Here is a 57,671-nt window from a genome sequence, read left to right on the forward strand (position 1 = left end):
CATTGGATCGGCTTGTGCCGGTCACCGCAGATCTTGGAACTATGAATGAGGACTGAGCGCGTCGCTAACGGAGGCGGACAGTAATCCCTGGGCAACCCTCAAGGGCGGCAAATGGGTGGATCATGCAATGATCTATCATGTAGGCCCTCCTGGTTGCGTGGCGGGGAAGCCACTTGTGACTTGGGAATGAGTCAACTTCTAGGAGCTGACTGAAAAAACAGGTACCCGCTTTTGCATCGATTGGGAAGTGAAAATCCGTCATTTCAGTGCACGATCAACGCAACTGTTGCGGATGAGACACAGATCTGACCACCCCTTCTCCGGCACGCTGCCAGAGCGCCGGATCACCCTTTGGCAATGGCCAAATCGGAATGAGCGCTTTCTTCCAGCTCGAATGTCATCACGTGCATTTCCGCCTCCCGCGGAGACACGGGAACGGAAACCACGCTGCCCTGGATCTGCTTGCATCCAAGCTCTCTCAGGACATCGACCTGCCGTGACGTATCCACACCGACTGCGACAGTTTCCAGTCCGAATTGATCCGCAAGCCGAAGAACGGACTGTACAAGCTGATGCCGCTCGCAGTTGGCTTCCAGACCAGCAACGAGGTCCGGGCAGACTTTCATCACATTGGCCGCAACATGCAACAACTGGCCAGCACCACCATGCCCGCCGCCAAATCGATCAATGGCGACCTTGCAGCCAATCCCTTTCAGCGCTTCTATCGCGTCAATAAGCCCATCTTTTTCGTCGAAACGGATGATTTTCTCATCGAGTTCCACGATAAGCGCTTCAAGCGGGATGCCCTTGTCGCAGCTCAGTTTTTGAAGCTCATCAATAAAGCCCGGAGATTTGAAACTCGCCTGAGACAGGTTGAGCGCCATGGTGAAGGGCGAATTTGAAACCTCTCGCAGGTTACGGATCTCCGCAAGCCCGCGCTTCAAGGCGAACATTTCGATCCTTGCTATGCGTTTCTGGTCTTCCTGGATCGATAGCAGTTTGACGGGGTCAACAAGACCTTCACTCGGGTGAAGCCAACGCGCATAAACTTCGTAGCCCACTATTTTGCTCTCGCGAAAACAGTATTGAGGCTCCATCAGCAGTGTCAGATTGCCGTTTTCCAGATCCTGGTCGAGTTGCGCCATAACCATTCGGCGGTGGCGGTGTGTCGCGCCGACAGCATCCGAGTACCAGGCGACCCGGCCACGGCCGGTCTTCTTGGCTTCATAAAGAGCGATATCGGCCCAGTTTATGAGTGCCGACGCACTGACCTTCGCGGTGTCGGCCAGAACCAGCCCGACGCTGCCAGCCACACGCAAATTATGCCTGTCCACGGTGATCGGCCGTTCAAGGCCGCTCATGATCTTCTTGCCAAGACTGTCCAGCTCATCCGCACCGCTTGGTTCCGGTATCACCGCAATGAACTCGTCGCCGCCGATCCTCGCCACCAGCCCCTTGTCGCCGACAGCTGCTTGCAGAACCTTGGCGGCGTGCCGCAAGACGGCGTCACCTGCACTGTGACCGTGGTTGTCATTGATATCCTTGAAGTGGTCGAGATCAAATTGGATGATCCCGAGCTTCCGGCCAGACCCGTTTTTCTCCTGCACGAGCTCCTGCAAATAAGTCGACAGTTTCGAGCGGTTGGCAACGCCGGTCAAATCGTCATGCTCTGCCTGGAATTTCAGCCTGTTCCGCGCATCTTCCAGTTCTTTGACGTGCTCAACCTGAGTTGTCACATCGCGGCAGATCAGGATGATTTTCGTCTGGTCCGGCGTTGCACCATCGACCACGGCAAAGGTCAGCTGGTTCCAGAATATCTCGCCATTCTTGCGCTGATTCATGATCAGCTCCTCGACACCGGACTGAAATCGGGTCAGGTCGTACTTGAAGTTGTCGATCTCTTCAGCAGGCAGCTGTTTTTCGTCGGGCAGAATGAATTCTTGCGGTCGTCGTCCCCGAATTTCTTCTGAGCTGTAGCCTGTTATGCGGGAATAGGCAGGGTTTGACCACTCGATACGCCCATAAATATCCTGCATGACCAGGCCTTCATGAACATGCTCGACGACAAGCTGCAGGATGGCGGTATCGTTTCCGAAACCAGACAGGCTCTCCGCCTCGGGAAGCGCAGGCTTCCGCGTTCCCAATCGATAGGCGACGAGGAACACGACAACCGCTCCCAAGCAGAAAATCAGATACTGCGCTGGCGGCGACGCCAAGATCTCTGCCATGGTTTTCTTCGATTCAAAATATGCTCCGCATTAGTGTAAGGCATCAATCCTGAACCAATCTCTAAAAGAGCGCAGATTTACTTAAATACTGTCAATTTTAACTAGGAAAACTCTATAGATCGCAAGTAAAGTCAGACGGCCCTGACACTCTGGAGAAATTGGCCGACTTGCGATTGAAGGCTATCTGAGTAGTTGCCGAGTTCGGATGCAGCCGACAACATCTCTTCGGTAGCACTCTGGCTGATGTTCATCACGCTACTCAAGGTGTTGACGTTGGCTGTGACAAGTTCTGAACTGCTTCGCGCCGCCATTGCATTGTCACCTATGTCCTGGCTTGCCGCTGACTGTTCCTCCACGGCATCCCGGATCTTTCCGGAAATTTCACTCACGCGCCCGATTGTTGCTGCAATCGACCTGATCGCTCCCTCGGAAAGTTCGGCCACTTCCTGCACGGAAGTCACTTGCGCAGAAATATCTTCCGTCGCCTTTGTGGTCTGTTCAGCCAGAGCTTTGACTTCATTTGCAACAACTGCAAAACCACGCCCTGCTTCGCCTGCACGTGCAGCCTCAATCGTGGCGTTCAAAGCCAGAAGATTTGTCTGACTTGCGATCTGGCTGATAAGTTCAACAATCTCTCCAATCGCACGTCCAGTCTCAGAAAGCCGCCCGACAACTTCATCGGTCTTTCGTGCCTCCTCAACAGCAGCGCTTGCAATTTCAGTCGCCTGATCGACATCTTCACGGACCCGAAGCAGCGAGCTGGAAAGACGTTCAGCCGATACCGTAACGCAGTCGACAGAACCGCCCGCCTCCGAAGTCGCCTGATACACTTCATTGACGGCAACCAGTGAGGAATTCACAGCTTCGCTCAGCTGGGCAGAATTGTTTTCAACGCTGCCCGCAGCTTTCGTCAGGCCGGCGACAACACCGATTACCGACTTTTCAAAATCATCGGCAACATCTTGCATCAGCGCTTTTCTTTCCTGGCTCATCGCATCCTGATGTGCCTGGTCCTGCCGTGCCTGCTCTTGTGCCTTCTCGACCAGATTGGCTCGAAATCCGGTCACCGATCTCGCAATCTTACCAATCTCGTCCGTTCGATTTTCCCCATCAATCCGGATATCGAGTTCGCCTTCAGACAGTTTGTCGAGCCCGTTTTGAAGGCGGCGAAGGGGCCGCGCGATGCCCAGCGCAAGCACCACGGCAATGCCGAGAAATGCCAGGCCAACCGGTGAAACGACCAGCCCGATCGTGATCATCTGGTCGAAAATAAGAGTGTCGATCTTTGAGACGACATTACCGGACAAGAACTGCTCTGCTCCGGTCTTTGTTCCAATTTCCTGCAACAGCGCTTGCCGAAACACATAGAACGCAAATGCAGTGCCAGCCATCATGATCGCAGCGGCCGTGAAGACCATTGCGACAAACCGGCCCTTTATTGAGAGTGTCACGCTACTTCCCCGATTGAAATTCAGCAGGCGACGGTGGACCGCGGGATCGCGCCCAATCACCTCATGAGCGAGATACTACCGACTTGCACGTAAAAATTCAGTAACGACCCAAGATGAGAACTAATACTTACACACCAAAGAAGCCCAACATCTCTGATCAAGTAACCAGACGCGTGAGAATGTAACCCATACCAGCGGAGAAAGCAGACAAAACAGTCCCCCATGAAACATCGACAACGACCACAATAACAGGCCAGTTTTTCAAAGTGGCATAATTGGTTACATCATAGGTCGCATAAGTAAAGAAGCCGAACAATGCCCCGTAAATGATTGCGGTCATAAGACTCTCACTCTTGAGAGCTGGCGCGACAGCGAAAATAACAATCCCTACTATATAGATAATGTAGAAAGCGCCTGCCGCCGCCATGTTCGGCTTGTCCATCAGGAGATGGCCAATTCGATCGAAATAGAACCGTGTCGCCACCTGCGACAACCACACATAATCCACCCCAAGGAAAACAAGAGCGGTTGCAAAATAGGCGATAACGTTCTGGAGCATCGAGACCTCTGAAGTTTTGAGCTCCTTGTACGCGAACTGCCAGACACCAGATCAGCCCATGATTCTTTGGCTCCAACACAACCCGTTGACCGGGGATCAGCCGGTTTGCGGCTCTTCAATGAGAAAGCCGCCTGATTGCCGACGCCACAGTTTGGCATAGAGGCCGTCATCGTCAGCCAACAGCATCTCATGCGTTCCTTCCTGTAAAACCCTGCCCTTGTCCATGACAATCAGCCGATCCATTGCCACAATCGTCGACAAGCGATGCGCAATTGCAATGACCGTTTTGCCTGCCATCAACCCCTGGAGGTTTTCCTGTATGGCAGCCTCCACTTCAGAATCGAGTGCGGACGTTGCCTCGTCCAGAACAAGGATCGGCGCATCCTTCAGCAACACTCGGGCAATTGCGATACGCTGCCTTTGGCCACCAGACAGTTTGACACCCCGTTCTCCCGCGAAGGCATCAAATCCCTTGCGGCCACGCTGGTCTTCCAAAGACTGAATGAATTCGAAAGCGTGGGCCCGTTTGGTGGCTTCCGCGAGCTCTGCCTCGCTGGCATCGGGCCTGCCGTAGAGAATGTTTTCGCGGATCGATCTGTGAAGCAGTGAGGGGTCTTGCGTGACCATGCCAATAACATGTCGCACAGAATCCTGAGTGACGTCCCGAACATCCTGGCCGTCAATCAGAATACGACCCGCCTCTACGTCGAAGAAGCGGAGAAGGAGGCTTGTCAGAGTTGTCTTGCCGGCTCCAGACGGTCCAACCAATCCAACCCGTTCTCCTGGGGCAATGTTCAGATTGAGATGATCGATCACGCCACCCTTCTTGCCATAGTGGAAACGGATGCCCTCAAATTGAACCTTGCCTTCAGAAACGGTCAAATGCGGTGCATCCGGCCGATCGGACAGGGCAATCGGCTTGACAACGGTCTCCATGCTGTCCTGCAGGGAACCGAAATGCCGGAACAGACCGTTCAGTTGATTGAAGAAACGGTTCAACAAGATATTGAGACGCAGGATCAGGCTGAGCGCGAAGGCGACATGCCCGGTGCTAATTCCTCCGTCCTGCCAAATTTTCAGCGCCATCGCGGTAATCGCAACAATCATGACACCGTTGATCACGCTCATGACAATCCGAATGGAGGTCAACAGCCTCGTAAACGATGTCAGTTTTGCAATGAAGGCCTCAACCGCCGCCCGCGCTCCTCGGTTCTCTGTGAGCGTTGAACCGAAAAGTTTGACTGACTGAATATTGGTGTATGTGTCGACCAGCCTTCCTGTCACACCAGAATAGCTGTTGGCTACTGCTCTGGAGGCATCGCGTATGCGCGGGACGAAATACCGAGCGGTCACGGCGAAACACACGAGCCAAATCAAGACAATGCCGCCCAGCCTGATATCAAGATCCGCGACAAGTATCAGTGTGGTGAGCGCGTAAACGACAATGAACCAGGCAACCTGCAGAAGGTTGATCATAAAGTCGCCGGCGGACATGCCCGACTGCATGACCTTTTGCGAAAGCCGGCCCGCCAGATCGTCCTGGAAATAGCTGAGGCTCTGTTTCATCACGCGCTTATGGCTCTGCCATCGAACCAGATTGAAAAAGCCCGGTACGATGGTCTGCTCTTCCAGTAGCGCCATTAGTGAATTGTTCAACGTACGCACGACAAGAACCACGAAGACCATGCCGAGCAGCGTCCAAAAATGATCGCTGAAAAAGGTTTCCCTGTTTCCGGTTTCCATAAGATCGACGATCTCACCCAGAAAATTGAAGATCGATACTTCGATAAACGCAGCTGACCCGCCGAGAACGAGCATGGCCACAAATGGCCAGCGCACCTGGGAGACGAAGTAGACAAGCGCAGCGACGCCGCCCTTCGGGATATCCTTGTCAGGTGCGGGCCGAAATGGATCGATCCAGGATTCAAAGATGCGAAAGAGCGGGGACAACGAGGCACTCCATGGGCCGGGCGCGAATCTGTTTGATATCCTACGCGCCTGTCTGTCACATGGCCCGGACAAAATCGAAACCGATAAGCTCGCAGTCGCATGACAAAACAGACTACAGCTGTTAATCACCCTTCCCCGCTGCCCCAGAGACCTGGAACAAATGCCCGACATTGCCCTTTATCAGCCTGATATTCCGCAAAATACGGGAACCATTTTGCGATTGGCAGCCTGCCTGAACACGAAAGTCCACCTGATAGAGCCGGCGGGCTTTCCTATTTCTGACAGTGCACTCAGGCGTGCCGGGATGGATTATCTTGAGCGTGCAGCCATGACGCGGCACATTTCGTTTGCCGAGTTTGAAGCCTGGCGCACCGAGCGACGTGCGCGCCTCGTGCTTCTGACAACGAAATCCGCAACGCCCTACACCGCGTTCGACTTCAAAGACGACGACATTTTGCTGATGGGCCGCGAAAGCAGCGGGGTTCCCGATGATGTGCATGCAAATGCCGACGCCCGCATCATCATTCCGATGGCCGAAGGCATGCGCTCCCTGAATGTCGCCGTATCAGCAGGTATGGCTCTTGGTGAAGCCTTGCGACAGACAGGCACATTTCCTAAAAACCTCTCCGACGCTACTTCCTGAAGTCAGCACCAGTCAGCCGTCAACCAGACAGGGCCAAATTCATGAACGCACCTTCACCGGAAAACCGTGGCGGACCCATCCCGGACGGCATCGATCAGAAGAAGGCGGACGCGCCATTCTGGTTTCGGCAACTCAGAGACAGGATCTGCAAGGCATTTGAAGACCTGGAAGACGAAATCGGCGAAAAGAGCGGCCCACTTTCGGGCCAACCCGCGGGCCGCTTCAAGCAGACACCCTGGGAGCGCACCGACAGCACCGGAGCAAAGGGTGGTGGCGGTGTCATGTCGCTCATGCACGGCCGAGTTTTCGAAAAGGTTGGTGTGCACATCTCGACTGTCCACGGAGAGTTCTCACCGGAATTTCGTGGCCAGATCCCTGGCGCAAGCGAAGATCCCAGGTTCTGGGCGTCCGGCATCAGCCTGATCGCGCACATGCACAATCCTCATGTGCCCGCCGTCCACATGAACACCAGAATGGTTGTGACAACACGTCAGTGGTTCGGCGGTGGCGCGGATCTCACCCCGGTCCTCGACCTGCGGCGCACGCAGCAAGACCCGGATACCGTGTCGTTCCATGAAGCCATGCAAGGAGCTTGCGATGCGCATGACGTCGCAGACTATCAGCGCTACAAGGCCTGGTGCGATGACTATTTCTATTTGAAACACCGCAACGAAGCGCGTGGCATAGGCGGCATCTTCTATGACTACCTGCATAGCGGAGACTGGGACGCGGATTTTGCCTTCACCAAGGATGTTGGGTTGGCCTTTCTGTCGGTCTATCCAGAACTGGTGCGCCGAAACTTTGAAAAACCCTGGAGCGAAGAAGAGCGGGAAGAACAGCTGATCCGGCGCGGCCGATATGTAGAATACAATCTGCTCTACGACCGTGGAACGATTTTTGGGCTCAAGACCGGTGGCAATGTCGCTTCTATTCTTTCTTCCATGCCACCCGTGGTGAAATGGCCCTGATCTCTAGAGCACATACATAAAATGATGCATCGCTTGCTGGATGTACCCTAGGCGGCCGAACCCCGGCGTACTTTCTGTTCAGAGCGGTTGAGCGCTCCAAAGCCATTGTCGAGCAGCATGCGCGCAAATGCGGACACCATCTTCTGATCCAGCTTCGGCCCCATATCCTGCAGCATTGAAATTGCAGTCCGCGCTGGAAGGCCTTCTTTGTAGGCTCGTTCTTCCGTCAATGCCGTGAAGATGTCGCAGATCGTAATGAGCCGAACCTTGAGCGAGATCCTCTCGCCCTTCAGACCATCGGGATACCCGGTTCCATCCAGATACTCATGATGCTGGATCGCCATCTTCTTGATATCGATCGGCAGTTCAAGCCGCGGCTTCAGAATTTCCCGGCCGTATGAAGGATGCTTGTCAATGATGGCCCGCTCCTTTTCCGTCAGTTTGTCGGCCTTGTCCAGGATAGAGAGCGGAATGCGCGTTTTTCCGATGTCATGCACCAGACCACCGGCAACCACCTCTTCGCATTCCCCTTTCGACCAGCCCAGATGGTTGGCAAACATTCCGGCCAGACCGGCAACTTTCAAGGAATGACTATAGGTTGGGCTATGGTGCGAATTGACTGCCTCCATCCAGAAGGACAGACCTTCCTGCAACATCGCATTGAAGATTTCGCTTGCGCTGGTCTTCAACACACTGACCGGGATCTTTGTACCTTCAGCGCTTGCAAGACACATGTTTTCCAGAAAGACATTGCCCTTCTTGTAAGCCTCGACGGTTTTCTGCGGCATCCGTGCAGGCAGATCCTCCGCAATATCCTTTTGCGTGAGTGAAGTAAGCCGGCGCAGGATGAGCGCCAAAGGCGTCTCCCGGTCCAGCATCTCAGACTTTCCAAGGGCTCCGGCCTGGATCACTTCCCGGCGGTTTTTCCTGGCAACGAAACAGATAACCGGGATCGCGGCAATGCTGCCCCATGCCGCCTTCAGCGCAATCAATCCAGCATCGGTTGCGTCAAGTAACTCCACGATTGCGATCTTGCCCTCACCGACCGTCCCTGGTGACACCTTGTCCATGTCGATCAGACGGGCATGAAAAAACAACGGCAACCGCCTGACCGGTGACTCCATCGGGAGCGGACCATCCGAGATCAGAACAATTTCCATTACGGCCTCATCTAGAACCGGCAGACAATCGTCATGCGGTTACGCCATCACAAGATTGATGAAGTTTCTAAGGTCATATTGCCGGTATTTGCTTTAAAAAGCGCTAAATAGCTCAGATCCGGCGCTTGCTACGGCCTGGACGGCAAAATCCTGATCAGTTCGTCCTTGCCGAGCAAAAATCCACTATCCCGCCATCTGATTTCAAGCTGATTAAGCAAGTCGCCAAGAGATGGCCCTGGTGCGTGACCGCACGCGATCAGGTCGGCACCTTTGAGAGGAAACTTCGGCACTTCTGTTGTGCGCAGACCGGTCAGTCTGGTCTCAAAGCCGGATCCATCAGCCTGACTTTGCGCCAGCAAGGAGGCCCACCTGACAAGCAGTCCATCGACTGCTCCCTGCCGGCCAAAGTCATACAACAGCACCTGGCAGGATGGGAAGACATCGGCCTGTCGGAGGCATTTCATCGCCTCCCAGGCTGTTTTCATGCGTTTGCGCTCCGCATTAGAGAGACGAAATCGATCACAGATACGTTCCAGATCCTCGTGCACGAAACCTGCCAACACCACCAGACCAACTTCCGGATCAAGCACCTCCGAAGCCTGATCCTCAAGGCTACGCAATGCATCGAAGTCGTTGATCCGTGCAAGACCGCCCGTCGCAATCTCCCAAAGTCCACAATCGTTCATAAGGCGAAGTGCACGTGCGGCCAATGGCGCTCGAAGAAGGCGGCGCATTTCATGACCGATGCGCTCAGCTGAAAGATGCCTCAGCCCCTCGCGTTGACGCAGGCATGCCCCTAATCCGGCCTCATCCATTTCGCCGGCACCATAGGCCGCGTAAATGCGAAAGAACCGCAAGATCCTCAGAAAGTCTTCCCGAATGCGCTGATCCGGATCGCCGATGAACCTGATGCGTCGGCTTAAACAGTCATCGAGCCCACCAAGCGGGTCGTGTAGCAACCCGTGCCGGTCAACGTAAAGCGCATTGAGTGTGAAATCGCGCCGCTTGGCATCCTTGACCCAGTCCCTTCCGAAGACGACCCTGGCCTGCCGACCGAACGTTTCCACGTCCTCGCGAAGTGTGGTCACCTCATAGGGAACGCCATCACTGACAACCGTAATCGTGCCGTGATCGATCCCGGTCGCGATTGGCTTGAGACCTGCGGCCTCAGCACGCCCTATGACGTCCTGGGGCCGAGCGGTCGTGGCAATATCGATATCGGGAACCGGATGATCCAGCAACGTGTTGCGAATAGCGCCGCCAACCACCCGGGCCTGATCTCCATCCTGCTCAACAGCTGCAAAAACATTCTGGATGCCTTGCGACCGAAGCCAGTCTGCCTGCCGGAAAATGTTGTCAACATTCACCGCCATTTTTTCATTCATATCGGCCTGGAACAAATTGACCGTCGCGCATTTCAGACGGCCTCCAACTGGCTCCTTCCGGTGCCTGATTGTAGGAAGCCATGCCCACAAGGCCGCCGACAACGAGAACCAGACCTGTCAATGTCAGCCAGGCGATAGGGCCTTTGGACCAATTGCCCGGCCGATCTTTCTTGTTGCTCAGCCAAAGCCAAAGTGCATAGGCGAAGAAGGGCAAAAGGAACAACAGAAGGTGGGTAAGAAAAACACGTAGCATTAGCCATAAACCGTTTCGTAAAGGGACCGGATGATACCGGCGGTAACACCCCAGATGTATCGTTCGCCGTAAGGCATCTCATAAAAATAACGTCGTTTACCCTGCCACACGCGGCTTTGCTTGATGTGGTTGCCAGGATCCATCAGAAAGCCGAAAGGCACTTCGAAGACGTCTTCGACTTCATCAGGGTTTGCACGAAACGCGGTATCGGCACCGATCATTCCGATCACGGGAACAACCCGGTAACCGGACCCGGTCAGATAGGGGGACAGCCGCCCGATCGGTGCGACACTATCAGGCTTCAAGCCGATCTCTTCATCTGCTTCACGCAGTGCCGCTTCAACAGGCCCGGCATCGGTCGGGTCGATTTTTCCACCCGGAAAGGCAACCTGCCCTGCATGCGATTTCAGATGTCCGGTACGCTGTGTCAGGACAACGCTCGGCCCGTCGTCGCGCGGCAGGATGCCGATCAGCACTGCGGCATCGCGCGGAGGCCCCTCCCAGCGTGCGTACGGCCCAAGATCAGGGTTCAGAACATGGTCACCCGTGTCCTTGTCCGCATTGTCACTCTCTGCCAGCGAAAGACGCTGCTGCAACAATTCGGTGATATCCGCACAGGGCAAAATATGGTTCAACGAAGACGCGGTCATGCAGTCAGACAGCCCATCTGCGGTTCAGTGCTCTTCAGATCCGCGCAAGAGGTCGGGCTCCAACGCAAAAAAAGCACCTCCGCTCCAGATCCCCAGCTCAGTTTCACTATCACTGCCCCGTTCTTCCATCATATCTGCCAGCTGATACATCAGCGCCCGCGTAAACAGCGCTTCCAGCCGGCCTCTGACATGTACATAGGGTTTTAAGCCGCCGCTGTCCGGTTCTTTTTCAAATCTCAAGGGATGGTCGGGGCCAGCCTCGACGAGATCACCGAGATTTGTCCGAAGCGTCAACACCTGGTTTTCACCAGTTCCTTCAGCCGCCAGCTCGACGGCCAGGAAGGGGGCGTCCTCGACGGTGATACCGATCTTCTCAACCGGTGTGACCAGATAGTGCTTGTTGTCCTCATCCCTTCGAAGCACTGAGGCGAACAGTTTGACAAGCGCCTGCCGACCAATCGGCGAACCGAGGTAATACCACGTTCCGTCGCGGGCAATACGGATATCAAGATCACCGCAAAACGGCGGGTTCCACTTGTCGACCGGCGGCAAGGATCGGCCAGTCTTGTCAGCGCGGCTCATCAGGGCTTTCAGTCCCTCGGGCATTCCCTGGCCAACAGTTTTTGCTCCATCCGCCATTTGCAGAAAGTCCTTAAGTTGCCTTTGCATCAACACCGGGATTTTTGACAATTCCCGTTGACGCTCATCCGTTCCAATCCGGTTGAACCGGGGAAGTAGTCACAAGCTTTTCCCCAGGCCAAGGAAAGAATCTTGGACCTTTCCTCTGTATGGCGCACAATTGCGCCTTATCTACTCATTTATATGGTGTCAGACTGCTTGAGTCGCAGCAACTCCTGACGAATGAGCATTCATACCCGGCATGTGATTTGACCGGAGTTTAAAGAAGTTACGGGAAAGGTGATTCATGAGCGTTGTTTCCCCCTCCAGCCCAACAGAAGCAGACCTCGCCGCGGTCGCGGAAAGTGCCGAGCGTGCGGTCAATCGCATCAGCGATGCAAAGGCTGATATCGCCCGCGTCATTTTCGGCCAGGAAACGGTTGTTGAGCAATCGCTCGTCACCATTCTGGCCGGTGGACACGGTTTGCTGGTTGGTGTGCCGGGTTTGGCAAAAACCAAGCTGGTGGAAACGCTTGGAACTGTCCTGGGCCTTGATGCCCGGCGCATCCAGTTCACTCCGGACCTGATGCCCTCGGACATTCTCGGCGCGGAGGTCATGGAGCAAAGCAGCGATGGTGGCCGGTCCTTCCGCTTCATTCCTGGCCCGGTTTTCTCTCAGCTCCTGATGGCTGACGAAATCAACCGTGCCAGCCCCAGAACCCAATCCGCGCTGCTGCAGGCAATGCAGGAATATCATGTCACGGTTGCGGGTCACCCGCACGTTCTGCCGCGTCCTTTCCACGTGTTGGCCACTCAGAACCCGCTTGAACAGGAAGGCACCTATCCGCTGCCCGAAGCACAGCTCGACCGGTTCCTCATGCAGATTGACGTGCACTATCCCGACCTGGAAGCAGAACGGCGTATCCTTTTGGAAACAACAGGCGCCGACCAGGCCGAAGCCCAGGTCGCCATGACAGCGGAAGAGCTGATGGACTATCAGCAACTTGTGCGCCGAATGCCCGTTGGAGAGTCGGTTGTTGAAGCCATTCTCAAGCTGGTGCGTTCCGCCCGGCCGGACGAGGGATCAGCCAATTCCGGTGTCACGGATTTGATCGCCTGGGGCCCCGGCCCGCGCGCCAGCCAGGCACTCATGCTGACAGTTCGCGCACGCGCGCTCGTAGATGGTCGCCTCGCCCCGTCCGTTGACGACGTGCTGGCTCTTGCCGAACCTGTTCTGCAACACCGAATGGCTCTCACATTCGCAGCACGGGCAGACGGACACACCGTGCGCGATGTCATTAGACGGGTGAAGGACTCTATCGCCTGATCAGATCATTTCTCTCGCGGGAGCCAGACTGAATGGAATCCGGAAACAATACGACAGGCATAGACCAGACGACCTGGCCGAACGTGATTGGCGAAGCCAGGTCTGTTGCCGACGCGTTACCGGATCTTCTTGTCGAAGCCAGCCATGTCGCAAGCTCGATCATCGCCGGTTGGCACGGCCGCCGCCGTGCGGGACCGGGTGAAAGCTTCTGGCAGTTTCGCCCCTTCAATATGGGCGAACCGGCAAAACGAATTGATTGGCGGCGATCTGCCCGGGACGACCATCTTTATGTGCGCGAACGGGAATGGGAGGCAGCCCACACCGTCTGGCTCTGGTCGGACCTTTCATCTTCCATGGTGTTTCGCTCACGCCTTTCTGACGTCAACAAGCGCGACCGGGCTATCGTGTTGATGCTAGCCCTTGCCGACATGCTGGCCGAAACAGGCGAACGCATCGGCCTTCCCGGTCTGACGCGGCCCTTCTCGGACCGGCGGGCGGCAGAACGTCTCGCAGATGCGCTCGCTCACCTTTCAAAACCCGTGGCACTTCCGGACACTATGTCTATCAAAAGATTTGCCGATGTGGTTCTGGTCTCAGACTTCCTCGATCCCATAGACGAGATTGCGGAATGGATTGCCAGAGTGGCCAGCACCGGCGCGCGCGGACATTTGGTTCAGGTGCTCGACCCAATTGAAGAGACCTTTCCATTCGATGGCAGGATCGAGTTTACCGACCCGGAGAAAGGCATCCGGCTGACCGCAGGCCGCGCGGAAAACTGGCGCGAGGACTATCACAAGCGGTTGGAGGCCCATCGGGCGGAAATTCGGGATATGGCGCGGCGAGCCGGATGGACCTATGTTCTACATCATACCGACCGGCCGGCATCCGAGCCTTTGCTGGTTTTGCATAGCGCCCTGTCCGGTGCGCTTGATGTGATGCAGAAAGGAGGCGTCTGAGCCGTGTTTGCAGGCCTGCCCCTGACGTTTACCGCGCCGTGGATACTGGCAGCCCTTACCCTGCTGCCGGTCATCTGGTGGCTTTTGCGGCTCACCCCCCCGCGCCCGCGCGAGATCCAGTTTCCGCCCACTCGGCTGCTCTTGAACATTGATCAGCACGAGGAAACGCCTCAACGCAGCCCGTGGTGGCTGACACTTTTGCGTTTGTTGCTGGCCGCGCTTTTGATCATTGCCCTTGCCGGGCCGATCTGGCGTTCGTCAGAACCGGTCGCGACCGGGGATGGTGTCTTGTGGCTGCTGGTCGACAATGGCTGGACTTCAGCAAACGGCTGGGATGCACAAGTTAGTGCCGCCGAACAGATCCTCAACACCGCGTCCCAGGACGGACAGCCCGTGCTTTTCGCGGCAACAGCCGATGGTCCCGGTCAGAGCTTTGTACCGGAAGCAGCTGCGAGTGCGCTTGAAAGGCTGCGGGCTCTGGAACCTCGGCCCTATCCTCCAAGGCGCAGCGAACTGAGCATCGGCTTGCGAAAGTCTGCACAAGAAACTCCGCCTGGCGCGGTAGTCTGGCTTTCCGACAACACCCAAACCAACGGCGCGTTTTTGTCAGATCTTGCGCAGATTATCGGCGCAGTCCCTGTGACGGTGATGTCGGGGCTGGATACGCCAATGGGTCTTAAAGATCTTACCAACGATGCCGAGGCCCTGGCGCTCAAGGTTGTCAGGCACCCGGACCAGAAAGTGGGAACCGCCACTGTTCGAGCGCTTGATCTCAAGGGACTGGTGCTCGGCGAAGTTCAGGCGACCTTCGAACCCGATGCAACGGAAACAGAAGCACGATTTGAACTCCCGACGGAACTGCGAAACGATATTGCGCGCGTGGAGATTGCAGGCGAAGCCGCAGCTGGTGCGGTGCAACTTGTGGATGACAGCTGGCGGCGCCGGACAGTAGGACTGATTTCAGGACAATCCGGCGATCTTGATCAGCCATTGCTCTCACCCGTCTATTATCTTGAACGGGCGCTTGCACCCTTCTCAGACATTCGCCGCCCACGTGACGCGGATATTGCCGAAGCCGTTCCAGGACTGATCGATCAGGGCATATCCGTGCTCGTGCTTGCCGATGTCGGCCGGCTGCCGGACACAACCGCTGACACGTTACGCGACTGGGTTGAAAACGGCGGCACGCTGGTGCGCTTTGCCGGCCCGCGCACTGCTGGCGGCAGTGACGACCTGATCCCGGTCCGCCTTCGCGCTGGTGACCGGTCACTGGGCGGTTCACTCTCCTGGAAACAGCCGCAGCACCTGGCAGCCTTCCCCGACGGATCACCTTTCTCGGGCCTCAAGGTGCCCGAAGAAGTCACCGTGACCCGCCAGGTTCTCGCCGAGCCGACTTCGGAACTTCCGGAAAGAACCTGGGCCATGCTGGAAGACGGCACGCCGCTCGTGACTGCAGCTCCTGTAGGAGCCGGCAGTGTTGTCCTTTTCCATGTCACAGCCGATTCGACGTGGTCGAATTTGCCCCTGTCGGGCGTGTTCTTGAACATGTTGCGCCGGATCCTGGCCGTATCCAATGTGGCCGCGGCCTCGGAGACGGCAGAAGACGGGCAACCAAGCCAGAGTGTTCTGCCTCCACTGCGCCTTCTGGACGGATACGGCCGTTTCGGTCCGCCGCCGGTCGAAGTCACACCGGTAAACAGCACGGTTTTCCGAGAAGCATTGGCAAGCCGCCGCACCCCTCCTGGCCTCTACGGCACAGAGGACGGTTTCAGGGCTCTCAATCTGCTGCAACGCGAGGATAGCCTGGAAACGCTTGATCTGACAGCTCTCGGCGAACGGGCAGAAGCCGTGCCTTATCCTGCCTCCGACCCATTCGATCTGAGGTCCCTTTTCTTCACACTGGTCTTTCTTCTCATGATCGTGGATGCGATTGCAGTTTTCCTTTTGGCCGGTGGGTTGGCTCGCGTTGGCCTACGGAACCGGACCGCCGGTCTGGCGATCGTCACCGCACTTGCCGCGATCTCGTTTGCCGGGATTGCGCCGCAAAACGCTCATGCCCAGTCGACCTCATCGGAATTGCAGGCGCTGGAATCAACGCTTGATACCCGCCTTGCCTATGTTCTGACCGGCAATCCCGAAATTGATGATGCCAGCGCTTCGGGCCTGTCCGGTTTGACCCAGTTTTTGGCGGAGAGAACGGCTCTGGAGCCCGGACCACCGGCTGCGGTCGATATTGCTCGCGACGAGCTAGCCTTCTATTCCCTGCTTTACTGGCCCATCGATCCAGCCATGGACAAGCCCGGCGACCAAACCATCGCACGCATTGATACTTTCATGCGCAATGGCGGCACGATCTTGTTCGACACTCGCGATCACATCAACGCTTCGACAACCGGCTTCGGGTCGACACCGGCCACACTGAAATTGCGGGAAATTCTGGAAGATCTCGACGTCCCACCGCTTGAGCCCGTGCCGCAGGACCATGTTCTGACCAAGGCTTTTTATCTGCTGGAGACCTTTCCCGGTCGCTACGCGACCAGCCCCCTGTGGGTTGAGAGTTTAGAAGAAACCGCGACTCGTGGTGACCGGCCGGTCCGGGCAGGTGACGGCGTTTCGCCAATTCTGATCACCGGCAATGATTTCGCAGCTGCCTGGGCTATCTCGGACAGCGGTGAATTCGTCTATCCGACGGTTCCCAACAATCCGATACAGCGCGATTATGCGTTCCGCTCTGGCGTGAACATCGTCATGTACAGCCTGACTGGCAACTACAAAGCCGATCAGGTTCACATCCCTGCTCTTTTAGAGCGGCTAGGACAATGAGGTCTCGCGAGCACTGATGGTCTGGTCACTCTCCTTCGATCCGCTTTTGCCTCTGTGGGCCCTGATTGCCGGTGCCGTCATTACACTTCTGCTCACAAGCCTTTCCGGCTTCTTGAGCCTGCGAGGCTGGGTCCTTCGGGGGATCGCAATGGCCTTGCTGTTATTGGCGCTTGGCAACCCGGCGATCGAGCGAGAAGACCGCGAACCGCTTTCCAGCGTTGTTGCGCTCGTTGTTGACAAAAGCCAGAGCCAGCGTCTGGCCGGACGCGAGACAACAACCGACGAGACGGCGGCAGAAATTCAAAACCGGATTGAAGCCTTGAACGGCTTCGACTTGCGCGTTCTGGAAGCCCGGAACTCAGGCTCCGGCAACGGCACGGAACTGTTTCAGACCCTCGCCAACGGCTTGGCCGACGTTCCCCCTGAAAGGGTCGGCGGCGCAATCATCATTAGCGACGGGCAAATCCACGATCTGCCGGAAAGCGCCGCCTCGCTCGGTTTTGACGCACCTGTGCACGGTCTGATTACCGGAACCGCCGACGAACGCGACCGCCGTATCGTTCTGGACAAGGCACCCCGTTTTGGTCTTGTGGGATCGGAACAGACGGTCAGTCTGACGGTCGTCGATCAGGGGCAAGGCACCGGGCCGGGTGATGCAGTTCGCCTCACCGTCAAACGCGACGGCGATGTCATCACCGAAAGAACAGCACGCACCGGCGAAAAGATCGACATCCCTGTCGGGATCGCCCATGGAGGCGACAACATCTTCGAATTCGAAGCCGAACCTCTCGCTGGCGAGTTGACCACCTTGAACAACAGAGCTGTGGTGACGATTGACGGCATTCGGGAAAATCTGCGCGTCTTGCTGGTGTCCGGGTCGCCGCATGCGGGAGAACGCACATGGCGGAACCTGTTGAAGTCGGACGCTTCTGTCGATCTGGTCCACTTCACCATCCTGCGGCCACCTGAAAAACAGGATGGCACGCCCATCAACCAGTTGTCGCTGATTGCCTTTCCCACCCGCGAGCTGTTCTCAGTGAAGATCGACGAGTTCGATCTGATCATCTTCGACCGTTATGTCCGGCGCGGCGTACTGCCGATGCTCTATTTCGACAACATTGCCCGCTACGTTCAAGATGGTGGCGCAGTGCTTCTGGCAGGTGGACCCGACTATGCGGAAGGCGGAAGCCTCTACCGGACACCGCTTGCACCAATCCTGCCCGCCCGTCCGACAGGAACCGTTTTGGAACAGCCCTATCACGCCACGCTGGCCGAGCTGGGCGAACGTCACCCCGTTACGCGTGGTTTGCCAGGCTCGGAGCAGGATCCGCCGGCTTGGAGCCGCTGGTTCCGTGCGGTCGATACCGAACTCGACAAGGGTCAGACCCTGATGTCGGGCCCAAGCGACACCCCGCTGTTGGTGTTGAACCGGGAGGGTGAAGGCCGTGTCGCCATGCTGCTCTCTGATCACGTGTGGCTGTGGGCGCGCGGTTTTGAAGGCGGCGGACCGCATGTGCCGCTGTTGCGCCGCTTGGCCCATTGGCTGATGCAGGAACCGGACCTTGAGGAAGAAGCGCTCAGCGTTTCCATGCGTGGATCGGAACTGATTGTCGAGCGGCAGACTTTGGGTGAGAGCGTCAGCAATGCCACGATCGTTGCGCCGACGGGCGAACAGACCGACATCACATTGACCGAGCAACAACCCGGCCTTTGGACCGGCAGTCTACCGGTAACGGAGACTGGCCTCTTCACCGTGACTGAAGGCGATATGAGCACCCTCATCCACGTCGGACCGCAGAACCCGCGCGAATACACCGATGTACTTTCGACCGCCGATTTGCTTGATCCGATCAGTGAAGCCACCGGCGGTGCAACGCAACGATTGCGGGATATTGGCGGCGATCTGGATGTTCCGCGTGTGGTCTCTATGCAGCAGTCAGCCAGCTATGCCGGAAATGGCTGGATTGGCCTGAAGACCACAGAAGCCAGTGTTCTAAACGGCGTGGACCGCTACCCGCTCTTGATCGGGCTACTGGGCCTGGCGGTGCTTCTGGGGGCCATTTCACTGACCTGGTATCGCGAGGGCCGCTAGGGTTCTTGACCGCGCGCACCGCCGTGGGGCATGTCGCCATCGTTCAGTAACGCTACCAGCAGCCGTGCGGGATCAACGGGCCCAGGCAGCGTCACGCGGCCGAACGGGACCTGCTGAAAACCGAATGGACTGTAATAGGGAGCGTCACCGACGAGAAGAACCACCCTGTCATCGGCCGCGGCTGCAGCGTCCATTGCCGTGCGCATGAGAGACTTGCCCAGCCCCCTGTTCTTGAAATCTGGCGAGACAGTCAACGGCCCAAGCAGAAGCGCGTCAGCATCCCCGATAAGGATGGGGGACAGCCTGATGGACCCAGCCACTTGCGACCCGGCAACCCCCACGAAGCTGAGGTCCGGCCGATGCGACACGCCTTCGCGGATGCGGAACGCGGTCCGCGCAAACCGGCCCGGGCCGAAGGCTTCGGCCTGCAGTGCTTCGATAGCATCGTTATCTGTGATGTCTTCGGGCCGAATGACCCACGGTGTCTGTTTCATGAATTGGTTCCCGGCAGGCAAACTTGCAAGAAAGCGCAGCTGCCAGAAACCGGTCTATCAATCTGTCTTGGAAAATCCGGGATCTGGTCAGACGCGACGAAGCGGACGAGAGAATTCTCGTCGGATGGTTCGTCGTCGAAGTGTCAGACCTGTGGTCATTGATCCCAGTCTCGCCATGCGCCCGTCGACCTTTGCGGAGACGGCTGCAAATTCATGGAGGAAAGCGGTTAGCATGCAAGCCATTCCCGGTCCAGTGCTTTTTGCCATTCATCCATGCGGAAGATTGTTCACGCTTGCCGAACACAGCATTCAGTCGATTGATTTTGCGGTCGGACGCACGACTTAATCCATCAGCGAAAACAAAGGAGTTGAACATGGGTTTGCTGGTAGACGGCGTCTGGACGGATCAGTGGTACGACACGAAATCGACCGGTGGCCGATTCGTGCGCAAGGATGCTTCATTTCGAAACTGGATCACACCGGACGGTGCCGCTGGTCCTACAGGCACAGGCGGTTTCAAAGCTGAAGCAGGCCGCTATCATCTTTTTGTTTCCTATGCCTGCCCATGGGCACATCGCGCCATGGTGTTCCGCAAACTGAAAGGCCTTGACGAGCTCATATCGCTTTCCGCCGTTCAGCCCCTGATGCTGGAAAACGGTTGGGAATTTGCCGAAACCGAGCCGGTGGCTGGGGCGAAATATGCTTGGAACATCTATGCCAAAGCCGATCCTTCATATACAGGCCGTGCAACGGTGCCAATTCTTTGGGACAAACATCAAAATACGATCGTCAGCAACGAGTCTTCTGAAATCATTCGAATGTTCAACTCCGCGTTCGATGATTTGACCGGGTCGAAACTTGATTTTTACCCCGCTGCGCTTCGCGCCGAGATCGACGAAGTCAACGAGCGGATCTACCACACGCTAAACAACGGAGTGTATAAGTCCGGCTTTGCCACGACACAGGAAGCCTATGAAGAGGCCGTGACGGTGTTGTTCGATACGTTGGATTTCCTGGAAGACCGACTTTCGACACGTCGGTATCTTGCCGGTGAACAACTAACGGAAGCCGATTGGCGCCTTTTCACCACTCTGGTGCGCTTCGACGCTGTCTATGTTGGCCATTTCAAATGCAACATCAGACGCATTGCCGACTATCCGAACCTGTCCAACTATCTGCTGGAACTTTACCAGGTGTCTGGAGTTGCCGAAACCGTCGATATGCCGACGATCAAGCAACATTATTATGGCTCGCATGAAAGTGTTAATCCGACGAGGATTGTACCCGTCGGCCCGGACCTTGATTTTCTGGCCCCGCACAATCGCGACAGGTTGAAGGCCGCGGCATGATACTGCCCGAAAGACGCCAGATGGTTTCACCAGCGGCTGACGGCGGTTCCTTCGCCGGCCAGCCATTCTTCAATACGACGAACGGTTGCCGAGGTGACACCAGCCGGAAGATTTCGAGGCGCAAAAAAGGCCGCTTCAACGATTTCAGCGTTGGGGCTCAGGAAGTTTTCGGCTTCAGTCCATTCCGAAACAAGAAACAGCCCGACATGATCCCTGCCCGTTGCTTCCTCGTTCAGGTAGACATTCATCAACACGGGTTCACCTGAAGTCGAGATCCCTGCCTCTTCAAGAACTTCCCGGCATGCCGCCTCGACCATTGTTTCGCCCCGGTCGACGCCACCTCCCGGCAAATACCATCCTTCCAGATAACTGTGCCGGACCAACAGGATCCGCTCCTTTGCATCGAGAACCAGAACTCGCACACCAAGCGTGTAGGGATTTCGGACAAGCCCGAGCGCCTGGATCATGCGCTTGGTCCAGCCTGAAGGCAGGTAGGAAAGGACCTTCAGCATTCAATGCCGACCCGTCCAGCCGGGCTGAACCCGGCGTTCAGCTTCGCGAACCATGCAGTTACCCCCTGTTAACCCATGCATTGCGTGCAAGGCAGCCCAGTCAGAATAACGCTCCTCATCGCAACTGCGAGTGCCTATATATCAGGCAAGATGATGATTTCGAAGGCAGCGCAATTCCGGCCGCCTGACCCCTGAAGGAAACTCCGATGTTGAACGCTCTATTCGGCAAACGCCGCCGTCGTCACTCCAACTATCAGTGGAAACCCGCTGTAGATCTCAGCAACCCGCGCGTTGTTGCCGCTCTGACCACATTCACGAGCAACTGATCCGGCGTAGAAAAACTTCTTTTTGAAAAGGCGCTGCGTTATTTGCTTGACGCGGCGCCTTTTGCTTTGAAGATGCGCGCCCATGTCGCAATTCACGCTCGCCCACATTTCGGATCCGCATCTTGGACCGCTTCCGGATCCCAAGCTGCTCCAGCTCTTTTCCAAGCGCATTCTTGGGTATCTGAACTGGCACCGGAACCGATCGAAAATCATGGGCGCCAATTATCTGGAACAGCTTGTTACGGACATGAAAGCGCAGGCACCTGACCACATTGCGGTCACCGGGGACCTGGTCAATATCGCGCTGCCGCTGGAGATAACCGGTGCACGGGCCTGGCTGGAAGAGATCGGCGAACCGTCGAAGGTATCTGTCGTTCCCGGCAATCACGACGCCTATGTTCCCGGAGCATTTCGCAAGGCCCGAACGGCCTGGTGGCCCTATATGTGCGGCGATCAGGCAACCGAAGAGCCTGATCCGTCGGCGAAGTCCGGGGCAACCTTTCCCTATGTTCGCAAACGCGGTGAAATAGCGCTCATCGGCGTCACTACAGGACGTGCCAGTGCACCCTGGTTTGCAACGGGCAGAGTGGGCAGCGCACAGAGCAAGCGATTGAGAGCCGTTCTTGAAGAACTCGGCAACGAGGGCTTGTTTCGGGTCGTCATGTTGCACCATCCGCCCTTCAAACATGCCACGCGCTGGCACAAAAGACTTTCAGATGCGTCACGCGTGCGCGCAGTCGTCAAGAGAGCGGGAGCCGAACTCATCCTGCACGGTCACACCCACATAGACAGTTTCGAAGAGATCGAAGGCCCTCACGGGCCCGTTCCTGTCGTGGGTGTACCCTCGGCGACCAGCGCTCCGGGAGGCAGGAGCCGGCCGGCACGCTACAATTTGTTCACGATCGAAAAACGAAATGAAGGCTGGTCCTGCCGGATGGAGGAACATGGTTTCGATGTTCCCCACGAGCCGGTAAGCCTGCTCGAACAAAGGGACATAAACATCCCGAACGCCCGATAGACGACGTTTTTCAGGCGTTAAAGAGGATTTGCAAACCAGGCGAAGGCGACCAGCCCGATCACGCCTGCCGCAAGTCCAATTCCAAATGCCCCAATGACGGACAGCCAGGGTGTGCGGCTCTCCTTGACGCGCACCACTTTTGAATCGAGCGCCACCTGGCGTAGACGATTGTTGAGCCAGTCGCCTTCCAGTGCCTTTTCCCGTTCAAGCACGCGCTCGGCGATATACTCTGTCAGGCAATCCGCCATGTCATCGATATTGGCCGTTTCCAGAATGACCACCCTGCCGAGACGGGTATCCTTCAAAAACCTATAGGTCCGGCGATCGCCGCCAACCACGACATGACTTGTTGCATCTATCCAAAGACGCGGTGTCGAGCCTGAAATGATCTGAAGCGAAAACTGGTCGTCGTCTGCCGGGATTTCCTTGAAGACGTCCTTGAGTTCATCGGCCAGCATATCGAGCCGGGCCCGCTCTGTTTCCTGCAGCTCAACCACCACATCGGACCGCTCGACTTCACCGAGCTGAACTTTCCGGATAGCATCGCGCAACGAGCGCATGCGCGTATGTGGAACTACGTTATCCTGCATTTCAGACATGAGGCGCCTGACTCCGTGCTTCTGCCGATTGGTGAATCAAGTCTTAACCGACTCATTTCGGAGCGAAACAGCCTTGACGCCGTTACCACCAGCTATCCACCGGCATTGATCTGAACATGGTTAACAAAGCTTAAGGGATTTTTAACCCTGATGCCAGCAAGCGCGTGCTGGCGCGTGGCATGTTCATGGGTTATGCAACAACAATCCGCATCAGGTTCAAGGAGACGTTGCGATGAATGTGGACGGCAAGAAGTATCGGACCATCTGGCTTGCGGCAGACGGTGCTTCGGTCGAAATCATCGACCAGACAAAGTTTCCATACGCATTTGAAATCGTGAAACTGCACACGATGGAGGATGCTGCACATGCAATCCGTGTGATGCAGGTGCGTGGTGCTCCCCTGATCGGCGCAACAGCTGCCTATGGCGTTGCTTTGGCCATGCGCGCGGACCCATCAGATGATGCCCTGCACGCGGCTTGTTCTGCCCTGCTGGAAACCCGCCCGACTGCAGTCAATCTCCACTGGGCGCTCGATCGGGCTCGCAAATCTCTCATTCAGGTGGCTCCAGAAGTGCGCACGGAGGCAGCCTTTACGCTGGCGAACGATATCTGCGACGAGGACATTGCCATCAACATGGCAATCGGCATGCATGGCATGGAATTGATTGCCGCCATTGCCCGGACCAAACGTGAAGGCGAGCCGGTCAACATTCTAACGCATTGCAATGCGGGCTGGCTGGCAACTGTCGACTGGGGAACGGCAACAGCCCCTGTCTATATGTCTCATGACAGCGGCATACCGGTCCATGTGTGGGTCGACGAGACCCGGCCCAGAAACCAGGGGGCGTTTCTGACCGCCTGGGAACTCGGCCACCATGGCGTGCCGCACACCGTGATTGTCGACAATGCGGGTGGCCATCTGATGCAGCATGGCGAGGTCGACATTGTCATCACTGGTACGGATCGCACGACAGCAACCGGTGATGTGTGTAACAAGATCGGCACCTATCTCAAGGCGCTCGCGGCCAGAGACAACAATGTGCCCTTCTTTGTCGCGCTTCCCTCACCCACCATCGATTTTTCGCTTTCTGATGGCGTACGGGAAATTCCGATAGAAGAGCGCGCCGGCAACGAAGTCAGCCAGATGACTGGCCGCACCGATCGCGGTTCGATCGAGACGATCAACATCGTCGCCGATGGTTCTGCAGTCGGCAATCCGGCTTTCGATGTCACACCGGCACGACTTGTCACCGGGTTGATCACGGAACGGGGTGTGCTCGATGCCAACCGCCAGTCGATCGCCAATGCCTTCCCGGAACGTGTCAAGGTCAGCGCGTGATCCGCTTCAAATTCGAAGAGCGCCGAGACGGCTGGAACAGCTAGCCGATAACCGGAATATGCGGTGCTCTTTCTTTACCGTGAAGACCCAGCAGCCTCGGATCATCGGCAATCTCAACAGCGCGCTTGTAGGGCCGGTAGCCGCAGGACATATAAAACTTCAGGGCCTGCGGACTGTCTCCGGTGCAGGTGTGGAGCCAAAGACGTTTGGTTTGCGGCCGTGCCCAGGCCATGTCGACCGCTTGCGCCATAAGCCAGCGCCCTGCCCCGCCGCCAATTGCCTCAGGTACCAGCCCGAAATAGGCGACTTCCGGCTCTTCTGGGTTGGCAAAATCGAGTTCCAGAGTGCCGATTGGCTTTCCATTTCGAAGCGGCAGGTAGTTTTCCCGCGTCGGCTCGCTGAGCATGTCGCTTAAAGTGTCATCGTCATAGATCAGACGTCCAAACCAGATCCAATCCTCGCCAACCTGCCGGAACAGAGCGCGATAGTCGTCAAGATCCGGCGCAGTCCATCGCTGCAGCCTGATATCATCTCGAGGCGCGGCAATAGGAGTTTCCGGTGCACGAAGCATTTCCAGATAGGTGACGATAAAAGCGATCTTTCCATCCGGCACATACGTATAGCCGTCCATATCGGCCACTTTGACAGTCATCATCCCTCCAGAAACTCGTGTCTTCAATCCGCCAATAGCAGTTGGGAGCGTCCCCACCAAGGGGTCAATTCGCGTATTGCGATGGATTAACCGGCTGTTAACCAAGACTTGAGACCTTGGCAGGGTATCCAGGAAAGATGCGAATATGCCCAAAGTCGGAAACTACGTCCAACGCGACTATCACAACAAGTTCCGTTCACAACGGAAATCGACTTGGTCAGACTACAACAAGGCCTGGACCAAACGACGTCAGGCATCTACTCAAAAAATGCAGGAACTTCGCAACCTCGCCACCAATTTCACCAATATCGGTGTTCAGGCGAGCCAGGCAAACACTGTTTTCCTGATGCAAAACCAAGGTCAGGGCACGGCCTATGCAAGCCCAACCGCGGTCATGTCCCGCATCAACGTGATTGTCTGACGAAAAAATCTGACGCTTCTTCCTATTGCCGATAGGCATTTGCACCATCGCCTGTGACACCAGTCCATATGGATTATTCGGGTGTCACACCATGGAACTTCGGCACTTTTCACGAACGCTGCCTTGACCCACAATCAATTGCTGCAATCCTGAGAATTCGATCGCTATCCAGCGGGCCTGATTCTAGTCAAGATTGTGTTTCACTAAGCTGCGCCATCGCCCCCATTTCAGAATGGGACCTAACGAGTTTCGCCATGATGCCAAACATTCTGATCGTGGATGACGATGCGCATATACGCGGCATCGTTCGGATAGCTGCGGAAAATGCCGGGATGAAAACCACTGAGGCCGCAAGCGGGCAGCTCGCGCTCGACATGATGCAGCAACGAATGCCCGATCTTGTCATCCTGGATGTCGGTATGCCGGTCATGAACGGCTTTGAGTGCTGCCGGCACATTCGAAGTCTGTCGCGCGTGCCTATCCTGTTTTTGACAGCCCGCGATGAAGAAGTCGATCGCGTGGTTGGTTTTGAACTGGGGGCTGACGACTATGTTTCAAAACCCTTTTCTCCACGCGAACTTGTCTTGCGTATCAAAGCCATCCTCAGCCGTGGCAAAGGAACGGATGAGGACTTCCTGAAACATGGAGACATTCGGCTCGACACTCGGGCACATTTGTGCCGGCTTGGATCCATGGAAATTCCGCTGACTGCAACGGAATTCGCCTTGCTGGCAATGCTCATGCGACAACCGGAAAAGATGCTCGACCGAAACACGTTGATTGAAGGAATATATGGTCGCAACAGCGTTCTGTCAGGACGGACAATTGACAGCCACGTACGCAATGTAAGAGCTAAGGCGGCTGCGCTTGGTTGTCCTGATCTCATTCGAACCGTCCGCGGTGCCGGTCTGCGTCTGGGGATTTGCAGACTTGAACAAGGCACGCAGTGACCTGGTCGGCTCAGAGATGGCAACCGCCTATGTCGCTTGTGGTGCTCGTGGTCTGTTGTGTGATGTTTGCAGTGCCCGTGACTGCAATTCTGATCCTGAAATTGGGAGTGAACCGGTTCATTCATGAAACCGAACAATCCCTTATCCAACAAGGGGCAATTTACTCCAGCGCCTACGCTGCCGCTTTCGAGGAAGCGACACGCGAGACTGGCGGCGAGAAGATGCCCGGCTATTATTTGCCCCCCCAAAAACGTGTTTTCTGGAACGCGCGTGCAAGAACATTTCAACCGTTACTGGACCTGCGACGGGATACGGTTCTTCCGGTTCGACCTGGTGCAAAGCCAGTTGTGCTCACTCCCGGACCGAGACACCTGGCGATTACTACAGACCTTGAGCTTCTATCGAACCGAGCGCGCCGCACAACGCTTTCAAATGTCCTGTTTCTCGATCACAAAGGCTTGGACTTGCATGCTGACACGCCGGGAAGTTTCGCAGAACTCACCGAGGTCAATGAAGCTCTCAATGGCGGAATAGGCGCGGTTTTGAGATGGCGCAGCGGAGCCGAAACGTCTTCATCCTTCATTCGTCTCAATCGAGGCACCGGATTCAGGGTGTTTGTTGCCTATCCGGTGATCAGCGAAAACCGCGTGATCGGTGTTGTCTACCTGTCCCGAACACCCGATGAGTTGGGCGCTTATCTTTCTGAAGAGTGGCTCTCAATTATCGTCGTTGCTGCTGTGACCGCTATCGGCGCCGCCGTTCTTGGCGCTTTGCTGGTTCGCCAAGTCTCCAGACCCATCATGGATCTGCGAAACCGGGCACGCGCGCTGGCAAGAGGAGACCTGGAAAATCTAGAGCACTTGCACCGCTACGGAACACGTGAATTGGCGCAGCTTGGTGACGCCGTTGTTTCAATGGCAAAGACCCTTTCGGAACGATCAACGGAAATAAGCACCTACACAACACATGTCACACATGAGTTGAAAGCTCCGGTGACAGCAATAATTTCTGCTTCCGAGCTACTCGAAGAAAGCTCTCTTCCCGACGCCTCACGCAGGCAACTGCTTGAAACCCTGAAGGTCCAGGGGCAACGAATGGAAAAGCTCTTAAATCAGCTTCGGGACATCACGAGACTGCGTCAACAAATGCGCGGAACGCCTGCAAAGTTGGTCGACATGCTGCCGGATTCACCCGGTTTGCGGATCATCACAACACCGGTTGATGCCATTCTGCCGCTGTCCCTCATACACGGGCAGACGGTTTTTGCACATCTGGCCCAAAATGCAGTCGGCCACGGGGCGGATCAGTTTAGGATTGTCTGGCGGGACAATGTGCTTGAGATTCAGGACAATGGCGAAGGTTTTGAAGACAAGGATATGAAGCGGCTGACGGAGCCCTTTTACACGACCCGGCGCGATAACGGCGGGACCGGTCTTGGCCTGTCAGTCGTGAATGCCATTCTTGAGCGATATGACACTCAAATTGAGGCAGTGCCGTCTCCGGGTGGCGCGCTCTTCCGGATAGCATTTCCCATTGACGGTCTGCTTGAAAATCGAACCTAAATCCGACCTCCTACCTGCACCAAATCTGCACCTGACATGCGCAACAGCAATGCCGTAGACGTCAGACATCGCGAGTATTGTCCAAAGCGTCCAAGTCACGCTCACAGAGCGACAATCCACGCAAGGCGAACTTCATGAATGCTCAGTTTTCTGCAGCTGCGATTGCAATCGCAAGTCTTTTCATTGGTGCCACGATCAGTCAGACATCGGCCAATCCCAGTGAGAAGTATCTGAATTCCTATAAGGAATATTCAAGCGCTTCTTGTCCGCTTGAAACCGATGACATCACGCACTTCGTCTATTTCGCGCGCGATCGCAGTTCGATCAGAGACCACCCCCTCTTGAAGAACGATCGGCTTTCCGGAGCACAAATCATGTATTCCTGGAGACAGCTGGAGCCTTCACAAGGTCGGTATGATTTCTCCGCCATAGAAAACGACCTCGTCTATTTGGCTGCCCATGGGAAAAAGCTCTTCGTGCAATTGCAGGACGCTTCGTTTTCACCGCATTTCAAGCCTGTCCCAAACTATCTCCTGTCCTCCCGGTTCGACAGCGGTGTTTCTCCCCAATATACGGATGAGGGCGAACTGGAAGGCTGGGTCGCAAAACGCTGGAACAAGGCCGTGCAGGATCGATTTGCAGCACTTCTACACGCACTCGGTGAAGAGTTCGACGGCGAGATCGAAGGGTTAAATCTTCAGGAGACCGCGATCGGCATCAGTTCTGAGACAGATGCTTCGTTTTCCGCGTCTGGCTACGCAAGCAGCTTGAAGACCAATATGCGCGCTTTGAAATCGGCCTTTCGAACTTCAACCGTGATGCTCTACGCCAACTTCATGCCCGGCGAGTGGCGTCCATGGGAAGATCAGGGATACCTGAGCGGACTGTACGAATTCGGCGAAGAAACGAAAGTCGGCCTTGGTGCACCGGACCTGATCTACACCCGGAAGGGTCAGTTGAACCATGCCTTGGCGATGATGCACGAACGATCCTATTCAACCCCTCTTGGAATAGCGGTCCAGGATGGAAACTACATTGGTGAAACCAATACGCTGAAGGTCCTCCATGAGCGAAAAAACATAGTGCCTATCCTCCATGCCTTCGCCAAGGACTTCCTGAAAGTCGATTACATGTTCTGGAGAAATCAGAAACCCTATTTCGAACAGGATCTCCTTCCCTGTCTCTGACAGGGTCAATCAATACGAGGCAATTGCGTGATCGGGCTTTCGCTCCAAGAGCCCGATCAGATCGAACCGATGGTCTTCAACTTGATGCGCGGATGCACTTCCGATTGGCTCATGATCGTCGTATGTGCCCGGAAACGCTCGACGATGGAGCGGACGAAGGGACGGGTTTGCGGCGATGTCAAAAGCACGGGCACCTCGCCTTGCTGAGCAGCTTCTTCAAAAGCATCCCGCACTTTTCCGACAAACTCCTGCAACTTGCTGGGCTGCATGGCGAGTTGACGATCATCGCCTTCACCGACAATCGATTCCAGAAACGCTTGCTCCCATTGCGGCGACAAGGCGACAAGCGGCAGATATCCGCCAGGTGCAAGATTGGCTGCACAAATCTGTCTACCCAGCCGCATGCGAACGTGCTCTGCGATTGTGTCCGTGTTGCGCGTCATGCCGGTGGCTTCCGACACGCCCTCCAGGATCGTGCCGAGATCGCGCACCGAAATTCGCTCATTGAGCAGCGCTTGCAGCACGCGCTGCAGGCCGGACACAGTAATCTGCGAGGGCACAAGATCCTCAACGAGCTTGGCCTGTTCACCTTGCAGTTCCTTCAGCAGTTTTTGAACATCACCATAAGTGAGCAACTCGCTGATATTGGCCTTGATCGTTTCGGTAAGGTGGGTGGACAAAACTGTCGCGGGATCGACCACTGTATAGCCGCGCAACGAGGCATCTTCACGATATTGCGCCTCAACCCAGGTTGCCGGCAATCCGAAAGTCGGCTCGGTCGTGTGTGTTCCCGGCAGCTTGACCTGGCCGCCAGCCGGATCCATGACCATGAAGTGGTTGGGATAGAGAACGCCGCGCCCGGCCTCAACTTCCTTGACTTTGATGACGTAGTCGTTCGCGCCAAGCTGAATATTGTCGAGAATTCTCACAGGCGGCATGATCACGCCCATGTCGCCGGCCACCTGGCGGCGCAGGGCCTTGATCTGTTCGGTAAGAACATCACCATCGTTCTGCGTTTTTCCGTTGATCAACGGCAGCAGTGCATAACCCAGCTCGATGCGGAGTTCGTCCATCTTGAGCGCATCGGTAATCGGTGGCTCCGGCGGTGGTTTCGGAGCCGCATCAATCGCTTTCTTCTCGGCAACCTTGACGGCCGCCTGTTTCTTGTTCGCGCTAATCCGGAACGCCAGATACCCGGCGACCGCTGCGAGACCGAAAAACGGCACGATGGGCATGCCAGGAAGAAGTGCCAGGATCACCATGACAGCGGCCGACATACCGAGTGCTTTCGGATAACCCGTGAACTGGCTGGTGAGCGCCTTGTCTGCCGCGCCGTGCACACCTGCTTTCGACACCAGAAGACCGGCAGCAGTCGACACGATCAGCGCCGGGATTTGCGACACAAGACCGTCACCGATGGTCAGAAGTGTGTAGTTGTTGGCGGCTTCGGAGAACGACAGTTCCATCTGCGCGACACCGATGAAAATGCCGCCAAGTATGTTGATAAACGTAATGAGCAGGCCGGCGATCGCATCACCGCGCACAAACTTCGATGCACCATCCATGGCTCCAAAGAAAGAGCTTTCATCCTCAAGCGCCTTACGCCTGGATTTGGCTTCGCCTTCATCGATGAGACCGGCCGAAAGGTCAGCGTCGATGGCCATCTGCTTGCCGGGCATTGCATCCAGGGTGAACCGCGCAGCCACTTCCGCAATACGTCCCGAGCCTTTTGTAATAACGACGAAATTCACAATCACCAGGATCGCAAAGACGATGATTCCGATGACGAAATTACCGCCCATGACAAGGTTGCCAAAGGACTGAATGACATTGCCGGCCGCTGACGTTCCTTCATGACCGTTGGCCAGGATCAACCGTGTCGAGGCGATATTGAGACCAAGTCGCAACATCGTCGCGATCAGAAGCACAGTCGGGAAGGATGAGAATTCCAGAGGCTTTTGAATGAACAGCCCGGTCATGAGGATCAGGACTGAGAAGATGATCGACACCGCCAGAAACATGTCCAGCATGACCGGTGGCATCGGCAGGATCAGAAGTGTCAGAATAACCAGAATGCCGGTGGCAAGCCCGACATCACCCTTGCGAAGGGTGTCGATCATCTCGTGCATGCTCGGAAAGCCCGCGAAGTGGCCACCCGTCTGGGGTGTTGCCGCCTTCTGCTCCGGTGCGGGCCCGCCCGGTCCGCCTTGTCCGCCTGCTGCCGTGTCCGACATTCTTATTCCGGTTCCTTAAAAGTGCTTCTGATCCAAAGCTTTGAAACACCGATGTTCAATCAACAAATGCCTGTTCGAATTCTCAGGCTCGCGCTTCGCCGGGGCTTGGTACGCTGACGCCCTCGTCGGTATACTGGTTCAGCTTGTTGCGAAGCGTACGGATGGAAATACCCAGGATTTTCGCAGCATGGGTTCTGTTGCCTAGACAATGATCCAACGTGTCCAGAATGAGATCCCGTTCAACGTCTGCTACAGTGCGGCCGACGAACGATCTGGTAACCGCTTCTGCTGTTTGCGCGGCACGTTCCGCAGGGTTTCTGGATATGGCGAGCGGAGTACCATCCGGCATGCGGATCGCCTCAACGCCTATATCCGGGCCGGATGCCAGCAGGACAGCCCGGTGCATTGTGTTTTCAAGTTCGCGCACATTGCCCGGCCAGGGATTGGCCATCAGGGCCTGTCGCGCTTCACCCGAGACATTGCGTTGCGGAACACCGTTGGCTTCCGAATAGTGCTTGATGAAGAACAGCGCCAGTTCCATGATGTCTGCTGGGCGTTCACGCAGCGCAGGCAGCTTCAGGTTCACCACATTCAACCGGAACAAAAGGTCCTCGCGGAACTGGCCCTGGCGGACGCTTTCGGCAAGATCCCGGTTGGATGTCGCCAAAATTCGAATATTGACCGGAACAGGACGCGTGCCGCCAACCCGGTCAATGACCCGCTCCTGTATGGCCCGCAACAGTTTGGCCTGCAGGCGCACGTCCATTTCCGAAATCTCATCTAGAAGCAGGGTACCGCCATCGGCTTCCTCGAATTTGCCGATCCTGCGGGCTACGGCTCCCGTGAAGGCTCCCTTTTCGTGCCCGAACAGCTCCGATTCCAGAAGATGTTCCGGGATCGCCGCGCAATTGATCGAAATGAACGGTTTTGACGTGCGGTTGGAGCACTTGTGAACGTGTCGTGCAATGACTTCCTTGCCGGTTCCGCTTTCTCCGGTAATCAGCACAGATGCTTCCGAAGGCGCTACCTGCTCGGCCAGTTTCACAACATTGGCCATCGCTTCGTCACGGTAAATGAGGTCACCGCGCTCCTGCGCGACGGCTGCCAGGACCGCTGCGATCATTTCCGGATCCGGTGGCAGCGGAATGTATTCTTTGGCGCCGGCGCGAATGGCCGAAACCGCAGCCTGTGCATCCGTTTCGACGCCGCAGGCGACAACCGGAATATGAACCCGTTCGTTCTGCAGCTTTGTAATCAGACCGGCAATGTCGAGGTGGACCTCGACCATCATGAGATCGGCGCCCCGCCCGGATCTGAGGACTTTCAAGGCGCCCTCCACATCGTCAGCGTGGGTGACTTGCGCACCGCCCTGCATCGCAATTTTCGATGCTGTCGTCAGCTGTCCGCCAAGTGTTCCGACAATTAAGAGACGCATCTGCTTTTTTTCCTATCGATCCGTCTTGATGATTTCGGTCATGGTCACACCGAGCTTGTCCTCCACAAGGACAACCTCGCCGCGTGCCACAAGCCGGTCATTCACATAGATATCAATCGCCTCGCCAACCTTGCGGTCCAGTTCCAGAACGGTTCCGGATGCCAGCTTCAAGAGATCGGAGACGTGCATGCGCGAGTGCCCGAGCACCGCAGAAATTCGAACGGGCACGTCGAAAACGGCCTCGAGGTCGGCCGCGGATTGGGGAGCATGCACTTCGTCTTGTTCAAGACTGCGTTGCGGTGCTTCCAACTCGTCGAGCGGAATGCTGTGTTCCTGCTCTTCGCCTATCTGCTCGTCACTCATACGTCAGTCCCTTTCCCCGCCGACGTGTCGGACACTTGTGCCTTCTTCGCGGTGCCGCGGGCCCTCAAATAAGACCGGATCGAAGTGTCGATCTCAGCTTCAAGAGCTTTCCGGTCGCGCCGAATGCCACCATCCGCCCATTCAATATGGCAATCGCCCCGGCCGATTTCGGGTTCCCCCAAAATGACAAGGCGGCCTTCAAAACCCTTTTCATGGACAATCGGATCCACTTTCGGCTTCAGCGCCTCAACATCCTTTTCCGCAATGCGGATCACAAGATGAGGCGCCTTGCGAAGCGGACCCAGGCATTCTGACACCAATGCCACAGCTTCGGCCAGCGGCTGACGTGCGATCAGATGGGCACACAGTCGTCTAGCCACAAGAAATGCGAGGCCGACAGCGTCTTTTTCACGTGCGGCCTGTTGTTCGTCCAGTGAGTACACGACTTCGCGGACGGCAACGACAAGGCGATTCACTTCTTCGGTCAGCAGGGTTTCCTGTTTGGTCTGCAAATCCTGAAGCGCTTTTATCCGGCCTTCCTCGAATGCCTGTGCCCTGGCCTTCTCCAGAATTTCCTCATGTTGAGTAACAGGAATCTTCGGGATTTCCGGCTCAGGCGGAGCAACGATCTCCGGCTCCTCCTCCTGGGCGGCGAAGTCCATGTCAAAGAGAAATTTCGACGGGTTCGTCATGCTTCCCATTCTGTCGTAAGTTCGTACCGGCTGCTGCATCAGTAGATAATCTCGTCGTCACCCTTGGACTTGGAGATCATGATCTCACCCTTCGCCGCCAGGTCCTTTGCCTTGTTCACCATGCTCGTCTGGGCTTCGTCGACATCACGCAGCCTTACTGGTCCGAGCGCATCCATATCGTCCTGAAGCAACTTGGCCGCGCGTGAAGACATATTGCTGAAGAAGAAGTCGCGCGCCGTATCGGTCGAGCCCTTCAAGGCGATCGCCAGCTGATCTTTTTCCACATGACGCAGCAGTGTCTGACAGCTTGCCGCATCCAGTTTCAGAAGATCGTCGAATGTGAACATCAGCGTCTTGATGCGGTCGGCTGCTTCTCGGTTGTCTTCTTCAAGAGCTGCAAGGAACCTGGCTTCCGTCTGTCTGTCGAAATTATTGAAGATGTCCGCCATCATCTCATGGCTGTCGCGCCGGGAGGTGTTGGTCAGGTTCGACATGAACTCAACCCTGAGCGTCTGTTCGACCTTCTCAAGAACTTCCTTTTGCACTGCGTCCATGCGCAGCATACGGCTGACCACTTCAAGGGCCAGTTCCTCAGGCAGGATGCCAAGCACCCGTGCGGCATGATCTGAGTTGATCTTGGAAAGAACCACCGCCACAGTTTGCGGGTATTCGTTCTTCAGATAGTTGGCCAGAACATTTTCTTGAACGTTGGAGAGTTTCTCCCACATGTTACGCCCGGCAGGGCCGCGGATCTCCTCCATGATGACGCTGACCTTGTCGCCGGGCAAAAAGCTCGTCAACAGTCGCTCAGTCGCGTCGACGTTGCCTGTCAGCGCTCCCTTTGAGCTGACCCTGCGGACAAAGTCCTTGAAAAGATCTTCCAGCATATTCGGCGTGACCGGCCCGAGATTGGCCATTGCAGCCGAGACCTGACGTACCTCGATCTCATCCAGTTTTGACCAGATTGGCGAACCGTGGGATTCACCGAGTGCCAGCAGCAGAACTGCCGCGCGCTCCGCGCCCTTAAGTTCACGGTCTTCTTCGTCTAAGCTGACTTGAAGCTGTTGTTGGAGTTGGTCGCTCACGCTCAGGCCGCCTGCTCATCCAACCAGCCGCGGACGATATTGACCGCTTCGGTTGGGTGATCCTTGATCATGTCGCCCACCTTGGCGATCGAACTTGCCTGCATCGCGCCTTCCTGCTTGGCCTGTTCAAGCCACTCAATGACAAACTCGTCTTCAGGGTCATCCTCCTGCGGAACATCGGTCTCCACCACCAACGTGCCATCCGGACCAATCATCAGCTCTTGAGGCTGTTTTTCCTCTGGCGTCACGATGCGGCGCAGCAGAGGGCGAACCACGAAGAGAAGAAGAAGAACCGCGATCAGGAAAAGAACACCAAGTTCTGCGAAACGAATGATGTCATCGCGTGTGAAGTCGAAAAGACCATCGCTTTCGGCCAGAAGGTCTTCCTGCGGGGGGAGCGCGAATTGCAGATTGACGACTTCAACCAGGTCGCCGCGCTCTTCGTCGAAGCCAATGGCGGAACGCACAAGCACAGCAATCCGGTCCAGCGTCTCCTGCGAACGCGGCGTATAGACATTGTTTCCATTGCCGTCAGGCTGGTAAGTGCCGTCAACAAGCACCGCAACGGAAAGACGATTGATTTGACCGGCTTCGATAACCTCGGTCCGTGTGGAGCGCGAAATTTCGTAGTTTACGACCTCTTCGGTAACACTGGTGGTATCGCGGTCGCCGGCCTGACCGACATCACCTTCGCCCTGCGGCAGCTGATTTCCGACCGTAACCTGCCCGTTCCGGGAAATTGCCGAACTCGCCTCTTCCTTGGTTTGCGTGGACCGGACGACTTGCCCTTCCGGATCGAAGGTTTCGGTCGTTTCGGTTAAACGGTTGTAGTCGACTTCGGCATTCACCCGAACACGTGCGCGCCCCGGACCGACGATCGAATTCAGGATCTCTTCCACCTGATTGCGCAAACGCCCTTCGACCGCCTGGTTACGCTCTTGCAGTGAAGCGGTCAGCATGCCGTCTTCGTCATTGCCGACGCCGGATGCCAGCAACCGGCCGGCTTCATCGACTATGGAGACGCGATCCGGATCAAGCCCGTCAACGGCTGTCGCGACCAGATGCTGCACAGCGCGGATCTCGCCGGGACCGAGCGCGCCGCGCACGCTCAATACGATGGATGCCGAAGGCGGACGGCGGTCTTTCTGAAACAGCTGCCGCTCCGGAATTACCAGGTGAACACGGGCTGCGCGAATACGGTCGAGCGAGCCGATGGTTCGCGACAACTCGCCTTCCATCGCACGCAAGTGGTTGATGTTCTGGACAAAACTGGTGGCACCCAGAGTATCGGTACGGTCAAAAATCTCATAACCGATCGAGCCACCCGTTGGCAGACCTTCCGCGGCAAGCTGCATCCGCAAACGCGCAACTTGCTCCTTTGGCACGAGAATGGTCGCACCCTGACGGCTGAGTTTGAATTGAACGCCCTGACTTTCAAGTTGAGTGACGATAGCCGCTGAATCTTCAAGGGCCAGCTCATTGTAGAGCGTCGTCATTTGGGGAGAGGTAACACGGAAAATAATGAATGCGAAAACGCCGATCAGGATCGCCGCCACTGCACCCATGGCAGCAATACGTGCTGGTCCCAACGCTTTTATGAATTCAATCAGTCCGTTCACGAGTGCCCGCCCGCATCTGAAGCATTGTCTAAAACTGTTATTGTTGGAGTCGGCTCGACACACCACACTCCTGATGGGCAAAATTTGCCGCCCAGATGGTTAACAAGCAGTTAACGATTATGTCGCCAAAGCGACGAATTGGCGGCTTTCTGCGGAAATGGCATGTGCAAAATGCGACAGAAGTGGGGAAAAACTGCCTACTTTATTAATTTTTGGATAAGTTCCGTCAAAACGGCAATATCAAATCATCAACAAAAAAGGCCGGCACAGCCGACCTTCTTCAAGCACGCCACTTGCGTGCCCGGATATTATAATGCGCCTTGAGGATCAGGCTCGGTATTGCTGGATCCGCGTTGCCCGCAGCCCGGCAAGACCGTGCTTCTCAATGGAACTTTGCCAGGAGAGGAACTCCTCTACCGTCAAAGTGTATCTCTGGCAGGCTTCTTCAAGGGATAGCAGACCCCCGCGAACGGCAGCTACTACTTCGGCTTTGCGGCGGATGACCCACCGCTTTGTCGAGGTCGGAGGCAAGTCTGCTATGGTAAGCGGACTACCGTCAGGCCCTATGACATATTTTACACGCGAACGAATATGTTCGGTCATTGTACTCTCACACTAACCATGACCAAGGTTCGAATGAGACTACATGACGACGCTTAACAAACGCCTAAAGCAAAATTGTGTTTTTATTAACTATAGAATCTAAATTTAGTGAATGATATTTAGGATTCTACAAAGATAATCATTCAATAGCTTAACTAATGAATATGGTTTTATTAACCATAATTACTATCTCGTGCAATTTGCAACGCAATCCGGTTAACCAACGCAAATCGCATCAGGACCCCGAGATGGCATTTATAATTTTTCTGAAGCAAGGAAGCAGCCTTTACCGGACACATGGGCGCGTGTCCGGTCGAGCGACTGACGGAACTACAGTGCGATTTCAGATTGGGCAGAGAAGGTTCAACCGGTATCAGCTTGGACTGGACACCGAGAGCACCGACGAGACAGGAACGCTGCGCCCATCAACACTCAGAACCGCCGAACCGCTTGACCAGTCGACGCTATCGACAATGCCCGAGACTGCGGTCGTGACTTTTTCCGGACGACTGTTGGCATCCCTCAAATCGAACGAGATCGAATAAACGCCATCAGCCGCGTCGCCTCCCGTATCGGTCTGCCCGGCCCAGTTGAATGTGCCCGATCCAGCCTTGAGCTCAACTTCGCCGCTATACACAAGATCACCGCTTGAATTGCGGATCTCAAAGCTGCCTGAAGCGTCTTCTTGCAGTTCATACCCCCAGCTGGCGGCACTGCCGGACAACAAGGTACTGGACGCATCTGCGGTGATCTCGTTCCCGATATAGCTGACATAGCTCATACTCTGGTTGGATTCCAGCGATGCTATGATGCTCTCAAGGTTCTTGTTCTGCTGAATTGACTGTTCGACATTGGAATACTGAACCAGCTGACTCGTGTACTCAGCTGAATCTATCGGATCGAGCGGGTCCTGGTTCTGGATCTGCGTTGTCAGAATGCTCAGAAACAGCTCATAATTCGCCATCAAGCCATTCTGGCTCGACGTACTGGCGCTTTCAGCGGTCGTCGACGTTGAAGAAGAAATTACTGTCATTCTCAGCTCCTGGAGCGCATTCCCGCCCCACCTTAGATTTTCAGATCAAGACCACCGCGCTGCTGCGCAAGCGTCATGCGCACGATGTCCTCGACTTCAGGTTCCATCTCCATGGCTTCCGCTCCGTCTGCATCCTGCCGGTCTGCGGACTGGTCACCCTGACCGTTACCGGAGGCAAATTGCTGCTCGCCATCACGCTTCAGAGAAAACTGCAGATTGTCTGAATCCGGATTTAGACCTGCTGCTTCCAAAGCGCGTTCAAGGCCACGTTGATCGCGCATGAACATATCGAGAGTTTCCGGCCTCTCAACGATCAGGTGCGCCTGCACACTTCCGTCAGACCCCACCTTCATATTCACTTCAACTCGCCCGAGTTCAGGCGGATCGAACCTCATCTGGAAACGGGTCTGGCCGTTTTTCAGATTTCGGGCAATTTCCGCAGCCACCTGGGAGGCTACTTGTGCCGATTGAGCCTGATTGGGCGTCTGCAGGCTTTCGGTACGCATTGCACCGGTCAGATCGCCGCCCCTTACGGTCGCCGACCCGATTTCGCTGCTCAAGCTCAGGTCAGCAGTGACCAATGAAAGATCCGGCTTTTCTGTCGTTAAACCTGCGGGCAGCGCAGCAGCGGCAGCTGGCAGCGTGACATTTGCCAGACGAGCCTCCGGACGGGGCCCTGCCCCAGCACCCGTGTTTGCTGCAGCCAGCCTTTCTCTCAAAGTATCTGCCTTCACATCAGGTCCGGCATCGGCAATCGCCCTGGCGGGATCCTTGCCAGCCTGAGGAGACACCTCGCCACCCGGCTGCACCAGAGCATCACTGCCCTTCAGACCCTTGGTTGTTGCCGCGGCCTGAGGAGACACGTCAAGCGGTCCGGACCGAGTTCCAATGTCCTTGGCCTGACTTCCGGCAACCGGCTGTGTCGCCAGTACCGAATTCTGCGCTGCTCCATCCCTGGGCAGAGTTTTCAGCTGCTTTGCACCGTCATCATTGGAGGCAACGGGTGCACTGGTGGTGCTGAGCTGCTTTGTCGCCTCTCCTGCCGTGCGAGCCAATTCCCCGGCCGGCCCCTTTTCAAGCCCACCTTCTTTTACAGCGGCAACAGCCGGCATCAGGTCCCCTTCACCCGCCGAGGCAGCGGAAACCGGCGGCACTGTGGATGGAAGACCTTGCTGCTGATGGGCTTGCTTTTGCGCCGTGCCAGCAGTGGAGGCTCGAAGCTCTTCGGGCAATTCGGATTGCCAACGACGCGTGTTTGTCGAAACGGGCACAAGGACACCCTGCCCTGCATCAGCTGCAGCCTGACCGCTCTGCAGCGGCGATGCGGACCCGGCCTGACCAACCGCGCTTGACATCGGACGACCGGCTTCAGGCAAACCCGCGCCGAAAACTGGTGCTGCCCCAGCCGGCAGACCACTCACCGGTCCGGAAACACCTGCATTGCCAACTGCCACCCGATTGGCGCGGCTCGCGTCATGATTTGCCAAGCCACCTGCCAGGGCTGCGTCAGACACAACCTTGTCAGGCGAAAGCGCATTTAGAATTGTCTCCGCGGACGGCTGAGTTGACAGCGCCAACAGCGGGTCGGCAGCCCCATCTTCATTTGCCGGCAGATCCTCTGAGAATGCTTCCTGCCCCGGCTCTATCTCAGTTGCTTCGGCCGGCAATACATTGCCATCAGCTTCGTCAAGCGCGTCCAGTGCATCCTTCACAAGACCCGAACCATCTCCGGCAGGCACTGCTGTTGCAGCGCCGACCAGCGAGGGAACCTTTATGCCCTCCGCCGCATCACCTGCGATATCCACTTCAAGCAGGGAAAATCGGCCTACGGGACCGACGGCCTGCCCCTCTGGCGTGGCATCGCCGACATCCAGCGCTCCAAGTTCCCGCGCAAAATTCGAGACCTTGCCCCCCGCGCCGGGCATTTGTGCCGGAGCCCCCAGGCTGCTTGCACCAGCAGCCAGAGCACTGGCTGAAACATCATTCGTCATTCCAAATGGCAGCACATTTGCCCCCAATTCGTTCGCCCGCCACGGCAGGCACATTTCGTCACCGAATTGAAAGCAAGCACCGGGCCAGTTTCGGACATCCCGACAAGACATTGAAAAATATGACTTAAAGTGTTTTCCCTTGCACTAAGAACGAAAAAGAAGGCGGCAAGCTTTGCCGATCCGGCAAAGCGTGCCTGCCATGCAAGGGATGCAATTGGCAGACACCTGGCTTATCTGTATAGTGCCGCCGAATTTGAAATGACAAAGGATCTGAGCGGCCGGCGGAACCTGAAGTGGAAACCGGGACCGCGCCTAGTGGCATGATGCTGTGCCAGCCAGGTTGATCCGCCAGAACTTCTGGAAGTTGAATTGATGCGAAACAGTCTGGATCTTCCCGGCCGCCCAGAAGACACGCGTGTCGTGGTCGCCATGTCAGGTGGCGTCGACAGCTCAGTCGTTGCGGCACTGATGAAGGCAGAGGGATATGACGTCATTGGCGTCACACTGCAGCTTTATGACCACGGCGCTGCCGTGGCAAAGGCAAAGTCCTGCTGCGCCGGCGTCGACATTCACGATGCACGAAGGGCTGCGGAAAAGATCGGGATCCCGCACTACGTGCTGGATTATGAAAGCCGTTTCAAGGAACAGGTTATGGACCGGTTCGCCGATAGCTATATTGCCGGTGAGACGCCGATCCCGTGTGTATCCTGCAACCAGACGGTCAAGTTCACCGATCTGCTAAAGACCGCGCGCGACCTCGGAGCGGACGCTCTTGCCACCGGGCACTATGTGCGCTCGTCCCAGAAGGGCAACAAGCGGGCGCTCTTCCGTCCGACGGATCTTGACCGCGACCAGAGCTACTTTCTGTTTGCAACAACGCAGGAGCAGCTTGATTTCGTGCGCTTTCCGCTCGGAGGCATGCCGAAGGAGAAAGTGCGTGAGCTTGCAGCCGAATTCGGACTGTCCGTTGCCAACAAGCCCGACAGCCAGGACATCTGTTTCGTTCCCGATGGCGACTATGCTGCAGTAATCCGCAAACTTCGTCCCAACGCGGCTGAGCCTGGCGATATTGTTCACATGGACGGACGTGTCTTGGGCCAGCACGAAGGGATCATACATTTCACTATCGGCCAGCGGCGCGGCATTGGCGTGGCAACCGGGGAGCCGCTCTATGTGGTCCGGCTCGAAGCGGACGACCGGCGCGTGGTTGTCGGTCCTAGAGAGGCGTTAGCGACCCGGACCATCCTCTTGCGCGAGACGAACTGGATCGGCGATCAGCCATTGGATGAAGGCGATGAAATCGAAGTCTTTGCCAAGGTTCGCTCCACCCGCCCACCGGCTCCGGCAACGGTCCGGATCCTGAACGGCAAGGCCTTTGTGGACCTTGCAAATGGAGAAACCGGTGTTGCGCCGGGTCAGGCCTGTGTTTTCTTTGACGGCGACGACGAAACCGCGAGGGTTTTAGGGGGCGGCTGGATCCACAAAACCGAACGCACCGGCGAAAAGGCAGTTGATTTTCCACAAGCGAACGCGCCGGTTTCAGCCGCTTGAGACGCTTCAAAAAAGAATGCGGGCGGCCGCTCATTCAACGCTTGACGCCCGCCTGCCCGCTCACTATAAGCACCCCACATCGCGCGGACCTGACAAGGTCCAGCCGCTTTGGATGGCGGAGTAGCTCAGCTGGTTAGAGCAGCGGAATCATAATCCGCGTGTCGGGGGTTCAAGTCCCTCCTCCGCTACCAAATTCAGCCAAGATGATCCGATGCGTGCAAAGTCTAAATAGCACAGTCCAAAGGCTCATCCTTTAAGCGATCTGGCATGAAGGAATGGTGCTTGAAATCAGCTCATCTGGATCGCAGGAAACCAAATTTTCAGACCGCTCCCCGCATAGCCCCAAGACATGGCCAATGCCATGGCTGTCCGTCTTCATTTGTTTTGAGACAATTGTGGCTTTGATTATACGGAGGCTCTGGCTCATCAGGTTGCCTTATGTAAACAACCGTCGCATCGTCGTTGACAGTGACACGGCGTCTTCGGACATATTGCCACTGCTGCAATCGTGATAAGCGCATTGGACCAGGCTCGTTTCAAACAGTCGGGATCCACTAAAAAGACGTTCTCTTACAAACGGATGCTGGTTGGAAGATCTTTGCACGCATGCACACAATTGTGTGGCGATCAACAATGAAGCGGAACCGGTCGGGTTCGACGTCGAAAATTGAACCTGGGCGGCTAAGACAGCAGCTTCAAGCCAAGAAAAAAGCAGGACAACCGACTGTAAAACGAGAGCACTCGTCTCCGGCGCGTTCGTCGCACTTCTAAGGCAATGACCGTTCGATCCGGTCCCGCTTTCAGATGATCTATAGTCGAATATGTGACCAATTGATCATTCACGGCAAAGACTGGCTTTCACGGAAGATCTACCCGAGGCAATGGTCTTAGGCTTGCGCCGCACTCAGCAAATGACTGGAGAACAACACCGTCTGCGTTTCGCAGACGTAACTGCAAAACGCCAGTCAGACAAATCTACTGCGTGAAGCCAAATTTCTAAACTACACATCGGCCATCCAAAGACCGCTTCGTGTTCAATCTTTCGCCTCGGATTTACTTAGTTTTCCAAGTTCGGCCAACACCGCTGCACCTGTTTTGATGCCGTCGATGAAACGCACAACTTCCAGGTTTTCGTTCGGGGCATGATTGGCTTCATCGGCGTTCGCGTAAGGGATCACGAAGGCTGGAAGATCCAAGATCTTGGTGAAGACATAGTCTGGCAACGACCCTCCGACAGTCGGATAAAGCAGAGGGTCAACGCTGCGCGCAGCCTTTACGGCCGCAATCAACGGCGCGGCGAACGGGCTGGTCAGCGGCGTTTTGGAAGGCAGCATTCCATTGTGGCGGATAACTTAGACCTCCGGGGCAAAACGCGCCACATGCGCCTCCACCCGTTCGAACACATAGTCGGGCGTCAGCGGCTCAACGAGTCGGATATCGCATTTGGCGATCGCCTGGTTCGGGAGAACCGTTTTGCTGCCGGGGCCGTTATACCCGCCGCTGATCCCGTTGATCGTTAAAGTGGGGTGGAACATCAACCTGTCCCAGTAAGGCCGGTCTCTCGGCCCGTCCAGCTCATCGATGGCAAGGTCCGCCTTCACGGCGGTTTCATCGTCGGGAAGCCGGGAAATAACCTCCCGTTCCAGATTGGTCGCCGGAATAACCGGCTCGGTTATGCCTTCAACAGTGATGTTTCCGTCCGCGTCTTTCATGGTTGCAAGAAGCTGCACCAGCGTCCAGATCGGATTGGGCACCACTCCGCCGAAGTTGCCAGAATGCACGTCACGCGAAGCGCCTTTTGCCAGCAGATCGAAGGACGCAACTCCACGCACTCCGAACGTGATGACCGGCTGACCGCTTTCATGCAGCGGGCCATCGGATGTAACCACGAGATCTGCTTGAAGCCGGTCTGCGTTTTGCTTCACGAAGTTCGCGATTTGCGGCGAACCGATTTCCTCTTCTCCCTCGAGCAGAAAAATCACGTTGCATGGCAATGTGCCATGGACTTTCAAATGCGTTTCGATCGCCAGCAATTGGGCGAAATGCTGCCCCTTGTTGTCACCGATGCCGCGCGCCCAGATCCGCCCATCCCGCAATGCCGGCTCGAACGGAGGGCTTATCCAGGCCTCCAGAGGGTCGGGCGGTTGCACGTCGTAGTGGCCATAGAGCAATACCGTCGGCCTCGCCGGATCCACATCGAAACGCCCCAGAACGAACGGATGTCCAGGTGTCTCTACAAGACCGGCTTCAAATCCCAACCCCTCCAGATGCCTCACAAGCATGCCGGCGACCGCACGAATTCCAATATCATGCGCGGAGATGGAAGGATGGCGGACATAGTCCATCACGCGCGCCACGAACTCGTCCGCATTTGTATCGATGTGATCGAAGAGCGCCTTGTTCATGCGGTGTCCCGCTTCAGCAGAAGAGCACCGGAGGCGTGAACTTGTGCGGTCCAGCCTGGCGAGATCACCGACGTTGTATCCAATTGTGTAAGGATCGCAGGACCGAAAATTTCAACTTCAGCGCCAAGGGCAGCCCGGTCATAAATCGGCGTTTCCAGCGTCCCGTCAGGCCAATGGACCATTTGAGTTTGAAGCGGGTCAGGTTTGGTTGCCGGGTCAAGCGCCGGCACTTTGATGGGTTCGGTGCGGCCCAGCGCTTCCACGCGGAGCGTCACCAGCTCAATCGGAGCGTCGAGCACAAAGCCATAGAGCGCTTCATGTGCAGCTCTGAAGTTCTTTTCCGTTTCTGGCGCGGATAGGCCCCAGTCGACGGCAATTTCACCACCTTGTCCGTGAAACCGCAAAAGTGCGCGGGCCTGCAACACCCGTTCCTCAGTAGGGACGCCTTCGGTATCCAGCCATTCCTCAGCCTTGGATGTCAGCTCACTGACAATCGCATCGCCAACATCCTGATCCGTCTGTCCGGGCATGGGCAGCGCGCGTGTGAACTCCGCTTTCATGTCTGCCGCCAGCAACCCGCCTGCACAAAGCAGTCCGGGCGCGGGAGGAACCATCACATGCGAAATGCCCAGAAGCTCAGCAAGTGCGCAGCCATGCAAAGGCCCTGCTCCGCCAAAGGGAACCAACGTAAATTCGCGCGGGTCATGACCGCGTTCGACCGACACGGTCCGTACCGCGCCGATCATATTATTGTTCATAATCGCAAGAATACCCTGTGCAGCCTCTTCATCGTTGAGCCCTAGAGGCTTGGCGACATTGTCACTGACAACTCGCCGGGCCGACTCCACATCAAGTGACATCGAGCCACCAAGCAAAGCGTGTGGCAGGTTGCCCAGCGTTACATGGGCATCAGTGACCGTTGCCTGTCGGCCGCCCTGTCCATAGGCAGCCGGACCCGGGCGCGCGCCTGCAGAATGCGGCCCGACGGCAAGCGTGTCATTGGTAACCTCCGCAATTGAGCCACCGCCTGCACCAATCGTGACCATATCCACCATGGGCAGTGACAGCGGCCATTCTCCGACCTTGCCTTGCTGGGTCAGTGCAATGGCACCATCCCGTATGAGGCAGATATCGGCGGATGTGCCGCCGATGTCGACGGTGATTATGTCGTGAATACCGCAGGCAGCAGCCGCATCAACGGCGCCTACAACACCGGCGGCAGGACCGGACAATGCGGTCAACGCCGGCGCGACCCGGATTGCTTCGGTTCCCGCCACGCCGCCATTGGATTGCATTAACAACAAGGGTGACGCAGCTTCGGCATCGTCCAATCGTTCCTGCAAGCGGGAGATGTAGCTGGAGACACCGGGCATGACGTTCGCATTCAAAACAGTTGCCAAAGATCGTTCGAACTCACGGACAACCGGCAGAACGTCCGTCGAACAGGTCACGGCAACGCCCGGAAGCGCATTTCTAAGAATTTCAGCCACGCGGATTTCGTGGACCGGGTTGGCGTAGGCATGCAGCAGACAAACGGCAACCGCTTCCACATTCTGGGTTTTCAGGGCGTCAACGACCTGCTGCGCGCTGCCTTCGTCAAGCGGTTCAAGAACCTTTCCGCCGGTTCCGATCCGCTCCGCAATCTCATGAATTCTATCCGCCGGAACCGGGCGTGCAGGTTTGACCCAGGTGAAGAGATTTGCATGGCGCGGGATATCCTGGCGCCCGATCTCAAGCACATGCCGGAAACCGCGTGTCGTCACAAGCGCGGTTCTGGCTCCCTTGTCTTCAAGGATCATATTGGTGGCAACGGTCGTGCCATGAAGTACGCGGGACAGGTCCTTCGCGCTGATGCCGGCATCCTCCATCACACTCCGGACCCCGGTCATAAAGGCTTGGGAAGGATCGGAAGGGACCGACGGCGTTTTCGCCCGCCACATGGAGCCGGAATTGCGATCCAGCAACGAGATATCGGTAAACGTGCCGCCGATATCGACCGCAACGGCGTAGGATGGATCCAGTGTCGCGTCAAACGAAGGCATCGACATACTCCTGACGGTGAAAACGCCGGACTTCCGGACGATCATTGCGTAGCGCCTGCGTCGCCAGATGGTCGAGTTCACCTTCCTCGATCACAACGCCATATTCGCCTATTGCTGCTTCCTGGGTGACGAAACCTCCGAGGACGTCGCGCAGCACCTCTTCTGCCGGGCGGTCATACGGGTGGCCGTAACCACCCCCTCCCCCGGTTTGTATGCGCAAGATATCTCCCCTTTTCAGCATGTTGCCGTCGGAGAGCGGATCGAGGCGGATTTCCGCCTCGGTTCCCGGATTGACAACCGCAACACCGTGCCGTCCCGATTTGCCGCCATGGATACCCCAGGGCGGGTTTTTGACGCTGTCGATACGGATCGCCACCATGGTTTCCTCTGCGAGGATTTCATATTCCCGGACAATTCCGCAACCGCCCCGATAACGTCCTGCGCCGCCGGAATCCGTTGCGATCCCGTATACCCGCATCGTGACCGGGTAACCGGCTTCTAGAAATTCGACCGGGTAGTTCTCCTGGGCGACAAAGTAGACGGCATCGATCCCATCGGCCGTAGAGCGCGCGCCATAGCCAACGCCGATCCCGTCTGCCAGGAGATAGGGTTCGAGCCTGCCTTCCACTGTCCGGTACTTGCCGCGCATGATGTTGACCACATAGGCGGAGTTCGCAGCCGGTGCCTCGCCTTCCCCGGCATTCAAGAGCCCGCACATGGCGGAAATCATCCGCATGGCGGTGAGACCGCGCAGCCCAAGCGGAGCCGGGTACTCCGGCTGCAAAAAACTGCCCTTTCGAAACAGCACCTCGTCCAGAGCATTCGGCCCGCCCGCATTGCAAACCTGGCTGGGATCTCCCCCTAGATAGAAGAGACCGAGCGCCATACCAGGAACGCCCTTGTTCATCAGGTAGTTGATTGGCCCCGGCGCCTGATCGTCGCTCTCGCGGGCATCGAAGCTGTAAACGTCGTCTCCGTCCTCGCCTTTGGCACGGGTGAGCGAAAACCGCATATGAAACGGCCCGTTTCCGTGCCCGTCCGTATCAATCGCATCGGTAAAGCTATGCGTACCGTAGTCAAAGCTTTCAGCCAGCTTTCCGCGCACAAGCTTCCGGGTACGCTGCAAGAGCTGCGCAAGCGCATCTTCCATGATGGCCGGTCCGAACCGGTCCAGAATTTCACCCACCCTGCGCACACCCAGCTCGACAGAAGCCATCAGGGCACGCATGTCGCCAATGCTTTGATCGGGATATCTGGAATTGCGGTGAAAGATGTCGAGGACGGCCTGATTGACCCTGCCCGCTTCGATCATTTTGGTCACCGGGATCATGATCCCTTCCTGAAAAATATCCGTCGCATCGGGGCTAATGGACCCCGGACGCAGTCCGCCGATATCGGCGAAATGCGCCCAGCTCATCACAAAGGCCCGCACCTTGCCGTCGCGAAAAACCGGAGCGAGCAAAACCTGATCGTTGGAATGGGAAATCGCGCCGTAGGAACCGTAGCAATCGTTGTACCAGTAGACATCGCCTTCCTGCATGGTTTCCATGGGAAACTTTTCAAGAACGGGGCGTGTCATATCCCCGAAAATGGGAACCATCGACCCCACCGCCATGGTGCCGTTTCCGTCAAACAACGCGGTGTAGAAGTCCTTCTTTTCCCGGATAAACGCCGAGATGGCGGTGCGTTCTATAAGCGCTTCCATTTCAGATTGGGCGGCGGCGATCGCGCCGCGAATGATCTCAAGCGAGACAGGATCGCAGAGCGCCTGTTCAATCACGCGCGTTTGCTTATTCATGATCAACTCCAGTCAGAGCGGGAAGTGTGAGCACCGTTTGCCCCAGTCCGCCGGCTTCGACGCGGGCGTGCGCGGCAACTATTTCAGACAGTGGATGAGTTGCGCCGATGCTGGGCGACAATGTGCCCTCGGAAAGCATTCTTGTGATGGTTGCTTCGGCTTCGGTCCGCTGACCGGCCGTGAGCCGAAAGCCTTGAATGAAACGGATCTGCGCACCAAGCCCGGCAAAGGCATAATAGGGCAGCACCGGCGCCGGGTTTGAACTGCAGGAATAACTGGCAATGGCTCCGTGGGACGCTAGGCAGGCGGCATCAATTTCAAGATTGGCAGCCAGGTCCACTTCCACAATGAGATCAGCGCCTGCACCGGCCGTTTCACGGACCACCTCTGCCGGAACCTCCTGTCGATGCCGGTCGATCACCACGACGTCACCGAATGCGGCTACCGCGGCCGCTCCATCTTCTGAGCTCACCGTGCCGATGACCTTAGCGCCATGCGTCACCGCGATCTGGACACAGATCTGACCGACGGCGCCAGCGGCGCCCTGTATAAGAACCGTCTTTCCAGCTAAGCCTCCGGCACCCAGCAACGCCAACCAGGCCGTTAATGCCGGAACACCCAGGCACGCTCCGGTTTCGAAGCCCGTATCATCGGGCAACCGAACGGCCTGCGGTGATGGCAGGACCACATACTCAGCGGCCGTCCCGAAAGCGCGCCCCGCTTCGCCGTAGCCGCCCTGCGCATTCCAAAGCCAGACCCGCTCTCCGATCCTTTGGGAAGAAACACCTTCCCCAACAGCCTCAATCACACCCGCACCGTCCGAATGCGGAATGATCAAAGGATGAGCCATGGAAGAGGCGTTCCATCCCGCGCGCCTTTTGGTGTCTGCGGGATTTATTCCCGACGCCATGACGCGCACGCGTACATTTCCCTCGCCGGGCGAAGGCACCGGGCGATTTCCAAGCTGAAGAACCTCAGCCGCATCACCTGTCTGGGTGTAATAGGCTGCTAGCATCACGGGCTCACGAAATGGCAGGCGACAAGGCGCGTATCTATTCGGCGCGGCGTGGGAACTTCGCTGGCGCACCGGGATTGGGCTTTCGGGCAACGATCACGAAAGACACAGCCGGAAGGCGGGTTACGCGGATCGGGGGCTCCGCTGCCGATAGGCAGGGGATCATGGCTCTGGTCCACATTGGGTGTGGGCACCGCCGCCACCAAAGCCTGGGTGTAAGGGTGCAAGGGAGTGTGGACGATGTCCTCCGTTGGGCCATCCTCCATGATCTTTCCAAGATACATGACGATGGTGCGCTCACACACGTAGCGCACCAGGGCAAGATCGTGGCTGATATAGATAGCCGTCAGACCCAGACGGTCGCGCACGTCGCGAAAGACATTCAAAACACCCGCACGCACCGAAACATCGAGCATGGAAACCGGTTCGTCAGCGACGACAAAATCAGGCTCCAGGATCAGGGCACGCGCCATGACGACCCGCTGAAGCTGCCCTCCCGAAAGCTGATGGGGAAACCTTTCCAGGAATTGCTCGGGATCACCAAGCCCCACGAGGGCCAGAGCATCGACCACACACTGGTGCCAAGAGCCGCGTTCGACCTTGGCATTGGCAAGAGGCTCTTCAAGCGTTTTGCGGATGGAATAACGCGGGTTCACTGCATCGAACGGATTTTGAAAAATCATTTGCGAACGGCTGCGGAACCGTTGCAGGTCGGCACCTTTCAGATCCCTGATTTCTTCCCCTTCAAACCGCGCGGACCCGCCGGTTACTTCTTCAAGCCGCACCAGGATCCGGCCCATGGACGTCTTGCCGCATCCCGACTCACCCAACAGGCCGACACTTTCGCCTTTCTTGAGGGAAAAGGTCACACCGTCGACTGCCTTGACCGTCGTCGACAGGCCCATCATGGCGGAAACCGCATTGCCAATCTTGTAGTGCAATTGGGCGTTGCTCAGTTCGATGATGGTTTCACTCATGCCGCCGTCCCCCAGGTAGCAGGCATCTTGGCGTCTTCCCGCAAAGCTGGAGCCTCGGAGACGCGGTGACAGGCAACGAAATGGCCTGGAGCTCCCTCGATCAGCGGCGGCTCGTCCGTCCGGCACTGATCGAGGGCAAAGGGGCACCTGGCTGCAAATCGGCACCCCGATGGCGGGCTGGCAAGATCCGGAGGGCTGCCGGCAATAGGGGTCAGTACGCCGCTTCCCGCCGATTGGAGATCGGGAAACGCGTTTTTGAGACCCATTGTATATGGATGAAGCGGTTCACTCAGAAGGGTCGCGGTATCGCAATCCTCGACAACCTTTCCGGCATACATCACCACCGTGCGGTCACATATATACGCCACCACAGATATATCGTGCGTAACTAGAATGACGGACAGACCAAGCTCCCGCTGCAGATTGCGCAACTGGTCCAGGATTTGGCGTTGGATGATGACGTCAAGCGCGGTGACCGGCTCGTCTGCGACCACCAGTCTCGGCTGAAGGGCCAAGGCAAGCGCGATTGCCACACGCTGGCGCATGCCGCCGGAAAACTGGTGAGGAAAATCGCGCAAGCGCCCCGGATCGATCCCCACCATTTCGAAGAGTTCAAACGCACGCTTACGCGCTGCGGATTTGCTCATACCTCCGCGGTCTCGCAGAACTTCCATAATCTGATATTCGACCCGGTAAACAGGATCGAGCGAGTTCATTGCCGATTGAGGAATAAAAGCGATAGCGCGCCAGCGCAGCGCGTTCATATCCCGTTCGGACAGGGAGACGATGTCCTGACCATCGAACTGCATCTGCCCATCAGCGATCCGGGCGTTGTCCGCAATCACCCGGGTTAGTGCACGCGCCATCGTGGTTTTGCCACAACCGGACTCACCAACCAGCCCAACAATGGAGCCCTGAGGCACATCGAAGCGGGCCTTGCTGACGGCAACGATGTCGAGCGTTCCGACTTCATAGGCAATGGTCACATCTCTGACCGACAAGAGTGGTCCGGTCATGTCAGCGCCCCAACTTTGGAAACAGCAGATTTTCATATCCGCGCGAAATGAAGAAACCGGCACTCACCACCAAAATGATGGCAAGGCCAGGAGGTATGAACCAGTAATAGGCCTGCCGGGCGAGCGCCTGGCTTGCAAAAGCATCCTGCAGCATAAAGCCCCAACTGATGGCGTCCGGATCACCGAAACCCAAAAAGCTGATCGATGCTTCCGTCAGGATCGCCCAGCCGATCGCGATCGAGCCGTAGAGAAAGGAAAGGGGCAGAATATTGGGTGTGATGTGACGCAGAATGATTTTCAGGTCCGACGATCCGACGACCCGCGCAGCCTCCACGTAACCGCGCGAGCGGAGCGAAAGCACCTGCGAACGGATCACCCTGCCCGTGTCGCGCCAAAGGACAAGCCCCATGGCGATAACCGTGTTCCAGATAGAAGGCTCGGAGAAGGCGGAAATCACGATGACAAACGGGAGAAACGGAATGCCGAACGCGACGTCGGCAAGGCGCATCAGAACGGCATCGACCCATCCGCCAAAATAACCGGCCAGCAAGCCGACAATGGAACCGATAAAGGCCACCATGAACGCAGCGGTGAAGCCAACCAGCAAGGCAGAACGTGCGCCCCACACAATCTGGGAGAAGATGTCACGGCCAAGCGAGGTCGTTCCCAGGATGTGGCCTTCAGCGCCGGGAAACAGATCGGATGCGAGGTCGTAATCAGCGGTATAGAGGATTTCTGAAGGGTCATATGGCGCGATATATGGTGCGCATATTGCTGTCACGACAAAGACCGCATAGATCACCAGTCCGGCCAGTGCGAAAGGATCGCCGACAGGCAACCGAATTGCGGCAAAGATACGGGCGATGCCGCTTTCGTGTTTCTGTACCGCCGTTTCAGGCATGGGAAATCCTTGGATCAAGAAATGTATAGAGCAGATCCGCAATGAGGTTCATGGCTATGACCACGATGGCAATCATCAGGAAAGCACCCTGAGCCAGCGGGTAGTCGGAAGCCAGAACGGCGGCGACCAGTTCACGGCCCAGGCCAGGCCAGGAAAACACGCTTTCGACGACCACGTTGCCCTGAAGCTGATATCCGACAGCGATGGCAAAGGACGTGATCACCGGTAACAGCGCATTGCGAGCTCCGTGACGTATGACCACGGCAGAGGGCGACAGACCCTTGACCTTCGCCATGGTGACGAAATCCTCTTTCATCACATCCAGCATATTGGAACGCATCAAAAGCAGCGGCAGCCCCTGGGAGTAAATTGCCAGTGTCAGCATGGGCAAAATCAGGTGAGACAGAAAATCCGCCGATGTGTAAAGCGCCCAGAGGCTGCTGTAGTCGGTACCGGCAGATCTCGTCCCGCCCGCGGGGAACCACCCGAGCGAGAACGAGAAAATCGCCAGCAGGACCATGCCGAGCCAGAATTCCGGCATAGCCCGGGTCGCAAGCACGGCAGGCAAGGCAGCAACTTCCACTCGGGAACCTCTCCGCCACGCCAGCCAGGCTCCTGCCAGAATGCCAAAAGCATATGCCACGATCAGGGAGGAAAAAGTCAGCACAAGCGTGTTGGGCAGCAGCAGCCAGATACGTTCCGCAACAGGTGCGCGATACCGGAAAGAATACCCGAGTTCGCCCTGAAGCAGGTTTCCCAGATATGCGAAATACTGTTGCCACAATGGCTTATCGAGACCGAATTGGCGGATGAGCGCCTGTTGCTGCTCCTCAGTAAATGTAGGGTCGATATAGGCGGCCAGCGGACTGCCCGGCATCAAGCGGAACATCAGGAACAGGATGGTCACCACAGCCCAAAGGACCAGCGCCAGTTGCAGCGTTCTGATGAGCAGAGGCTTAAGTGAATTCATCGCACGTCCCGAAAGGCCACCGGCAAAAGCAGCAAGAAAATGTCCAAGACTTTTTGGAAGATAGCGCGCGGCACTTTTCAAGCGGGCCGCGCGCTGCTTATGTCAACGCGTTACTTCGCAAGTGTTTCCGAAACGCCTTCCGGATAGGTCAGGCGGTCTCCGATACCGCCGTAACCTGCTTCTTCAAGAATACCCTTGGCGACATCCGAACCGGCCTTGAAGCCATCGACAACATCAGCGGCATGCCAGTATTCAAGCGCCGGGGAAACGACTGAGTTCGACGGCACCGCGAACTTCTTGAAAGCGGCATTGACAATCAGACGGCGGTCCACGGCGCTGGACAGGGCCCGGCGGAACGCAGGGTCGTCAAACGGGGGGCGGCGAAGATTGAAGGCCACATACCGGAAACCGATATCAACGGTCGAAACCACTTCAAGGTCGCCGTCTTCCTCAGCCGCCGTGATGAGAACCTGCGGATCCCCCTGAAAGTCGGTGAGGAAGTTCAATTCGCCTGAGCGAAGCATGCCGAGAGCGGCCTCTGCATTCGGAACGATCCGCAAGATAAAGCGTTCGGCCTTGGGTGCGTTAAAGTGAACGGCATTGGCCTCAAGCACAATCTCTTCATTTGGCAGCCAGCGCACGAACTTGAAGGCGCCTGACCCGATCGGTGTGTCTTCCTGATAGGATTCCGCGTTCTCTTCCTTGGCAGACAAGTCTGTGAGGATCGGTTCCCAGACATGTTTCGGGATGATGTTGATCTTGGCAAGGCTGGAAGTCAGGAACGAGGCTGACGGCGTCGCCAGGGTGAAAACGACAGTATTGTCGCCTTCGACCTCGATGTTGGTCACATTCTGACCAAACGGAGCGTACATGGGCGCTTCGCCACCTGTGGTCGCCTGATAGGAGAACACCACGTCTTCAGCTGTGACCGGCTGGCCATCATGGAACTTCAGGCCATCGCGCAGTGTAACTGCAATGGTGGTGTCGCCGCGCCATTCATAACTTTCGGCCGCCCAGGGCGTGGGCAAGCCATCCGGTCCGACACGGAACAGGCGGTCATAGATGAGTTCGGTCAGCCAATTGTCGGTGACACCCGAAATATAAAGTGGGTTTACGGCAATCACATTGTCCGAGCTGTTGACGATGACGTCTTTCTGCTCGCCGATCGGCGCCAACGACAACCACGTCCAGTAGCTGCGAATGCCAATTCCAGATTGGTCGACAACGGACGCCGGGTCAAACACGTTCTTGTCAAAGGCGAAAGCCTGCTGCGGATGCACGAGCATCATATTCGGCTGATCGGCGTCGAGCATCTTCTGCGCCTCGAGAACAAGCGCTTGACGCTTCTCAGGATCGACCGTGATCCGCTGCTCTTCTACCAGTTTGTCGTATTCTGGGTTGTTATAACCGATGAAGTTATAACCCTTTTCGGCAGTCGAAGAATGAAAGAGGTTGTAGATGATCTCATCCGGGTCAGAACGCTCGGGTCGCCCCGTCATCTGCCAGGCCGTCACATCCCAGTCATTCCGGTTGTACCAGACCGTGTCGGCCATCTGCGACCAGGGCATGACGTCAATCTCCACATCGAGACCCAGCTTGCGCCACTCCTGTGCGATCAGCTGGATCGCCTGAAACTCGGCAGGTTGAGCCGCCTGAGGCCGCGACAACAGGTGAATCGTGCGGATCGGGTCCTGCGCGGCAACGGATGTCGCATAAAGCGATGCGCCCAGCACACTCCCGACGGCAATTTTGAGAAATGTCTTCAAGTCGCTCTCCTGTTCCTGAGCCTAGACGCAAGAGCGTTCAGGCCGTTTCATTTTGGGCGAAACCACCGCCGGTCCTCCCGGCGCGCGTGACTGACCACCTGCCCTCACCACCCATCTGCATAAAAAATGATCACCACTGACGTCTTTGCATGCATATTTTGTTTTATTCAGTGAAACATTTTTGATATACTTCAATCAGTAAAACACATCGAAAATTAAAATCAATAGAGTGCAGAGAAGAAAATGGCAGGACCGACAGCAACTGATGCAGCCGGACGGAAGTCTTACCGAATAGATGCAGTGGCCCGCGCGCTTAGAGTTCTGGAAGCCTTGGGTGACAATCCCGGCATTGGCACGACAGCTCTCGCAGAAAAGCTTGGCGTAACCAAATCCATCGCGTTCCGGCTGCTCCAGACCCTGGAAGAAGACGGTTACGTTCAGCGTGACGAGGAGCGAGCAATCTATTCGCTTGGCTACCGCATCGCGCTGCTTGGCGAACGCGTTGGACGCAAAGGCGCTTTGTTGCAGGTGGCGCGTCCTGTTATGGATACCCTGAGGGACGAAACGGGTGAAAATGTAAACCTGGTTGCACGAGAAGGAACCGCATCGGTCGCAATCGCAACCCGTGAGGGCCTTCATAGCATTCGTCTTTTCGCACAAACCGGACGGCGCGGCCCCCTGCATGCAGGTGGTGCGTCCATGGTGCTTTTGGCCTATGCAGAACCCAGTATTCGCGATCGTGTACTCGAGGGTCCGCTCGAGCGGTTCAGCCCCCATACGATCACAGACCCGGAGCGGTTGCGCGAAGCTCTCCTGCTCATTCGCTCGAACCGCTACAATGTGGCGATCAACGACCTGGACGACGGCGCCTTTTCCGTCGCCGCACCGATCCAGAACACGGCCGGCGAAATCATCGCGGGCATCTCGGTCGCCGGCGCATCAGCCCGCCTGGATGAAGTGCGGCGGGCAAGCTACATCGAAAAAGTTGTCGAGGCCGCGGACGAGATCTCAAAACGCCTGACCCTTAGCTGACAGTTTTTTTCATTTCCAGCAAGACGCGCCCCCAATTCACGCATGCCGCATTCCGTTGAACGCACGGGTTGCGGCGCACAGCGAATTGCTGCTAGTGTTTTATTCTACGCTACATTGTTTCAATGAGTAAAACACTGGAACCTCCCATGAATGCCGCCGAGACCAAACTGCTTGACCAAGTCACCATCGATGAACCCTGGGCACTGGTTGAAAGTTTTTCGACCTTCAAACGCGAACATCCTGATGATGTGAACCGAGGTATGGACGAAGTTGTCTCCCGGCTGAAAGCACATGGTGTTGAAGTCAGGGTCCACGAACCGGACCTCTTTTTGAGCCTGCCGGGACAGGCCCGGGTTGAAGCGGACGGCCAGATATTCCGCGCCAAGCCGCCTGCGTTCAGCGCCGATGCAAGGGACGGGTTCACAGGGGACCTTGTCTATATTCCCGGCACCACGAACATGGACGAGGAAGACGCGTTCGAGAGCCAGCTTGAAGCGGGCCCCGACATGGAAGCACGGGTGCGCGGCAAAATTGTCCTGACCGAAGGTTTCGCAAGCCCGGCCATCATTTCTCTGATGGAGGCCTGCGGTGCGGTCGGCGTAATCGCCATCAACCCCGGGGTCGACATTCACTGGGGTATCTGCACCACGATCTGGGGAATTCCCGGGACGGCTGATCTGGACCGCAAGCCGCGTATTCCGGCTGCCGCCGTCAACTTGGAAAGCGGCAAAACACTCATCGAGATGGCGCAGGCCGGCAAGAGCGCCACAATCATAACGGAGATGGAGGAGGGCTGGTTCCGCTCCAAGCTGCCCGAAATCACAATCAGAGGCACGGAAGAACCGGAAAAATATGTGTTGTTGCACGGTCACCTGGACAGTTGGGATGTGGGCGTGGGGGACAATGCAACCGGCGATGCGACCATGCTTGAGATAGCCCGTGTACTTTGGGCCAACCGCGACAAACTCCGGCGCTCGGTGAAAATCTGCTGGTGGCCCGGCCATTCGACTGGCAGATACGCGGGATCGACCTGGTACTCCGATACATTCGCGCTCGATCTTGATGAGAACTGCGTCGCTCAGGTGAACTGCGACAGTCCCGGTTGCCGGTGGGCGACGGAATTCATCCATGTATCGGTCATGTCTGAAGCCCATGACTTCCTGGCCCAGGTCATCAGAGAAGTTGCCGGCAAGGAACTTCAATCCGAGCGGCCGCACCGGGCGGGCGACTACTCGTTCAATGACATTGGCCTCTCCAGTTACTTGATGTTGTCGTCCGCAATGACAGACGCTCACAGGGAGGAGCTCGGCTACTATGCCGTTGGCGGCTGCGGTATGAACATCGCCTGGCATACGGAAAACGACACGCTGGAAATTGCCGACAAAGACATCCTTCTGCGGGACATCAAAGTCTATCTTCTTGCAGTCTTCAGAAATGCAAATGCATCAGTGCTGCCAATGGACTGGCGGGCAACAGCCCGCGAGTTCCAAGCAACGATTGACGACTATCAGCAGCAGGCGGGGGACGCTTTCGATCTGTCAGCTTGCAGCGTCGCCACCACCACCCTTGCCGAAGATCTGGACCGCTTTTACGCTCGTGTTGATCAGGGCAGAGTTTCCGAAGAAACGGCAAATACCGTGATCCAGGAGCTGGCGCGTATTCTGGTACCGC

The 57,671-nt window shown here is 56.6% G+C and carries 48 protein-coding genes and 1 tRNA gene (1 of these 49 cut by a window edge); 17 read left to right on the top strand and 32 right to left on the bottom strand.

All coding sequences use genetic code 11. From position 1 onward, the window contains the following. Positions 1-344: 344 nt before the first annotated feature. The 4 genes from Q0835_RS15590 to Q0835_RS15605 all read right to left on the bottom strand — a co-directional run bounded on the left by Q0835_RS15590 (position 345) and on the right by Q0835_RS15605 (position 6,188). Positions 345-2,228 carry an EAL domain-containing protein gene (locus Q0835_RS15590; protein ID WP_298962740.1) on the bottom strand — a complete coding sequence of 628 codons (1,884 nt, stop codon included), beginning with the start codon at positions 2,226-2,228 and terminating at the stop codon, positions 345-347. 131 nt (positions 2,229-2,359) lie between these two features. Continuing rightward, positions 2,360-3,679: a HAMP domain-containing methyl-accepting chemotaxis protein gene (locus tag Q0835_RS15595; protein WP_298962743.1), complete on the bottom strand. Its 1,320-nt coding sequence runs from the start codon at positions 3,677-3,679 to the stop codon at positions 2,360-2,362. A 157-nt stretch (positions 3,680-3,836) separates the two neighbouring features. Then, a complete protein-coding gene (locus Q0835_RS15600) occupies positions 3,837-4,238 on the bottom strand; it encodes a DUF2177 family protein (protein ID WP_298812586.1) in 402 nt (133 codons plus the stop codon). Between the two features lie 96 nt (positions 4,239-4,334). After that, the gene (locus Q0835_RS15605; RefSeq protein ID WP_298962746.1) at positions 4,335-6,188 is read right to left on the bottom strand and encodes an ABC transporter ATP-binding protein; all 1,854 of its coding nucleotides are present in this window, start codon (positions 6,186-6,188) and stop codon (positions 4,335-4,337) included. Positions 6,189-6,348: 160 nt separating this feature from the next. On the opposite strand from Q0835_RS15605, the gene Q0835_RS15610 reads away from it, so the two are divergent. Then, the gene (locus Q0835_RS15610; RefSeq protein WP_298812592.1) at positions 6,349-6,831 is read left to right on the top strand and encodes a tRNA (cytidine(34)-2'-O)-methyltransferase; all 483 of its coding nucleotides are present in this window, start codon (positions 6,349-6,351) and stop codon (positions 6,829-6,831) included. Positions 6,832-6,872: 41 nt separating this feature from the next. Next, entirely contained in the window at positions 6,873-7,799 is a 927-nt protein-coding gene (gene hemF / locus Q0835_RS15615; RefSeq protein WP_298962749.1) for an oxygen-dependent coproporphyrinogen oxidase, read from the top strand. A 47-nt stretch (positions 7,800-7,846) separates the two neighbouring features. Here the strand turns inward: hemF and Q0835_RS15620 are convergent, their stop codons facing one another. From Q0835_RS15620 to Q0835_RS15640, 5 genes are all read right to left on the bottom strand, one after another. Next, positions 7,847-8,959 carry an HD domain-containing phosphohydrolase gene (locus Q0835_RS15620; protein ID WP_298812598.1) on the bottom strand — a complete coding sequence of 371 codons (1,113 nt, stop codon included), beginning with the start codon at positions 8,957-8,959 and terminating at the stop codon, positions 7,847-7,849. A gap of 128 nt (positions 8,960-9,087) precedes the next feature. Then, positions 9,088-10,332, bottom strand: coding sequence for a CCA tRNA nucleotidyltransferase (locus tag Q0835_RS15625; RefSeq protein ID WP_298962750.1), 1,245 nt, complete (start codon positions 10,330-10,332; stop codon positions 9,088-9,090). A 4-nt stretch (positions 10,333-10,336) separates the two neighbouring features. Further along, complete coding sequence (locus tag Q0835_RS15630) at positions 10,337-10,597, bottom strand: DUF6111 family protein (RefSeq protein WP_298812602.1); 261 nt, start codon at positions 10,595-10,597, stop codon at positions 10,337-10,339. Continuing rightward, a complete protein-coding gene (locus Q0835_RS15635) occupies positions 10,597-11,247 on the bottom strand; it encodes a CoA pyrophosphatase (RefSeq protein ID WP_298962753.1) in 651 nt (216 codons plus the stop codon). The genes Q0835_RS15630 and Q0835_RS15635 overlap by 1 nt, the downstream gene beginning before the upstream one ends. Before the next feature lie 24 nt (positions 11,248-11,271). Continuing rightward, positions 11,272-11,853 (bottom strand): DUF1285 domain-containing protein, encoded by a 582-nt coding sequence (locus tag Q0835_RS15640; protein ID WP_298962907.1) that lies wholly within the window; start codon positions 11,851-11,853, stop codon positions 11,272-11,274. A 319-nt stretch (positions 11,854-12,172) separates the two neighbouring features. Here Q0835_RS15640 and Q0835_RS15645 point away from each other — a divergent pair, with 319 nt between their 5' ends. Genes Q0835_RS15645 through Q0835_RS15660 form a run of 4 tightly spaced genes read left to right on the top strand, consistent with a single transcriptional unit; the run spans position 12,173 to position 19,063 of the window. Continuing rightward, positions 12,173-13,192, top strand: coding sequence for a MoxR family ATPase (locus Q0835_RS15645; protein WP_298812605.1), 1,020 nt, complete (start codon positions 12,173-12,175; stop codon positions 13,190-13,192). Between the two features lie 32 nt (positions 13,193-13,224). Continuing rightward, positions 13,225-14,148 carry a DUF58 domain-containing protein gene (locus Q0835_RS15650; protein ID WP_298812606.1) on the top strand — a complete coding sequence of 308 codons (924 nt, stop codon included), beginning with the start codon at positions 13,225-13,227 and terminating at the stop codon, positions 14,146-14,148. A 3-nt stretch (positions 14,149-14,151) separates the two neighbouring features. Next, entirely contained in the window at positions 14,152-16,971 is a 2,820-nt protein-coding gene (locus Q0835_RS15655; RefSeq protein WP_298962755.1) for a DUF4159 domain-containing protein, read from the top strand. Between the two features lie 16 nt (positions 16,972-16,987). After that, positions 16,988-19,063 carry a hypothetical protein gene (locus tag Q0835_RS15660; protein ID WP_298962758.1) on the top strand — a complete coding sequence of 692 codons (2,076 nt, stop codon included), beginning with the start codon at positions 16,988-16,990 and terminating at the stop codon, positions 19,061-19,063. Here Q0835_RS15660 and Q0835_RS15665 read toward each other — a convergent pair. After that, entirely contained in the window at positions 19,060-19,557 is a 498-nt protein-coding gene (locus Q0835_RS15665; protein ID WP_298962760.1) for an N-acetyltransferase, read from the bottom strand. The genes Q0835_RS15660 and Q0835_RS15665 overlap by 4 nt on opposite strands. A 374-nt stretch (positions 19,558-19,931) precedes the next feature. Here Q0835_RS15665 and Q0835_RS15670 point away from each other — a divergent pair, with 374 nt between their 5' ends. After that, positions 19,932-20,906, top strand: coding sequence for a glutathione S-transferase family protein (locus tag Q0835_RS15670; RefSeq protein WP_298962763.1), 975 nt, complete (start codon positions 19,932-19,934; stop codon positions 20,904-20,906). A gap of 26 nt (positions 20,907-20,932) precedes the next feature. Here Q0835_RS15670 and Q0835_RS15675 read toward each other — a convergent pair whose 3' ends face one another. Next, a complete protein-coding gene (locus tag Q0835_RS15675; protein WP_298962766.1) occupies positions 20,933-21,418 on the bottom strand; it encodes an NUDIX domain-containing protein in 486 nt (161 codons plus the stop codon). A 408-nt stretch (positions 21,419-21,826) separates the two neighbouring features. Here Q0835_RS15675 and Q0835_RS15680 point away from each other — a divergent pair, with 408 nt between their 5' ends. Beyond that, positions 21,827-22,762, top strand: a complete 936-nt coding sequence (locus Q0835_RS15680; protein ID WP_298962769.1) for a metallophosphoesterase — start codon at positions 21,827-21,829, stop codon at positions 22,760-22,762. A 17-nt stretch (positions 22,763-22,779) separates the two neighbouring features. Here the strand turns inward: Q0835_RS15680 and Q0835_RS15685 are convergent, their stop codons facing one another. Continuing rightward, complete coding sequence (locus tag Q0835_RS15685; protein WP_298812622.1) at positions 22,780-23,361, bottom strand: hypothetical protein; 582 nt, start codon at positions 23,359-23,361, stop codon at positions 22,780-22,782. 232 nt (positions 23,362-23,593) lie between these two features. On the opposite strand from Q0835_RS15685, the gene mtnA reads away from it, so the two are divergent. Continuing rightward, complete coding sequence (gene mtnA / locus Q0835_RS15690) at positions 23,594-24,700, top strand: S-methyl-5-thioribose-1-phosphate isomerase (protein ID WP_298812624.1); 1,107 nt, start codon at positions 23,594-23,596, stop codon at positions 24,698-24,700. Positions 24,701-24,740: 40 nt separating this feature from the next. Here the strand turns inward: mtnA and Q0835_RS15695 are convergent, their stop codons facing one another. Then, the gene (locus Q0835_RS15695) at positions 24,741-25,352 is read right to left on the bottom strand and encodes a GNAT family N-acetyltransferase (RefSeq protein WP_298962772.1); all 612 of its coding nucleotides are present in this window, start codon (positions 25,350-25,352) and stop codon (positions 24,741-24,743) included. Between the two features lie 145 nt (positions 25,353-25,497). Between Q0835_RS15695 and Q0835_RS15700 the strand changes: the two genes are divergently transcribed. From Q0835_RS15700 to Q0835_RS15715, 4 genes are all read left to right on the top strand, one after another. After that, positions 25,498-25,773, top strand: a complete 276-nt coding sequence (locus Q0835_RS15700) for a flagellar biosynthesis protein (protein WP_298812628.1) — start codon at positions 25,498-25,500, stop codon at positions 25,771-25,773. A 254-nt stretch (positions 25,774-26,027) separates the two neighbouring features. Further along, positions 26,028-26,723 (top strand): response regulator transcription factor, encoded by a 696-nt coding sequence (locus Q0835_RS15705; RefSeq protein WP_298962776.1) that lies wholly within the window; start codon positions 26,028-26,030, stop codon positions 26,721-26,723. 29 nt (positions 26,724-26,752) lie between these two features. Beyond that, on the top strand, positions 26,753-28,285 hold the full coding sequence (locus Q0835_RS15710) for a HAMP domain-containing sensor histidine kinase (RefSeq protein ID WP_298962778.1): 1,533 nt from the start codon (positions 26,753-26,755) through the stop codon (positions 28,283-28,285). A 134-nt stretch (positions 28,286-28,419) separates the two neighbouring features. Then, positions 28,420-29,472 (top strand): hypothetical protein, encoded by a 1,053-nt coding sequence (locus Q0835_RS15715; RefSeq protein ID WP_298962781.1) that lies wholly within the window; start codon positions 28,420-28,422, stop codon positions 29,470-29,472. 56 nt (positions 29,473-29,528) lie between these two features. On the opposite strand, the gene flhA is transcribed toward Q0835_RS15715, so the two are convergent. The 9 genes from flhA to Q0835_RS15760 form a co-directional block, all read right to left on the bottom strand. Beyond that, positions 29,529-31,706, bottom strand: coding sequence for a flagellar biosynthesis protein FlhA (gene flhA, locus Q0835_RS15720; protein WP_298812635.1), 2,178 nt, complete (start codon positions 31,704-31,706; stop codon positions 29,529-29,531). Positions 31,707-31,788: 82 nt separating this feature from the next. Then, entirely contained in the window at positions 31,789-33,141 is a 1,353-nt protein-coding gene (locus Q0835_RS15725; RefSeq protein ID WP_298962783.1) for a sigma-54 dependent transcriptional regulator, read from the bottom strand. 12 nt (positions 33,142-33,153) lie between these two features. Beyond that, complete coding sequence (gene fliN / locus Q0835_RS15730; RefSeq protein WP_298812640.1) at positions 33,154-33,504, bottom strand: flagellar motor switch protein FliN; 351 nt, start codon at positions 33,502-33,504, stop codon at positions 33,154-33,156. Then, positions 33,501-34,196, bottom strand: a complete 696-nt coding sequence (locus Q0835_RS15735; protein ID WP_298962786.1) for a FliH/SctL family protein — start codon at positions 34,194-34,196, stop codon at positions 33,501-33,503. The genes fliN and Q0835_RS15735 overlap by 4 nt, the downstream gene beginning before the upstream one ends. A 38-nt stretch (positions 34,197-34,234) precedes the next feature. Then, a complete protein-coding gene (gene fliG / locus Q0835_RS15740) occupies positions 34,235-35,281 on the bottom strand; it encodes a flagellar motor switch protein FliG (RefSeq protein WP_298962789.1) in 1,047 nt (348 codons plus the stop codon). A 2-nt stretch (positions 35,282-35,283) separates the two neighbouring features. Next, positions 35,284-36,900 carry a flagellar basal-body MS-ring/collar protein FliF gene (gene fliF / locus Q0835_RS15745; RefSeq protein WP_298962791.1) on the bottom strand — a complete coding sequence of 539 codons (1,617 nt, stop codon included), beginning with the start codon at positions 36,898-36,900 and terminating at the stop codon, positions 35,284-35,286. 327 nt (positions 36,901-37,227) lie between these two features. Then, positions 37,228-37,503, bottom strand: a complete 276-nt coding sequence (locus tag Q0835_RS15750) for a DUF1153 domain-containing protein (protein WP_152500489.1) — start codon at positions 37,501-37,503, stop codon at positions 37,228-37,230. A 373-nt stretch (positions 37,504-37,876) separates the two neighbouring features. Next, positions 37,877-38,536 carry a flagellar hook capping FlgD N-terminal domain-containing protein gene (locus Q0835_RS15755; protein ID WP_298962794.1) on the bottom strand — a complete coding sequence of 220 codons (660 nt, stop codon included), beginning with the start codon at positions 38,534-38,536 and terminating at the stop codon, positions 37,877-37,879. 32 nt (positions 38,537-38,568) lie between these two features. Continuing rightward, complete coding sequence (locus Q0835_RS15760) at positions 38,569-40,542, bottom strand: flagellar hook-length control protein FliK (protein WP_298962796.1); 1,974 nt, start codon at positions 40,540-40,542, stop codon at positions 38,569-38,571. 354 nt (positions 40,543-40,896) lie between these two features. Here Q0835_RS15760 and mnmA point away from each other — a divergent pair, with 354 nt between their 5' ends. After that, positions 40,897-42,078, top strand: coding sequence for a tRNA 2-thiouridine(34) synthase MnmA (mnmA, locus tag Q0835_RS15765; RefSeq protein WP_298962799.1), 1,182 nt, complete (start codon positions 40,897-40,899; stop codon positions 42,076-42,078). 114 nt (positions 42,079-42,192) lie between these two features. After that, positions 42,193-42,269: transfer RNA gene (locus Q0835_RS15770), tRNA-Met, on the top strand. A gap of 843 nt (positions 42,270-43,112) precedes the next feature. Here Q0835_RS15770 and Q0835_RS30360 read toward each other — a convergent pair. The 10 genes from Q0835_RS30360 to Q0835_RS15815 all read right to left on the bottom strand — a co-directional run bounded on the left by Q0835_RS30360 (position 43,113) and on the right by Q0835_RS15815 (position 54,968). Further along, positions 43,113-43,412, bottom strand: a complete 300-nt coding sequence (locus Q0835_RS30360) for a hypothetical protein (protein ID WP_366142346.1) — start codon at positions 43,410-43,412, stop codon at positions 43,113-43,115. 18 nt (positions 43,413-43,430) lie between these two features. Then, the gene (locus Q0835_RS15775) at positions 43,431-44,483 is read right to left on the bottom strand and encodes a M20/M25/M40 family metallo-hydrolase (RefSeq protein WP_366142347.1); all 1,053 of its coding nucleotides are present in this window, start codon (positions 44,481-44,483) and stop codon (positions 43,431-43,433) included. Then, positions 44,480-46,525: a hydantoinase/oxoprolinase family protein gene (locus tag Q0835_RS15780; protein WP_298962802.1), complete on the bottom strand. Its 2,046-nt coding sequence runs from the start codon at positions 46,523-46,525 to the stop codon at positions 44,480-44,482. The genes Q0835_RS15775 and Q0835_RS15780 overlap by 4 nt, the downstream gene beginning before the upstream one ends. Then, positions 46,512-48,323, bottom strand: coding sequence for a hydantoinase B/oxoprolinase family protein (locus Q0835_RS15785; RefSeq protein WP_298962804.1), 1,812 nt, complete (start codon positions 48,321-48,323; stop codon positions 46,512-46,514). The genes Q0835_RS15780 and Q0835_RS15785 overlap by 14 nt, the downstream gene beginning before the upstream one ends. After that, entirely contained in the window at positions 48,316-49,338 is a 1,023-nt protein-coding gene (locus Q0835_RS15790; RefSeq protein WP_298962807.1) for an NADPH:quinone reductase, read from the bottom strand. The genes Q0835_RS15785 and Q0835_RS15790 overlap by 8 nt, the downstream gene beginning before the upstream one ends. Further along, positions 49,338-50,315 (bottom strand): ABC transporter ATP-binding protein, encoded by a 978-nt coding sequence (locus Q0835_RS15795; protein WP_298962809.1) that lies wholly within the window; start codon positions 50,313-50,315, stop codon positions 49,338-49,340. The genes Q0835_RS15790 and Q0835_RS15795 overlap by 1 nt, the downstream gene beginning before the upstream one ends. Beyond that, on the bottom strand, positions 50,312-51,331 hold the full coding sequence (locus tag Q0835_RS15800) for an ABC transporter ATP-binding protein (protein ID WP_298962810.1): 1,020 nt from the start codon (positions 51,329-51,331) through the stop codon (positions 50,312-50,314). Before Q0835_RS15800 ends, Q0835_RS15795 begins: the two co-directional genes overlap by 4 nt. A gap of 1 nt (position 51,332) precedes the next feature. Next, on the bottom strand, positions 51,333-52,232 hold the full coding sequence (locus Q0835_RS15805) for an ABC transporter permease (RefSeq protein ID WP_298812672.1): 900 nt from the start codon (positions 52,230-52,232) through the stop codon (positions 51,333-51,335). Continuing rightward, positions 52,225-53,202, bottom strand: coding sequence for an ABC transporter permease (locus Q0835_RS15810; protein WP_298962813.1), 978 nt, complete (start codon positions 53,200-53,202; stop codon positions 52,225-52,227). The genes Q0835_RS15805 and Q0835_RS15810 overlap by 8 nt, the downstream gene beginning before the upstream one ends. A 110-nt stretch (positions 53,203-53,312) precedes the next feature. Further along, positions 53,313-54,968: an ABC transporter substrate-binding protein gene (locus Q0835_RS15815; protein ID WP_298962815.1), complete on the bottom strand. Its 1,656-nt coding sequence runs from the start codon at positions 54,966-54,968 to the stop codon at positions 53,313-53,315. Between the two features lie 243 nt (positions 54,969-55,211). Between Q0835_RS15815 and Q0835_RS15820 the strand changes: the two genes are divergently transcribed. Next, positions 55,212-56,000 carry an IclR family transcriptional regulator gene (locus Q0835_RS15820; protein ID WP_298962818.1) on the top strand — a complete coding sequence of 263 codons (789 nt, stop codon included), beginning with the start codon at positions 55,212-55,214 and terminating at the stop codon, positions 55,998-56,000. A 146-nt stretch (positions 56,001-56,146) separates the two neighbouring features. Continuing rightward, positions 56,147-57,671 carry the 5' portion of a M28 family peptidase gene (locus Q0835_RS15825; protein WP_298962821.1) on the top strand. Its footprint extends 206 nt past the window's final position, so 1,525 of the gene's 1,731 nt are visible here — the first part of the coding sequence; the start codon lies at positions 56,147-56,149; its stop codon lies beyond the right edge, outside the window.

This window comes from uncultured Roseibium sp., from assembly GCF_947499295.1.
Lineage (GTDB): Bacteria > Pseudomonadota > Alphaproteobacteria > Rhizobiales > Stappiaceae > Roseibium.

Coding starts and splice junctions, on each gene's coding strand:
- fliN (WP_298812640.1), bottom strand. CDS start 33,504: ATGAGTGACGAGCAGATAGGCGAAGAGCAGGAACACAGCATTCCGCTC.
- Q0835_RS15735 (WP_298962786.1), bottom strand. CDS start 34,196: ATGACGAACCCGTCGAAATTTCTCTTTGACATGGACTTCGCCGCCCAG.
- Q0835_RS15675 (WP_298962766.1), bottom strand. CDS start 21,418: ATGCTGAAGGTCCTTTCCTACCTGCCTTCAGGCTGGACCAAGCGCATG.
- Q0835_RS15610 (WP_298812592.1), top strand. CDS start 6,349: ATGCCCGACATTGCCCTTTATCAGCCTGATATTCCGCAAAATACGGGA.
- Q0835_RS15645 (WP_298812605.1), top strand. CDS start 12,173: ATGAGCGTTGTTTCCCCCTCCAGCCCAACAGAAGCAGACCTCGCCGCG.
- Q0835_RS15795 (WP_298962809.1), bottom strand. CDS start 50,315: ATGAGTGAAACCATCATCGAACTGAGCAACGCCCAATTGCACTACAAG.
- hemF (WP_298962749.1), top strand. CDS start 6,873: ATGAACGCACCTTCACCGGAAAACCGTGGCGGACCCATCCCGGACGGC.
- Q0835_RS15590 (WP_298962740.1), bottom strand. CDS start 2,228: ATGGCAGAGATCTTGGCGTCGCCGCCAGCGCAGTATCTGATTTTCTGC.
- Q0835_RS15620 (WP_298812598.1), bottom strand. CDS start 8,959: ATGGAAATTGTTCTGATCTCGGATGGTCCGCTCCCGATGGAGTCACCG.
- mtnA (WP_298812624.1), top strand. CDS start 23,594: ATGAATGTGGACGGCAAGAAGTATCGGACCATCTGGCTTGCGGCAGAC.
- Q0835_RS15755 (WP_298962794.1), bottom strand. CDS start 38,536: ATGACAGTAATTTCTTCTTCAACGTCGACGACCGCTGAAAGCGCCAGT.
- Q0835_RS15650 (WP_298812606.1), top strand. CDS start 13,225: ATGGAATCCGGAAACAATACGACAGGCATAGACCAGACGACCTGGCCG.
- Q0835_RS15775 (WP_366142347.1), bottom strand. CDS start 44,483: ATGAACAAGGCGCTCTTCGATCACATCGATACAAATGCGGACGAGTTC.
- Q0835_RS15680 (WP_298962769.1), top strand. CDS start 21,827: ATGTCGCAATTCACGCTCGCCCACATTTCGGATCCGCATCTTGGACCG.
- Q0835_RS15800 (WP_298962810.1), bottom strand. CDS start 51,331: ATGACCGGACCACTCTTGTCGGTCAGAGATGTGACCATTGCCTATGAA.
- Q0835_RS15665 (WP_298962760.1), bottom strand. CDS start 19,557: ATGAAACAGACACCGTGGGTCATTCGGCCCGAAGACATCACAGATAAC.
- Q0835_RS15780 (WP_298962802.1), bottom strand. CDS start 46,525: ATGCCTTCGTTTGACGCGACACTGGATCCATCCTACGCCGTTGCGGTC.
- Q0835_RS15820 (WP_298962818.1), top strand. CDS start 55,212: ATGGCAGGACCGACAGCAACTGATGCAGCCGGACGGAAGTCTTACCGA.
- Q0835_RS30360 (WP_366142346.1), bottom strand. CDS start 43,412: ATGCTGCCTTCCAAAACGCCGCTGACCAGCCCGTTCGCCGCGCCGTTG.
- Q0835_RS15785 (WP_298962804.1), bottom strand. CDS start 48,323: ATGAATAAGCAAACGCGCGTGATTGAACAGGCGCTCTGCGATCCTGTC.
- Q0835_RS15705 (WP_298962776.1), top strand. CDS start 26,028: ATGATGCCAAACATTCTGATCGTGGATGACGATGCGCATATACGCGGC.
- Q0835_RS15640 (WP_298962907.1), bottom strand. CDS start 11,853: ATGCCCGAGGGACTGAAAGCCCTGATGAGCCGCGCTGACAAGACTGGC.
- Q0835_RS15715 (WP_298962781.1), top strand. CDS start 28,420: ATGAATGCTCAGTTTTCTGCAGCTGCGATTGCAATCGCAAGTCTTTTC.
- Q0835_RS15685 (WP_298812622.1), bottom strand. CDS start 23,361: ATGTCTGAAATGCAGGATAACGTAGTTCCACATACGCGCATGCGCTCG.
- Q0835_RS15630 (WP_298812602.1), bottom strand. CDS start 10,597: ATGCTACGTGTTTTTCTTACCCACCTTCTGTTGTTCCTTTTGCCCTTC.
- Q0835_RS15725 (WP_298962783.1), bottom strand. CDS start 33,141: ATGCGTCTCTTAATTGTCGGAACACTTGGCGGACAGCTGACGACAGCA.
- Q0835_RS15695 (WP_298962772.1), bottom strand. CDS start 25,352: ATGACTGTCAAAGTGGCCGATATGGACGGCTATACGTATGTGCCGGAT.
- Q0835_RS15660 (WP_298962758.1), top strand. CDS start 16,988: ATGGTCTGGTCACTCTCCTTCGATCCGCTTTTGCCTCTGTGGGCCCTG.
- flhA (WP_298812635.1), bottom strand. CDS start 31,706: ATGTCGGACACGGCAGCAGGCGGACAAGGCGGACCGGGCGGGCCCGCA.
- Q0835_RS15805 (WP_298812672.1), bottom strand. CDS start 52,232: ATGCCTGAAACGGCGGTACAGAAACACGAAAGCGGCATCGCCCGTATC.
- Q0835_RS15700 (WP_298812628.1), top strand. CDS start 25,498: ATGCCCAAAGTCGGAAACTACGTCCAACGCGACTATCACAACAAGTTC.
- Q0835_RS15625 (WP_298962750.1), bottom strand. CDS start 10,332: ATGGCGGTGAATGTTGACAACATTTTCCGGCAGGCAGACTGGCTTCGG.
- Q0835_RS15710 (WP_298962778.1), top strand. CDS start 26,753: ATGTCGCTTGTGGTGCTCGTGGTCTGTTGTGTGATGTTTGCAGTGCCC.
- Q0835_RS15790 (WP_298962807.1), bottom strand. CDS start 49,338: ATGCTAGCAGCCTATTACACCCAGACAGGTGATGCGGCTGAGGTTCTT.
- Q0835_RS15635 (WP_298962753.1), bottom strand. CDS start 11,247: ATGACCGCGTCTTCGTTGAACCATATTTTGCCCTGTGCGGATATCACC.
- Q0835_RS15670 (WP_298962763.1), top strand. CDS start 19,932: ATGGGTTTGCTGGTAGACGGCGTCTGGACGGATCAGTGGTACGACACG.
- Q0835_RS15810 (WP_298962813.1), bottom strand. CDS start 53,202: ATGAATTCACTTAAGCCTCTGCTCATCAGAACGCTGCAACTGGCGCTG.
- Q0835_RS15750 (WP_152500489.1), bottom strand. CDS start 37,503: ATGACCGAACATATTCGTTCGCGTGTAAAATATGTCATAGGGCCTGAC.
- Q0835_RS15600 (WP_298812586.1), bottom strand. CDS start 4,238: ATGCTCCAGAACGTTATCGCCTATTTTGCAACCGCTCTTGTTTTCCTT.